Annotated in this window: 59 protein-coding genes, 2 tRNA genes, 1 other RNA gene, 1 pseudogene and 1 riboswitch (1 of these 64 only partly in view); of the genes and pseudogenes, 31 read left to right on the top strand and 32 right to left on the bottom strand. The window is 65.1% G+C overall.

Annotation, left to right across the window (positions count from 1 at the left end; all coding sequences use genetic code 11):
• The 5 genes from L2A60_RS05440 to L2A60_RS05420 all read right to left on the bottom strand — a co-directional run.
• A protein-coding gene (locus L2A60_RS05440; RefSeq protein ID WP_235703356.1) for a GNAT family N-acetyltransferase crosses the window boundary here: on the bottom strand, window positions 1-387 show its 5' portion. Its footprint begins 108 nt before the window's first position; 387 of the gene's 495 nt are visible here — the first part of the coding sequence; the start codon lies at window positions 385-387; the stop codon falls past the left edge of the window.
• Window positions 387-1,688 (bottom strand): pyruvate dehydrogenase complex dihydrolipoamide acetyltransferase, encoded by a 1,302-nt coding sequence (locus L2A60_RS05435; RefSeq protein ID WP_235703355.1) that lies wholly within the window; start codon window positions 1,686-1,688, stop codon window positions 387-389. Before L2A60_RS05435 ends, L2A60_RS05440 begins: the two co-directional genes overlap by 1 nt.
• Before the next feature lie 12 nt (window positions 1,689-1,700).
• Window positions 1,701-3,068, bottom strand: a complete 1,368-nt coding sequence (locus tag L2A60_RS05430) for a pyruvate dehydrogenase complex E1 component subunit beta (RefSeq protein WP_235703354.1) — start codon at window positions 3,066-3,068, stop codon at window positions 1,701-1,703.
• A gap of 3 nt (window positions 3,069-3,071) precedes the next feature.
• Entirely contained in the window at window positions 3,072-4,031 is a 960-nt protein-coding gene (pdhA, locus tag L2A60_RS05425; protein ID WP_235703417.1) for a pyruvate dehydrogenase (acetyl-transferring) E1 component subunit alpha, read from the bottom strand.
• 288 nt (window positions 4,032-4,319) lie between these two features.
• Window positions 4,320-4,640 (bottom strand): FtsB family cell division protein, encoded by a 321-nt coding sequence (locus L2A60_RS05420; RefSeq protein WP_235703353.1) that lies wholly within the window; start codon window positions 4,638-4,640, stop codon window positions 4,320-4,322.
• A 217-nt stretch (window positions 4,641-4,857) separates the two neighbouring features.
• Between L2A60_RS05420 and L2A60_RS05415 the strand changes: the two genes are divergently transcribed.
• On the top strand, window positions 4,858-5,172 hold the full coding sequence (locus L2A60_RS05415; RefSeq protein WP_235703352.1) for a hypothetical protein: 315 nt from the start codon (window positions 4,858-4,860) through the stop codon (window positions 5,170-5,172).
• Between the two features lie 27 nt (window positions 5,173-5,199).
• On the opposite strand, the gene L2A60_RS05410 is transcribed toward L2A60_RS05415, so the two are convergent.
• Together L2A60_RS05410 and ribA are read right to left on the bottom strand one after the other, a co-directional pair.
• On the bottom strand, window positions 5,200-5,688 hold the full coding sequence (locus L2A60_RS05410) for a L,D-transpeptidase family protein (protein WP_235703351.1): 489 nt from the start codon (window positions 5,686-5,688) through the stop codon (window positions 5,200-5,202).
• Window positions 5,689-5,698: 10 nt separating this feature from the next.
• Window positions 5,699-6,820, bottom strand: coding sequence for a GTP cyclohydrolase II (gene ribA, locus L2A60_RS05405; protein ID WP_235703350.1), 1,122 nt, complete (start codon window positions 6,818-6,820; stop codon window positions 5,699-5,701).
• A 264-nt stretch (window positions 6,821-7,084) separates the two neighbouring features.
• Here ribA and L2A60_RS05400 point away from each other — a divergent pair, with 264 nt between their 5' ends.
• From L2A60_RS05400 to L2A60_RS05335, 15 genes and pseudogenes are all read left to right on the top strand, one after another.
• Window positions 7,085-7,801, top strand: coding sequence for a response regulator transcription factor (locus L2A60_RS05400; RefSeq protein ID WP_235703349.1), 717 nt, complete (start codon window positions 7,085-7,087; stop codon window positions 7,799-7,801).
• Window positions 7,802-7,834: 33 nt separating this feature from the next.
• Window positions 7,835-7,911, top strand: a tRNA-Arg gene (locus L2A60_RS05395).
• Window positions 7,912-8,019: 108 nt separating this feature from the next.
• Window positions 8,020-8,178: pseudogene (locus L2A60_RS20860) on the top strand (DUF6538 domain-containing protein); the annotation flags it as partial.
• A gap of 558 nt (window positions 8,179-8,736) precedes the next feature.
• A riboswitch (Fluoride riboswitch) is annotated at window positions 8,737-8,799 on the top strand.
• Between the two features lie 93 nt (window positions 8,800-8,892).
• Entirely contained in the window at window positions 8,893-9,840 is a 948-nt protein-coding gene (locus tag L2A60_RS05390; protein WP_235703348.1) for a respiratory chain complex I subunit 1 family protein, read from the top strand.
• 4 nt (window positions 9,841-9,844) lie between these two features.
• Window positions 9,845-10,525 (top strand): hydrogenase, encoded by a 681-nt coding sequence (locus L2A60_RS05385; RefSeq protein ID WP_235703347.1) that lies wholly within the window; start codon window positions 9,845-9,847, stop codon window positions 10,523-10,525.
• Window positions 10,526-12,043, top strand: a complete 1,518-nt coding sequence (locus L2A60_RS05380) for a proton-conducting transporter transmembrane domain-containing protein (RefSeq protein ID WP_235703346.1) — start codon at window positions 10,526-10,528, stop codon at window positions 12,041-12,043.
• Window positions 12,040-13,476, top strand: coding sequence for an NADH-quinone oxidoreductase subunit D-related protein (locus tag L2A60_RS05375; protein ID WP_235703345.1), 1,437 nt, complete (start codon window positions 12,040-12,042; stop codon window positions 13,474-13,476). The genes L2A60_RS05380 and L2A60_RS05375 overlap by 4 nt, the downstream gene beginning before the upstream one ends.
• Before the next feature lie 10 nt (window positions 13,477-13,486).
• Complete coding sequence (gene nuoB, locus L2A60_RS05370) at window positions 13,487-14,275, top strand: NADH-quinone oxidoreductase subunit NuoB (protein ID WP_235703344.1); 789 nt, start codon at window positions 13,487-13,489, stop codon at window positions 14,273-14,275.
• Window positions 14,265-16,244 carry a proton-conducting transporter transmembrane domain-containing protein gene (locus L2A60_RS05365; protein ID WP_235703343.1) on the top strand — a complete coding sequence of 660 codons (1,980 nt, stop codon included), beginning with the start codon at window positions 14,265-14,267 and terminating at the stop codon, window positions 16,242-16,244. The genes nuoB and L2A60_RS05365 overlap by 11 nt, the downstream gene beginning before the upstream one ends.
• A gap of 18 nt (window positions 16,245-16,262) precedes the next feature.
• Window positions 16,263-16,421 carry a hypothetical protein gene (locus L2A60_RS05360; protein WP_235703342.1) on the top strand — a complete coding sequence of 53 codons (159 nt, stop codon included), beginning with the start codon at window positions 16,263-16,265 and terminating at the stop codon, window positions 16,419-16,421.
• An 11-nt stretch (window positions 16,422-16,432) separates the two neighbouring features.
• Entirely contained in the window at window positions 16,433-17,980 is a 1,548-nt protein-coding gene (locus L2A60_RS05355; protein WP_235703341.1) for a MutS-related protein, read from the top strand.
• A complete protein-coding gene (locus tag L2A60_RS05350) occupies window positions 17,977-19,512 on the top strand; it encodes a MutS-related protein (RefSeq protein WP_235703340.1) in 1,536 nt (511 codons plus the stop codon). The genes L2A60_RS05355 and L2A60_RS05350 overlap by 4 nt, the downstream gene beginning before the upstream one ends.
• Window positions 19,509-20,066 carry a hypothetical protein gene (locus L2A60_RS05345; protein ID WP_235703339.1) on the top strand — a complete coding sequence of 186 codons (558 nt, stop codon included), beginning with the start codon at window positions 19,509-19,511 and terminating at the stop codon, window positions 20,064-20,066. Before L2A60_RS05350 ends, L2A60_RS05345 begins: the two co-directional genes overlap by 4 nt.
• Window positions 20,067-20,145: 79 nt before the next feature.
• Window positions 20,146-20,502 (top strand): DUF190 domain-containing protein, encoded by a 357-nt coding sequence (locus L2A60_RS05340; RefSeq protein WP_235703338.1) that lies wholly within the window; start codon window positions 20,146-20,148, stop codon window positions 20,500-20,502.
• A 24-nt stretch (window positions 20,503-20,526) separates the two neighbouring features.
• Window positions 20,527-20,943, top strand: coding sequence for a DUF190 domain-containing protein (locus tag L2A60_RS05335; protein ID WP_235703337.1), 417 nt, complete (start codon window positions 20,527-20,529; stop codon window positions 20,941-20,943).
• A gap of 118 nt (window positions 20,944-21,061) precedes the next feature.
• On the opposite strand, the gene L2A60_RS05330 is transcribed toward L2A60_RS05335, so the two are convergent.
• The 3 genes from L2A60_RS05330 to L2A60_RS05320 form a co-directional block, all read right to left on the bottom strand.
• Window positions 21,062-21,274, bottom strand: a complete 213-nt coding sequence (locus L2A60_RS05330; protein ID WP_235703336.1) for a hypothetical protein — start codon at window positions 21,272-21,274, stop codon at window positions 21,062-21,064.
• Entirely contained in the window at window positions 21,271-21,597 is a 327-nt protein-coding gene (locus L2A60_RS05325; protein ID WP_235703335.1) for an aldo/keto reductase, read from the bottom strand. Before L2A60_RS05325 ends, L2A60_RS05330 begins: the two co-directional genes overlap by 4 nt.
• Before the next feature lie 98 nt (window positions 21,598-21,695).
• A complete protein-coding gene (locus L2A60_RS05320) occupies window positions 21,696-22,073 on the bottom strand; it encodes a TIGR02300 family protein (protein WP_407932521.1) in 378 nt (125 codons plus the stop codon).
• A 53-nt stretch (window positions 22,074-22,126) separates the two neighbouring features.
• Between L2A60_RS05320 and aroA the strand changes: the two genes are divergently transcribed.
• From aroA to L2A60_RS05295, 5 genes are all read left to right on the top strand, one after another.
• Window positions 22,127-23,476, top strand: coding sequence for a 3-phosphoshikimate 1-carboxyvinyltransferase (gene aroA, locus L2A60_RS05315; RefSeq protein WP_235703334.1), 1,350 nt, complete (start codon window positions 22,127-22,129; stop codon window positions 23,474-23,476).
• Window positions 23,473-24,108, top strand: a complete 636-nt coding sequence (gene cmk / locus L2A60_RS05310; protein WP_235703333.1) for a (d)CMP kinase — start codon at window positions 23,473-23,475, stop codon at window positions 24,106-24,108. Before aroA ends, cmk begins: the two co-directional genes overlap by 4 nt.
• Before the next feature lie 58 nt (window positions 24,109-24,166).
• On the top strand, window positions 24,167-26,128 hold the full coding sequence (gene parE / locus L2A60_RS05305; RefSeq protein WP_235703332.1) for a DNA topoisomerase IV subunit B: 1,962 nt from the start codon (window positions 24,167-24,169) through the stop codon (window positions 26,126-26,128).
• A gap of 139 nt (window positions 26,129-26,267) precedes the next feature.
• The gene (locus L2A60_RS05300) at window positions 26,268-27,905 is read left to right on the top strand and encodes a pyrroloquinoline quinone-dependent dehydrogenase (protein WP_235703331.1); all 1,638 of its coding nucleotides are present in this window, start codon (window positions 26,268-26,270) and stop codon (window positions 27,903-27,905) included.
• 32 nt (window positions 27,906-27,937) lie between these two features.
• Window positions 27,938-28,414: a c-type cytochrome gene (locus L2A60_RS05295; protein ID WP_235703330.1), complete on the top strand. Its 477-nt coding sequence runs from the start codon at window positions 27,938-27,940 to the stop codon at window positions 28,412-28,414.
• A 45-nt stretch (window positions 28,415-28,459) separates the two neighbouring features.
• On the opposite strand, the gene L2A60_RS05290 is transcribed toward L2A60_RS05295, so the two are convergent.
• From L2A60_RS05290 to L2A60_RS05265, 6 genes are all read right to left on the bottom strand, one after another.
• Window positions 28,460-28,987: a cysteine hydrolase family protein gene (locus L2A60_RS05290; RefSeq protein ID WP_235703329.1), complete on the bottom strand. Its 528-nt coding sequence runs from the start codon at window positions 28,985-28,987 to the stop codon at window positions 28,460-28,462.
• Window positions 28,988-29,060: 73 nt separating this feature from the next.
• Window positions 29,061-30,653 carry a bifunctional phosphoribosylaminoimidazolecarboxamide formyltransferase/IMP cyclohydrolase gene (gene purH / locus L2A60_RS05285; RefSeq protein WP_235703328.1) on the bottom strand — a complete coding sequence of 531 codons (1,593 nt, stop codon included), beginning with the start codon at window positions 30,651-30,653 and terminating at the stop codon, window positions 29,061-29,063.
• 13 nt (window positions 30,654-30,666) lie between these two features.
• Window positions 30,667-31,152: a CreA family protein gene (locus tag L2A60_RS05280; RefSeq protein ID WP_235703327.1), complete on the bottom strand. Its 486-nt coding sequence runs from the start codon at window positions 31,150-31,152 to the stop codon at window positions 30,667-30,669.
• Window positions 31,152-32,279 carry a glycosyltransferase family 4 protein gene (locus L2A60_RS05275; RefSeq protein WP_235703326.1) on the bottom strand — a complete coding sequence of 376 codons (1,128 nt, stop codon included), beginning with the start codon at window positions 32,277-32,279 and terminating at the stop codon, window positions 31,152-31,154. The genes L2A60_RS05280 and L2A60_RS05275 overlap by 1 nt, the downstream gene beginning before the upstream one ends.
• Complete coding sequence (galE, locus tag L2A60_RS05270; protein ID WP_235703325.1) at window positions 32,272-33,288, bottom strand: UDP-glucose 4-epimerase GalE; 1,017 nt, start codon at window positions 33,286-33,288, stop codon at window positions 32,272-32,274. The genes L2A60_RS05275 and galE overlap by 8 nt, the downstream gene beginning before the upstream one ends.
• A gap of 6 nt (window positions 33,289-33,294) precedes the next feature.
• Window positions 33,295-33,963 (bottom strand): glutathione S-transferase family protein, encoded by a 669-nt coding sequence (locus L2A60_RS05265; RefSeq protein ID WP_235703324.1) that lies wholly within the window; start codon window positions 33,961-33,963, stop codon window positions 33,295-33,297.
• Between the two features lie 101 nt (window positions 33,964-34,064).
• On the opposite strand from L2A60_RS05265, the gene L2A60_RS05260 reads away from it, so the two are divergent.
• Window positions 34,065-34,274: a hypothetical protein gene (locus tag L2A60_RS05260; protein WP_235703323.1), complete on the top strand. Its 210-nt coding sequence runs from the start codon at window positions 34,065-34,067 to the stop codon at window positions 34,272-34,274.
• Between the two features lie 5 nt (window positions 34,275-34,279).
• Here the strand turns inward: L2A60_RS05260 and L2A60_RS05255 are convergent, their stop codons facing one another.
• The 6 genes from L2A60_RS05255 to ffs all read right to left on the bottom strand — a co-directional run bounded on the left by L2A60_RS05255 (window position 34,280) and on the right by ffs (window position 39,000).
• Window positions 34,280-34,975 carry an SGNH/GDSL hydrolase family protein gene (locus tag L2A60_RS05255; protein ID WP_235703322.1) on the bottom strand — a complete coding sequence of 232 codons (696 nt, stop codon included), beginning with the start codon at window positions 34,973-34,975 and terminating at the stop codon, window positions 34,280-34,282.
• Between the two features lie 19 nt (window positions 34,976-34,994).
• Window positions 34,995-36,095 (bottom strand): OpgC family protein, encoded by a 1,101-nt coding sequence (locus L2A60_RS05250; protein ID WP_235703321.1) that lies wholly within the window; start codon window positions 36,093-36,095, stop codon window positions 34,995-34,997.
• Complete coding sequence (gene recR / locus L2A60_RS05245) at window positions 36,092-36,685, bottom strand: recombination mediator RecR (RefSeq protein ID WP_235703320.1); 594 nt, start codon at window positions 36,683-36,685, stop codon at window positions 36,092-36,094. Before recR ends, L2A60_RS05250 begins: the two co-directional genes overlap by 4 nt.
• Before the next feature lie 16 nt (window positions 36,686-36,701).
• Window positions 36,702-37,025 carry a YbaB/EbfC family nucleoid-associated protein gene (locus L2A60_RS05240; protein ID WP_235703319.1) on the bottom strand — a complete coding sequence of 108 codons (324 nt, stop codon included), beginning with the start codon at window positions 37,023-37,025 and terminating at the stop codon, window positions 36,702-36,704.
• Window positions 37,022-38,875 (bottom strand): DNA polymerase III subunit gamma/tau, encoded by a 1,854-nt coding sequence (locus L2A60_RS05235; RefSeq protein ID WP_235703318.1) that lies wholly within the window; start codon window positions 38,873-38,875, stop codon window positions 37,022-37,024. Before L2A60_RS05235 ends, L2A60_RS05240 begins: the two co-directional genes overlap by 4 nt.
• 27 nt (window positions 38,876-38,902) lie before the next feature.
• Window positions 38,903-39,000: signal recognition particle sRNA small type (gene ffs / locus L2A60_RS05230), an RNA gene on the bottom strand.
• A 73-nt stretch (window positions 39,001-39,073) separates the two neighbouring features.
• Here ffs and nudC point away from each other — a divergent pair.
• The 3 genes from nudC to wrbA all read left to right on the top strand — a co-directional run bounded on the left by nudC (window position 39,074) and on the right by wrbA (window position 41,512).
• Window positions 39,074-39,982 (top strand): NAD(+) diphosphatase, encoded by a 909-nt coding sequence (nudC, locus tag L2A60_RS05225; RefSeq protein ID WP_235703317.1) that lies wholly within the window; start codon window positions 39,074-39,076, stop codon window positions 39,980-39,982.
• An 81-nt stretch (window positions 39,983-40,063) separates the two neighbouring features.
• Window positions 40,064-40,840: a hypothetical protein gene (locus L2A60_RS05220; protein ID WP_235703316.1), complete on the top strand. Its 777-nt coding sequence runs from the start codon at window positions 40,064-40,066 to the stop codon at window positions 40,838-40,840.
• Window positions 40,841-40,909: 69 nt separating this feature from the next.
• Entirely contained in the window at window positions 40,910-41,512 is a 603-nt protein-coding gene (gene wrbA, locus L2A60_RS05215; protein WP_235703315.1) for an NAD(P)H:quinone oxidoreductase, read from the top strand.
• Between the two features lie 208 nt (window positions 41,513-41,720).
• Here wrbA and L2A60_RS05210 read toward each other — a convergent pair.
• A tRNA-Glu gene (locus tag L2A60_RS05210) sits at window positions 41,721-41,796 on the bottom strand.
• Window positions 41,797-41,864: 68 nt separating this feature from the next.
• The gene (locus L2A60_RS05205; RefSeq protein WP_235703314.1) at window positions 41,865-42,170 is read right to left on the bottom strand and encodes a hypothetical protein; all 306 of its coding nucleotides are present in this window, start codon (window positions 42,168-42,170) and stop codon (window positions 41,865-41,867) included.
• Between the two features lie 77 nt (window positions 42,171-42,247).
• Here L2A60_RS05205 and L2A60_RS05200 point away from each other — a divergent pair, with 77 nt between their 5' ends.
• A complete protein-coding gene (locus tag L2A60_RS05200) occupies window positions 42,248-43,231 on the top strand; it encodes an RluA family pseudouridine synthase (protein WP_235703313.1) in 984 nt (327 codons plus the stop codon).
• Window positions 43,232-43,480: 249 nt separating this feature from the next.
• Window positions 43,481-44,392, top strand: coding sequence for an RNA polymerase sigma factor RpoH (rpoH, locus tag L2A60_RS05195; protein ID WP_235703312.1), 912 nt, complete (start codon window positions 43,481-43,483; stop codon window positions 44,390-44,392).
• A gap of 56 nt (window positions 44,393-44,448) precedes the next feature.
• Here rpoH and L2A60_RS05190 read toward each other — a convergent pair whose 3' ends face one another.
• The 7 genes from L2A60_RS05190 to secB all read right to left on the bottom strand — a co-directional run bounded on the left by L2A60_RS05190 (window position 44,449) and on the right by secB (window position 50,843).
• Window positions 44,449-45,255, bottom strand: a complete 807-nt coding sequence (locus L2A60_RS05190) for an NAD-dependent epimerase/dehydratase family protein (protein WP_235703311.1) — start codon at window positions 45,253-45,255, stop codon at window positions 44,449-44,451.
• Window positions 45,256-45,258: 3 nt separating this feature from the next.
• Window positions 45,259-45,645, bottom strand: coding sequence for a type II toxin-antitoxin system VapC family toxin (locus L2A60_RS05185; RefSeq protein WP_235703310.1), 387 nt, complete (start codon window positions 45,643-45,645; stop codon window positions 45,259-45,261).
• On the bottom strand, window positions 45,642-45,887 hold the full coding sequence (locus L2A60_RS05180) for a type II toxin-antitoxin system Phd/YefM family antitoxin (protein WP_235703309.1): 246 nt from the start codon (window positions 45,885-45,887) through the stop codon (window positions 45,642-45,644). Before L2A60_RS05180 ends, L2A60_RS05185 begins: the two co-directional genes overlap by 4 nt.
• Before the next feature lie 64 nt (window positions 45,888-45,951).
• A complete protein-coding gene (locus L2A60_RS05175) occupies window positions 45,952-47,280 on the bottom strand; it encodes a TldD/PmbA family protein (RefSeq protein ID WP_235703308.1) in 1,329 nt (442 codons plus the stop codon).
• Window positions 47,277-48,542, bottom strand: coding sequence for a M16 family metallopeptidase (locus L2A60_RS05170; protein WP_235703307.1), 1,266 nt, complete (start codon window positions 48,540-48,542; stop codon window positions 47,277-47,279). The genes L2A60_RS05175 and L2A60_RS05170 overlap by 4 nt, the downstream gene beginning before the upstream one ends.
• Window positions 48,539-49,942, bottom strand: coding sequence for a threonine synthase (gene thrC / locus L2A60_RS05165; protein WP_235703306.1), 1,404 nt, complete (start codon window positions 49,940-49,942; stop codon window positions 48,539-48,541). The genes L2A60_RS05170 and thrC overlap by 4 nt, the downstream gene beginning before the upstream one ends.
• Window positions 49,943-50,333: 391 nt before the next feature.
• Window positions 50,334-50,843, bottom strand: a complete 510-nt coding sequence (secB, locus tag L2A60_RS05160) for a protein-export chaperone SecB (protein WP_235703305.1) — start codon at window positions 50,841-50,843, stop codon at window positions 50,334-50,336.
• A gap of 80 nt (window positions 50,844-50,923) precedes the next feature.
• Between secB and argC the strand changes: the two genes are divergently transcribed.
• The 4 genes from argC (at window position 50,924) to L2A60_RS05140 (ending at window position 54,478) form a co-directional block, all read left to right on the top strand.
• Entirely contained in the window at window positions 50,924-51,874 is a 951-nt protein-coding gene (gene argC, locus L2A60_RS05155; RefSeq protein WP_235703304.1) for an N-acetyl-gamma-glutamyl-phosphate reductase, read from the top strand.
• On the top strand, window positions 51,871-53,448 hold the full coding sequence (locus L2A60_RS05150) for an APC family permease (RefSeq protein WP_235703303.1): 1,578 nt from the start codon (window positions 51,871-51,873) through the stop codon (window positions 53,446-53,448). The genes argC and L2A60_RS05150 overlap by 4 nt, the downstream gene beginning before the upstream one ends.
• An 86-nt stretch (window positions 53,449-53,534) precedes the next feature.
• Window positions 53,535-53,768, top strand: coding sequence for a hypothetical protein (locus tag L2A60_RS05145; protein ID WP_235703302.1), 234 nt, complete (start codon window positions 53,535-53,537; stop codon window positions 53,766-53,768).
• 158 nt (window positions 53,769-53,926) lie between these two features.
• Window positions 53,927-54,478 carry a hypothetical protein gene (locus L2A60_RS05140; protein WP_235703301.1) on the top strand — a complete coding sequence of 184 codons (552 nt, stop codon included), beginning with the start codon at window positions 53,927-53,929 and terminating at the stop codon, window positions 54,476-54,478.
• A 27-nt stretch (window positions 54,479-54,505) separates the two neighbouring features.
• On the opposite strand, the gene L2A60_RS05135 is transcribed toward L2A60_RS05140, so the two are convergent.
• Window positions 54,506-55,389: IS66 family transposase (locus L2A60_RS05135; RefSeq protein WP_235703300.1), on the bottom strand; the 884-nt coding region annotated here is incomplete at its 5' end.

The following is a 55,389-nucleotide window of genomic DNA, read 5'->3' as shown; positions in this document are numbered from 1 at the left end:
ATTCCAGTCGAGCACCGACCATTCGAGCCGGGCACAGCCGAGACGGATCGCCTCGCGCGCGAGATGGCGCAGCAAAGCCCGGCCGACTCCCCTGCCCCGCGCATGTGGGGCGACGAACAGGTCTTCCAGATACAGCCCGGCCCGCCCGGTCCAGGTGGAGAAACTGGTGAACCAGATCGCAAAACCCAGCGACTTGCCTTGAGCTTCGGCCAGAACGGCGCGGGCGAGCGGGGTTTCGCCGAACAAAGCCGCAGACAACAGGGCTTCGGTCATCTCGACCGCGTTCGGCGCCTTTTCATAGACCGCGAGATCGCGCACCAACCCGAGCAGCGCCGGCACATCGTCCGGTGTTGCTTCCCGCAGCGCGACATCGGGTTTTTGCTCCATTACAGCATCAAACTCAGCGGCGCTTCGACGATCGCCTTGAACCTGGCGAGGAATTCCGCGCCGGTCGCGCCGTCCATCACCCGGTGGTCACAGGACATCGTCACCGTCATCATGGTGGCGACGGCGAGTTCGCCGCCACGCACCACGGCACGCTTTTCGCCTGCGCCGACCGCGAGGATCGCCGATTGCGGCGGGTTGATGATCGCGGTGAAGTGGCTCATCCCATACATGCCGAGATTGGAGATCGAGAACGAGCCCCCCTGGAACTCCTCGGGTTTCAGTCTGCCCGATTTGGCGCGCGCGGCGAGGTCTTTCATCTCGTTGCTGATCGCGGCGAGGCCTTTCTGATCGGCTTTGCGGATGATCGGCGTGATCAGGCCGTCCGGGATCGCGACCGCGACCGAAATGTCGACATCATGATAACGGATCATCGCGTCTTCGGTGAAGCTCGCATTGACCGCGGGGAACCGGCGCAATGTTATGGCGGCGGCCTTGACGATCAGATCGTTGACCGAAAGCTTGAAGGCGCCATCGCCATCTTTCGGCGATTGCGCGTTGAGGTCGGCGCGCAGCTTGAGCAGCGAGTCGATCTCGATCTCGATCGAGAGATAGAAGACCGGAATCGCCTGCGTCGATTCGACCATGCGCTTGGCGATGACCTTGCGCATGGTGGAATGCGGAATCGCCTCGTGCGGCGCGGTGATATCGGCGCGTTTCGGCGCTGCCGGAGCCGGCGCCTGTACGGCGGCTTCTTCCGGCTTGGCTTCGGGTTTCCGGCCGCGCGCGGCCTCGATATCGGCTTTGACGATTCGGCCGTTCGGGCCGCTGCCCTTCAGGGATGCGAGATCGAGTCCGGCCTGTTCGGCCATGCGCCGCGCCAGCGGCGAGGCAACGACTCGGTCGCCATGGTCGGTTTTTTGCGCCTCTGGCGCGGATTTCGGCGCTTCCGGCTTCGGCTCGGATCGGGGTGTCGGCACCGGCGTCGCCTTGGCGGTTTCCGCCTCCGGCTTTTCCGAAGACTGACGACTGGCGACCGGCGCCTGGTCCGGCACTTTCTCGCCCTTTTCGACCAGGATCGCGATCGGCGCGTTGACCGCCACCCCTTCGGTGCCTTCGGTCACCAGAATTTTGCCGAGGATGCCTTCGTCGACCGCCTCGACCTCCATGGTCGCCTTGTCGGTCTCAATCTCGGCGATCACGTCGCCGGATTTGATCGCATCGCCTTCCTTCTTGAGCCATTTCGCGAGGGTGCCCTCGGTCATGGTCGGGCTCAGCGCCGGCATCAGGATGTTGGTCGCCATGCTTTTGCTCCCTCAGAACAGTTTTTTTACCGCGTCCACCACCCAGTTCGGCTGAGGGAGGGCGAGTTTTTCCAGATTGGCCGCATAGGGCATCGGCACGTCGAGCCCAGCCACGCGGGTCGGCGGCGCGTCCAGCCAGTCGAAGGCGTGCTCGGTGATCTGCATGGCGATTTCCGCGCCGATGCCGGCGAACGGCCAGCCTTCCTCGACGCTGACGATCCGGTTGGTCTTTTTCACGCTGGCGACGATGGTGTCGATATCGAGGGGACGAATCGTGCGCAGATTGATCACCTCGGCGGAAATGCCTTGCCGGTCCAGCGCCTCGGCGGCGTTCAGCGCGACATCGACCATGATCGAGAAGGCGACGATGGTGACATCCTCGCCTGGGCGCTCGATCCTGGCCTTGCCGATCGGCAGGATGAAATCCTCATCGACCGGGCACGGATGCTTGTGGCCGTATAGAATTTCGTTTTCGAGGAAGATCACCGGGTTGGGATCGCGGATCGCGGCGCGCAGCAAGCCCTTCGCATCGGCGGCGGACCAGGGGGCGATGACCTTCAGGCCGGGGCAATGCGCATACCACGAGGCATAGCATTGGCTGTGCTGCGCGGCGACCCGCGCCGCCGCCCCGTTCGGGCCACGAAACACGATCGGGCAGCCCATCTGGCCCCCGGACATATAGAGGGTTTTCGCCGCGGAATTAACGATCTGGTCGATTGCCTGCATCGCGAAATTGAAGGTCATGAACTCGACGATCGGCTTCAGGCCGGACATCGCCGCCCCCACCGCCATGCCGGTGAAGCCGTGCTCGGTGATCGGCATGTCGATCACCCGCCGGTCGCCGAATTCTTCAAGCAGACCCTGGCTGATCTTGTAGGCGCCCTGGTATTGCGCGACCTCCTCGCCCATCAGGAACACCTTGTCGTCGTGGCGCATCTCGGCGAGCATCGCGTCGCGCAACGCCTCGCGGACGGTGATCTCCTCGGTCTTGCCCCAATCCTGCTCCGGCTCCGGCGCGGGTGCGGATCTGGGCTCCGGCTCGGGCTTCGGCGGGGCTTTGGCGGCTGCCGGTTCCTCCGCGGCCTGACCGCCGGCGGCTTTGTCCGACGCCTGGCGATTGGCGCCCGGCGACTCTTCGCCATGCTCGCCGAGCACCGCGATCGGCGTATTCACCGCGACCCCTTCGGTGCCTTCCTCGACCAGGATTTTCAGAATCTCGCCCTCATCGACCGCCTCGACCTCCATGGTCGCCTTGTCGGTCTCGATTTCGGCGAGAACGTCGCCCGATTTCACCGAATCGCCGACTTTTTTCAGCCATTTGGCGAGCGTGCCCTCGGTCATGGTGGGGGACAGGGCCGGCATCAGAACTTCGGTTGCCATGAATCAGCCCTCCACCAGAATATCGGTCCAAAGTTCGGCCTCGTCCGGCTCGGGGCTTTCCTGTGCGAAATCCGCCGCCTCCTGAATGCGCCGTTTGACGTCGTCGTCGATCGCCTTCAGCCGGTCCTCCGGCACGCCCTGGGCTTCGAGTTCCTTGCGGGCGAGGTCGATGCAGTCGTGCTCGGCGCGCATTTTCTGCACCTCCTCGCGGGTACGGTATTTCGCCGGATCGGACATCGAGTGGCCGCGATAGCGATAGGTCTTCATTTCCAGCAGGAACGGCCCCTTGCCGGCGCGGCAATGCGCCACCGCCTCCACCCCCGCCGCTTTCACCGCCATCACGTCCATTCCGTCCACCTGCATCCCCGGAATCCCCCAAGGCGCGCCGTTTCTGCTGAGATCGTGCGAGGCGGAGGCGCGCTCGACGCTGGTGCCCATGCCGTAGCGGTTGTTCTCGATGATGTAGATCACCGGCAGTTTCATCAGCGCGGCAAGGTTGAAGCTCTCGAACACCTGGCCCTGGTTCGACGCGCCCTCGCCGAAATAAGTCAGGCAGGCCCGGTCGTTGCCGCGATAGCGATTGGCGAAGGCGAGCCCGGTGCCGAGGCTCACCTGCGCGCCGACGATGCCGTGGCCGCCATAGAAGCCTTTTTCCTTGCTGAACATATGCATCGAGCCGCCCTTGCCGTGCGAATAACCGCCAGAACGCCCGGTCAGTTCCGCCATCACGCCCTTCGGGTCCATCTCGCAGGCGATCATGTGGCCATGGTCGCGATAGGAGGTGATGACCTGATCGCCCGGCTCAAGGGCGTGCTGCATCCCGGTCACCACCGCTTCCTGGCCGATATAGAGATGGCAGAACCCGCCGATCAGCCCCATGCCGTAAAGCTGGCCGGCCTTTTCCTCGAAACGGCGGATCAGCAGCATTTTCTCGTAGGCGGCGAGCAATTCGTCGCGGTCCATCGAAGGGGCCTGCTTGCTCGCCCGCTTGCGCGGCGCGGCAGAAGCCTTCGCCTTGGTCGTCGATTTCGTCTGGCGTGCCGCCATATCCCCCTCCATCGCTGTCGGCTTCAGGGCTAGATCGCCGGAACCGGCTTGAATGGCAAGCGTGTCATGGAAAAAACATTGATTGTGCAACGCAATATCGATGTTAACCGATTTATGGTTAACACCCTGTTCATGAATTCGGGATTGCCGAAACCGCCTGCTGCGAATGCCGAAAACGCAATCAAGCCGTGCGCGGGATGACGCTTATTGCGCGGCCTTGCCGGCGGGCGGCGACTTGAGCGGCACGGCGAGATCGCCGGGATCGGCGAGATCGAGCACCGAGCGCGCCTGCTGATCCAGCATATCCCCCGCGATGGCGTGATGACGCAGCGCATCGACCCGCGCCTCCCAGCGGTCGCGCCTGGCCGCGACCGATATCAGCGTGGCCTGGTCCTGGACGAGTACGTCCCGGTTACGGCGCTGCGCTTCGATGCCGCGCGAGCCGTTGATCGCGTTGAACACGAAATACAAGGTCACGGCGAGCAGCAGGAGCGGCAGGACGGCCGCCCGGATGCGCCGCTTCATGGGACAGGCCGCTTCATGGCACCGGAACCGATCACGATCATTGATGACGGCAGAATGCCCACCAGCGCTGGGGTTCCGCAAGCCCCGATCACAAACCCATCCAATCGGTCAGCGCATGAATGAAAACTTGGTAAGCCATATTTTGCCCGAATTGCCGCCCCTCCCGCGCCACGATGCCGTGTCCATATCACGAAAGCTTTAGTAGGAGTTATCGACCATGAATCGCAAACGCAATCGGGCACCGAAATTCGTTCTGGCGGCGGCGCTCGCGGCGATCGGTCTTGCGGCGACCAGCAGCGCCGCCTTCGCGGACCCGCCTTGGGCTCATGACGGCTGGCACGGCCGCGGCGGCTGGCACCATCGCTGGCACCGGGACGATGACAACGGCTGGGGCTGGCGCGGCGGCTATTACGCACCGCCCCCGGTCTATTACGCGCCGCCCCCGCCGCCAGTGTACTACGCACCGCCGCCGGCCTATTACGGGCCGCCCAGCCTGGCGTTCGGGATCAACATCCCGCTCGATGGCCGGTAACGTCGGCCCTCGATCTCGTCCTCGGCCTCACCCGGTCTCGATCGCGGTAAGGCCGGCGGCAAGCGCTTCCAGCAGATCCGGCAGAGCGAGCGCGACGCAGCCCGCGGTCGGCGCGTAATCCGCGCGCGCGACATGCAGGAAAATCGCTGAGCCGGCGCCCCGAATCGGCGGCGCATCGTTCCAGCCGAGCACGCCGATCACGTCATACAGCCCGTCCGCGCGCCATAATTCCTCGTGGTGCGCCGGATGCGGCAGGCGGATCATCCGATTATAGTCGGGGTGGGCGGGATCGTCGCACCAGCCATCGTCACGCGCGATCGGCTCGATCGGAACCGCGCAGCGCGGCGCGGCAAGCCGGTCGGCGCGGAACAAAACCCGGCGCAGCGGCAAAACCCCGCACGGCGTGCCGCAATCGCCTTCCTCCTTGCGAGCCACGATGCCCCGCTCGCCGATCGAAACGCGCCATTGCCGGCCGCCCAGGCGCAGAAACCCGTCGCCCGCGACGCGAGCGGTCATGGCGCGCCGGTCAGTCAAGCAGATGCCCGAAGCGGCGCGCCTTGGTGTCCAGATAAGCGTCGTTCACGCCGTTCGGCGCGAAGACATGCGGCACCCGCTCGGCGACATCGACCCCGCAGGCGGCGAGCCCCGCCATTTTCTCGGGGTTGTTGGTCAGCAGGCGAATGCGCTTGAGGCCGATCGCATCGAGCATCGCCGCCGCAATGTGGAAATTGCGTTCGTCGGCCTGCCAGCCGAGCGCGCGATTGGCGTCCACCGTGTCGAGCCCGCGATCCTGCAACGTATAGGCGCGCAGCTTGTTGATCAGGCCGATGCCACGCCCCTCCTGCGCCAGATAGAGCACGACGCCGGCTCCTTCCTCGGCCATGCGGCGGATCGCGCCCTTCAATTGCGGTCCGCAATCGCAGCGCAGCGAGCCAAGCAGATCGCCAGTGAAGCATTCCGAATGGATGCGCACCAGCGGCGCCGCCTTGGCGGCGGGAGCGCCCACCAATATGGCCATGTGCTCGATTCCCTGGTCGAGCGCGCGGAAGGCGATCAGCCGCGCATCCGGCGCATCCTCCAGCGGAATTTCCACCTCGGCCACCCGGTTGAGCGTTGCCGCTAGATTGGTGGGGTAGGCGAGCAGATCGGCCGCCGGCACGGCGAGCAACCCGGCACCCAGCGGCAGCGACGCCCAGCCCGGCCGCACCGGGGCCACGACCATTGCCGGCAGCAGCCGCGCCAGCTTGCCCAGCGCGAGCGCCGCCTCGGCCTGGTCGGGAACCGATGTCAGGGCAAAACTGGGCATGATCTGCTCGAGTGTCGGGTCGGCGACGCGCCGCAGGGTCGCGGCGTCGATCAGCGGGCGGGCGAGCGCGAGGGCGACCGCCGGAGCGGTTTCCGCCAAGGGTCGGCGCAGCACGGCGGCGGCGCGCGCGGGCGCCAGCAGCAGCGACGCGGGCCCGGCCGCGAGACGGTCGATCAGATGCAGCCCTTCGGCCCCCACAGTTTCGGCGGGTGCGACGATCAGCGGGTGCTGTCCGGCCAGCACCACGGGAACCCCGCGCCGCGCGTCGGCCACCGCGCGATGCACCGCGCGCGTCCGCGGCGCGCCGATCGGCGCCGATGCGTCGGGACCGCGGCCGGACACGGCGGGCGTTGCGGAAATCATGGCAATCCAGTCATCTCAATCTTATATCCAGAACGCTAATATGGATCGGGCCGACTGGTTCGGCCAGAGCGGAGTCCGGTTCGCCCGCAGCGCAACGACGCATAACGCTCATGTGAGCGATCCGGGAGCGAAAATATCGGCCGTGGCGAGAGAATCGCCATAATTGGCCTATAATGGCCCATGCAGGCGTCGCGGCCTTGATGCCGCGCTGCCGGAGATCGAGCGTTCGAGGGGAATAGCACCATGACGGCCCACCATCCGATCCTGATTGTCGACGACGACCCCGCTCTGCGCGGCACCCTGACCGAGCAGTTGCTGGCCGACGCGGAATTCACCCCCGCCGAAGCCGGCTCGATCGCCGAGGCCGAAGCGATGCTCGCGAAACCCGACCAGCGTTTCGATGCGATCATTCTCGATGTCGGCCTGCCGGACGGCGACGGACGGAATTTCTGCGCCCGGCTGCGCCAGCAGGGAGTAAAGATCCCGGTCATCATGCTCACCGGCTCGGCCGAGGAGCAGGATGTGGTGCGCGGGCTCGATTCCGGGGCCACCGACTATATCGCCAAGCCGTTCCGGCTCGCCGAATTGATGGCGCGGCTGCGCGCGCATCTGCGCAATTTCGAGAATAGCGAGGATGCGGTGTTCCAGATCGGCCCGTACACCTTCCGCCCGGCGGTGAAGCTGCTGCACGAACCGGTCAAGAACAAGCGCATCCGCCTGACCGACAAGGAGGCGGCGATTCTGAAATACCTCTATCGCGCCGGCGGCAAATCGGTCGGCCGGCAGGTGCTGCTGAACGAGGTATGGGGCTACAACGCGGCGGTGACGACGCATACGCTGGAAACCCATGTCTATCGGCTGCGCCAGAAAATCGAACCCGAACCGGCCCAGGCGCGGCTGCTGATCACCGAGGGCGGCGGATACCGGCTGAACCAGGAGGCCGGCCCGCAGGCGGCGTGACGGGCGAACCGCGACCGGCTATACAACGGGCACGTCTCCGTAGCTCAGCAGGATAGAGCACAGGATTCCTAATCCTGGGGCCGTGGGTTCGAATCCCGCCGGGGACGCCATCGCCTTTAACCTGTTGAAAAACAACGATTTATTTTGTGCCGTCCCGCTGATGCGACACACGCTTGTGCCACACATGGGAATCCAGGATGGCGTTGTGTTCGTTCGTCGAGAAGCGGCGAAACCGGTATTATTTTCGGGCGCGGCTGCCGGTTGATATCGCGCGGGCGATAGGCCGGAGCCACGTGGTTGCGTCCCTCGGATACGCCGCAGTTCACACCCCGCCAATGCCATATGCCTTGCTCAAACTCGCGGAGAAAAATGCGTAATCAGGTAGAGCTTTATCCGTGAGCCAAAGCGAACGGAAAATGCTCTAATCATCCGATCTTATCTTGAAGCGTGCCATTGCTACCCTCACTCCGCCGCCTCCGCGTAGTCCGAGAGTGGCGCGCAGGTGCAGATGAGGTTGCGGTGCGCAGCGCTACCCTGGCACCGGCCACTCCGACAGAAACGCTTACCGACCGAAACAACGCCGCGCGCGCCGTCAGCTTTGCGCGCGAGACCAAACCGGGATCTCACCCGTCACACGGCATCGGGCCGCCGACGCGGACACCTCCGTCTCTCCCGCCGGCCGGTACAGGCCCAGGGAATAGCCGAGCCACGCAAGCCCCGATTTGCGGGTCGCGACGCAAGCATCACCATGCTCACCAGCGCCAAGAGGCGCAGGATCGCGGGGGCGGCGAACTGGTCCGCCGATATCAGGGCAGTGCGGTCAAAGGCAGTGTAACCCCAGTGTCCGCGCCCCGATGTTGGCGGGGCCCGGTACGCGGAGGCAAAGGTGTGCTCTGACTGAAAGTGATTGACACGCGCCGATCTCGATACCACGATACCGCTTAGGCGATGGGGTTCGCCGTAAAACCGCCCTTGGGGCTGATGACTCCTGTTCAGGTCCGTATTTGCGGAGGCGAACAGGTGTCTGAACGACGATTGTTCACGAGGGTGGCTGTGTGTGCGACCCGCGCCCGATGTGGAACACACTGCCGATGACCGTGCGCGATGTCGTTCTCCAGATCGCTCAGGTCGGGTTCACCATCGGCGCGGCTCCCCTCATCCAGGGCTGCATCGTCCAGTTCGAGGAGCGCGTGCAGCGCGGCCGGGGGCCGGGCATTTTTCAGCCCTATCGCGATCTGTGGAAACTGTTCCATAAGCAGATCGTCGTGCCCGAAACGGCATCCTGGCTGTTCTGGATCGCGCCCGTCGTCGCGTTCGTCTGCATGATGACGGTGCCGATGCTGATTCCGGTGCTGACCAATTTCCCGCTGCCGCTGTCGAACATGGGCGATATTCTCGGCGGCGGCCTGATCCTGACGCTCGGTTCGTTCATGATAACGCTCGCCGGCCTCGATTCCGGCAGCGCCTATGGCGGCATCGGGTCGAGCCGTTCCGCGATCATTTCGATCCTCGCCGAGCCGACCCTGATCCTCGTGTTTGTCGGGATAACGCTGTTCGCCCGCTCGATGCTGCCCTTCGTGGTCAATCATCTGCTGGTCGCGAAGCCCGCGGTCTATCTCGGTCCCGCCCATCTGTTCCTGGTCGCCGCTTTCTTCATTCTGCTTACGGTGGAAACCGACAAGCTGCCGATCCATTCGAGCACCCATATCGAAGTCTACATGATCGAGGAAGCGCGGATTCTGGAATATTCCGGCCCGCTTTACGGACTTCTGAAATGGGCGTCGATGATGAAGCAGTTCGTCCTCTATACCATTTTCTGCAACGTTCTGGCCCTGCCGTGGTTCATGTCCTCCAGGGGGCTCGCGGTCGGGGTGATCGGCGCCGGCATTGCGGTAATCGTAAAATTCGTTCTGGTCGCCGGCGCGATCGTGGTGGTGGATACGATCCAGTCGCGCCTGCGATTCTACCGCTATCAGGAACCGCTGGCGGCGTCGTTCCTGCTCGCGGTGCTGGCGATCATCAGCACGCAGATCGGCTGATCCGATGACCGCATTTCACGCGAGCCCGGTCGTCGCCTCGATCTTCAGCCTGATCGCGATCGCCAGCCTGCTGCTTGCCTTCGTCATGCTCGGTTCGCGCTGGATGCGACATTACCTGATGGCGTTCGCCGCGCAATCCTGGCTGATCGCGATTCTGTCCGCCTCCGTCGGCTATATCGATCGCTATCCCGAACTTTACGTCATCGCGATCCTGACCGCCTTGTTCCGCGGCCTGCTGCTGCCCTACCTGCTGCTGCGCATCGTGCGGCGGATGAATGTGGAGCGCGAAATCGTCCCGGTCCTGCAACCGAGTTCGAGTCTCGTCATCGGAGCGATTTCGGTCGTCTTCGCGCTTGCAGTCGCCGAACACATCGGTACATCGCTCGACCTGTCCAGCAAGGTCGTCATTCTCGCACTGACCGTGATGCTGTCGATGAAGCTGATCGGCTACCTGATGTTAGCGGCGCGCCACGAGGCGGTCAGCCAGGTGCTTGGGCTGCTGGTGCTCGAGAACGGGATTTTTCTCGGCACCCAGATCCTGGTTCCCGGAATGCCCATGCTGCTCGAACTCGTCATCCTGTTCGACCTGCTGATCGTAGTGGTCTGTTTCGGCGTTCTGGTGCGCTATCTGATGGGGCAGGTCGGCAGCACGAGCACGCTGCACCTCCGCCGGCTGGTGGGCTGAATGACCGGCCTGTTCGCCATCGTTCTCGTTGCGGCGCCGACCCTCGCGGTGCTGGCGATGCTGGTCGCGCCGCGGCGGGAATTCGCCGAAATCGTCAATCTTCTGGCAAGCATTGTTTCGTTCGCGGCGTCGATCGCGTTGGCGCTGACGGCGCCGCCCCACGGTGTGACGTTCCTGTCGCACTATGTCATCGTCGATCCGCTCGGCGCCTGGATCATCCTGTGCGCGGCCATCGTCTATCTGCTCGCCTCGATCTACGCGCTGGGCTACATGCGCACGCTGGACGAGGATGAGCGCCTGCCGCGCTTCTACCAGTTGTTCGCGACCTTCGCCCTGACGATCTTCATAGCACCCCTGATGAACAATCCAGGCGTCTACTGGATCGCGATCGAAATGACCACGGTGGTCAGCACCTTTCTGGTCGCCTTCGAGCAGGCGCCGGAAGCGATCGAGGCCGGCTGGAAATACATCATCGTCGTCTCGGCGGGCATCACCCTCGCTCTGCTCGGCACCGTGCTGTTCTACTGGAACGGAACCTTCGTGCTCGGCCCGACCTACGACATGACCTGGGCGATTTTGCGCCATGCCGCGCCACGGATGAATCACCCACTGCTTCTGCTGAGTTTTCTGCTCGTGCTGGTCGGCTACGGCACCAAGGTCGGTCTCGCCCCGATGCACACCTGGCTGCCGGATGCGCACAGCGAAGGTCCGACGCCGGTTTCGGCGATGCTCTCGGGCGCCTTGCTGAACACGGCGATGGTTGGAATCGTGCGGTATCTCGCGGTTCTGCACGGCGCCGCGATGGTCGCCCTGCCGGGGCAGATCCTGGTCGCCTTCGGGGTGGTCTCGCTCGTGGTGGCGGCCTTGTTCATCGTCCGCCAGCGCGGCGTGAAGCGGCTGATGGCCTATTCCAGCGTCGAACACATGGGAATCGTCGCCCTCGGCTTCGGCTTCGGCGGCCCGCTCGGCGTCGCCGGGGCGATGTATCACATGCTCAACCATTCGCTGAACAAATCGCTGATGTTCTTCGGCGCCGGCAACGCGATGCGCAGCTACGGCGCCAAGGCGATGGCGCGGATCACATCGTTCGCGCGGCATTTTCCGGTCTCCGGCGCGCTGTGGCTGGCCGGCGCGGTCGCGATCACCGGCGCGCCGCCATTCGGTCTGTTCGCCAGCGAACTCACCATACTGCGCGCCGGTTTCGCCGGCATCGGGCTCTGGGCAGCGATCGTCATGGCGGTCCTGCTGATCGTGATCTTCATCGGATTCCTCAATCATTTCCGCCTGATGTATCATGACGGAGCCGAGCCGGATTCGGCCCCCGCGCCGGTCAGCCGCTGGTGCGTGGCGCCGATGTGGTTGGCGCTCGTGCCGCTGCTGATCTTCGGGCTGTGGTGGCCTTCCGGCTTCTGGCGCGACTTTCAGACCGTCGCGCACGACATCGCGGGCGTTCCGGCTGTCGCGGCCCGCCAGCAGGCGCAAACCACGTCGCCTGTCGTCCCGAGGCGTCCGGCATGAACGCGCCGAGCGTTCGCTCGATCGAGGCCGCCATGCTGCGGGATGCCGCAAAAACCCTGCGCACCGAAGGCGGCCGGATGATCATGGCCTACGCGCTGACCGGCGACGACGATGCGCCCGAATTGCGCTACGTATCGGCGCCTTCCGGCGCGCAGGTGTTCGATCAATGGCAAATCCAGGGTGGCAATGAGGTTCCGAGCCTCGCCGAAATCTGGCCGTTGCTCGGTTGGTACGAGCGCGAAATCGCCGATCGGCACGCAATCCGTTTTACCGGCCATCCCGAACCGTTTCCGCTGATCCAGCCGCTCGGCCGCGCGGAATCGGACGATTGGCGGCAATTACCGGATGTCGAGGGCGAAGCGGTGCAGTTCCTGCCGTTCGGACCAGTGCGCGCGGGGGTCGTCGAGTCCGCCGAATTCACCTTCTTCTACATCGGCGAGGCGATCCTGCATTACGTCCCGCATCTGTTTCTCAAGCATCGCGGCATGGAGGAGCGGTTCGTCGGTTGCGACATCGAAACCGGCGCGGTGCTCGCCGAGCGCGTTTCGGCGGTCGGCAGCGCGGCCCACGCGCTCGCCTATTCGCAGGCGATCGAGGCGGCCTGCCGCGTCACCGTGCCGGATCGCGCGCTCTACCAGCGCGTTATCATCGTCGAACTCGAACGGCTCTACAATCATCTGCACTATCTCGGCCATCTCGCCGACACCACGACTTTGAAAGTTGGCCACGCGGAAGGCGTTCTGCTCGCCGAACGGGTCAAACAGATCAACGCGCGCGTCACCGGCAGCCGGTTTCTGCGCGGCGCGATCGCGCCCGGCGGACTCCGCCGCATCCTCGACACCGACCGGCTCTCCGAGACGCTGGATGCGCTGCGCGAGCCGATCCGCCGCTATATCGCCCGGCTCGATCGTTCGGAGAGTTATTTCGACCGACTCGCCACCACCGGTCCGCTGCCCCGCGCGGTGGCGTTCGATCAGGGCGCCACCGGCCCGATCGCCCGCGCCTCCGGCCTCGATCGCGATCTGCGGCGCGACCACCCTTACGCCGCCTATGCCGACGACAATCTGAACCTTACTGTTGCCGGGCATCAGGACGGCGACGCCAATGCGCGCGCGCGGGTGCGCATCGCCGAAATCGACGCCAGCATCACGATGATCCGGCGCGCCCTCGCGGTGCTGCCGGATGGGCCGATCCGTGTTCCCTGCCCGCCGGTAGCTCAGTCCGAGGCGCTCGGCTGGGCGGAATCGCCGCGCGGCACGCTGATCTACGCCGTGCATTTCGACGCCGCCGGCCGCCTGGCGCGGGTCAAGATCAAGTCGCCCTCGTTCTCGAACTGGCGGGTGTTTCCCTACACGGTTCACGAAACCAACATGATGGACTACGCGATCAACGAGGCGAGTTTCGGCCTCACGATTTCCGGCTGCGCACGATGAGGAGAGTGGCATGGCGCTCTGGACCCTGATCGGACTCGCCGAAGGCCAGGCGACCACGCGCTGGCCACTGGGCGAGGGACCTGATGGTCAGGCCGGCGGACTCGGAATGCCGCGCCTTGATGCGGCACAATGCGCCGATGGCTGCGCCGATTGCGCCGCCGCCTGCCCGACCGGCGCGATTGCCCTGGCATCGGCGCAAAACCCCGTGCTGGATTACGGCAAATGCGTGGTCTGTCAGCGCTGCGTCGAGGTCTGCCCGACCGGCGCGCTTTCCGAAAGCCATGACTGGGCCTTCGGAGTGCGCAACCGCGCCGATCTGATCACAGCGCCGGCCGAACCCGCCGCCCATCCCGCCGCGCCATCGCGCCGAGGCTTCCGGCGCAGCCTGCATGTTCGCCATGTCGATGCCGGGTCCTGCAACGGTTGCGAATCCGAACTTCAGGCGCTGAACAACCCGTTCTACAATCTGCACCGGCTCGGCATCTTCTTCACGCCCTCGCCGCGCTTTGCTGACTTGTTGTTAGTAACCGGCCCGGTGACCAAAGCCATGCTGGAGCCGCTGCTCCGCACCTATAAGGCGATGCCCGAGCCGCGCTGGGTGATGGCCTCGGGAAGCTGTGCTGTCTCCGGCGGCATCGCGCCGGATGGGCCGTGCCTGAACGGCCTTGATGCGGTGCTGCCGGTCGATCTCTATTTGCCGGGCTGCCCACCTAATCCCGCCGCGCTGATCGAGGCGCTGCTGCTGTTCCTCGACCGGATGCCCCAACGCGTCCACCAGGGGCGGATCGATGGCGAATGACCTGATCGCCGCCGCCGCCACGCTCTGGTGCCTCGCGGCGCTGCTCGCGCTCACCGGCGTGGCGCCAACCGCCGGCCGCCTGATTGCAGCCCTCGGCTGCCTCGCCGGCATCGCTGCGGCGATCCTCGCTTTGCCGGACGGAACCTCCGCCGTAGCATTGCCGTTCCTGCGCATCGCCGACAGCGGATCAAAATTCCGCCTGACCCCCGATGCGCTCTGGCTGATGGGATTCGGGCTGGCGCCCGCCACGCTGGTCGCTTTGCTCGGCTCACCCGCCCGACACGGTGGGCGAAGCTGGCTGTTCGGCCTCGCGATGAGCCTGCTCGGCGCGCTCGGAGTGTTCGGTCTGCGCAACGGCGCGCAGTTCCTGATCGCCTGGGAAATGATGAGCCTGGGCGGTGCGATGATGATCCTTGCCGAAAGTCTGGCGACCAAATCCGGTCAGCGCGCGCTGTTCATGCTCGGGCTGCTGGAGGTCGGCGCGATCGCCTTGCTGGCCGCGATCCTGGCACTCGGCACGGCAGGCGGCGGCCTTGGTTTCGCGGGATTCCACGCGGTGTCGGCACATCTGCCCGGCGCGGTCGCCGCGATCGTCGGCGTGCTTCTGATCCTCGGTTTCGGCGCCAAGCTCGGGTTGCTGCCGTTCTACGAATGGTTTCCCGGCGCCTATGGCGCCGGATCGGGCGCCACCGGGGCGATCATGTCCGGCGTCATCCTGAACGCCGCGTTCTTCGGTCTCGCACGCGGCATGTTGAGCTGGGCGCCGCAATCGTTCGACCAGGGTTTCGGCATTCTGCTCTGCGCGCTCGGCGTGGTCAGCGCCATTCTGACCACGCTCTACGCATTCCAGCAGGAGGATTGGCGCGCCTTGCTGGCCTTTTCCTCGGCCGAAAACGCCTCGATCGCGGTGATCGCGCTCGGCACCTGCCTGCTGTTCCGCGCCGGCCACGAACCGATGCTCGCCGGCCTCGCCTTCACCGTGGCGCTGCTGCACCTCGCGGGCCACGCCCTCGCCAAGGGCTGCCTGTTCCTGAGCGCCGACGGGATTTTCCTGGCCACCGGCGACTACGCCATCGTCCAGCGCGGCGCGTTGCGGGCGAACCGGCTGATCTTCGGCGCCGGCGCATTGTTCGCGGCGATGAGCCTTGCCGCGATGCCGCCGCAGGCCGGGTTCGTCTCCGAATGGTTCATGTTCGAGACCGTGTTCCAGGGTTTCCATCTGCCCGATCTCGCCGGCCGGCTGACCCTCGTGCTGTCCGGCGCGGGATTGGCGCTCACCGCCGCGATCGCCTTCGCCACCTTCGTCAAGCTGTTCGGCATCGGCCTGCTGGGCCGGTCGGACGGTACGCCGGTCCGGGTGAGGATCGGCCATGCCGCCGCTGTCGGCGCTCTCGGCCTTGGCGTTCTCGCGCTCGCGGTCGGGATGCCGATCTGGCTCGGCGCGCTCAACCAGACCGATCTCGCGCGGTTCGGCGCCGATGCCGCCGCGCACATGACCGCCGGCTGGATATTGGTGCCGCTGACCGACAAATTCGCCTTCATCTCGCCCTCCAAGCTGATCATCGCGATGCCTCTGCTCGCCCTGTTGCCGATCGGGCTGCTCCTGGCCTCGAAACGTCTGAGGGTGCGGCGCAGTCCGGTCTGGTATGGCGGCAGCCCGCAGGACCCGGTCCGCGCCGCGACCACCGCACTGACATTCTCGAATTCGCTCCGCACCTTCTACAGTTTCGTCTATCGCCCGAGCGCCGAAGCAGGGCGGGAGACCAGCGTCTCAGATTATTTCGTCAGGCGGCTCAGCTTCGAGCACGACGTTGCGCCGATCTTCGGTCCTCTGCTGTTCGCACCCCTGGTGCGGTTCATCACCAACCTCGCCCGGCGCATCCGCGTTCTACAATCGGGCCATCTGAATCTCTATCTCGCAATCCTCGGCCTGTTGCTCGTCGTCATTCTTGTGATCTCCCTGTTCTGAAACATCATGGGGTTTCTCATGATCCGAAGGCTGTTCGTCATTTTCGCCCTCGAACCCGAAACCCTCACCATCGTCGAGAACGGTGAGCTGCTGAAAGCATTACTCTATGTAGGGCTTTCGGTCGTGTTTGGCTTTATCGGCGTGTTCTTCGGCACCTATATCGCATGCAACTTGTAGGGCCGAACTTGATGGCGGAACGAGACGGTATGCATCCGGTCAGCATCCTGTTCCCCGCGATTATGGACGCCATGCCGCCGCCGCAGGATGTTTCGACCCTTTTTGCCGATCTTGCGATCGACCGGATCCTGGCGGCCGTCACGGCAGGATTCGAGGCTTATGATCTCAAGCCGCTGTTCTCCTGCGTACCTCACGACCGGGCAGTGATCGACTACCGGCAGGCCGTGCTGCGCGACACATCCGACCAGACGACCGGTGCCGTGCTCCGCCGTTTCGCCACCGAGATGCGCCGGGTGCGCGAACAAGCTGATTTTGCAGAGAAATCCCACTACCCGCACCAGCAGGCGGCGCGGTTCGTGACCGCCATCGGCCATTACTGTGACGGTCTCGTTGCGCTGGCGGACGGACTTGATGCCTGCTCCCTGTACTCCAAAGGACTCACGACGTTCCGCACGGCGCTGCGCGAGCATGTCGCATCGCCCGGATTCGGCACGCTGCGCGATGGAGTAGCGGAGAACCGCTCAGCACTCGGCGCCATCCGCTATACGGTGCTGATCCGCGACAGCATGGTTACGGTGCGGGATTTCGAAGTGGAGCCCGACTACAACGCGGTGATCGCCGGCCTCTTCGCAAAATTTCAGCAAGGCAGGGTCAAATCCCACGAATTCGAGAGCAACCGGTCGACGGTGACGATGAATCATGTCGAGGCCGAAATCCTCAATGGAGTCGCGCTTCTGAATCCGCCGATCTTCGCGAAGCTTCATGCATTCGTCGCCAGCCACCGAGATTTCATCGATCCGGTGATCCGGCGCTTCGACCGCGAGAGCCATTTCTACATCGTCTGGCTCGACTTCACTGGCCGGCTCGCCGCGAATGGTCTGGATTTCTGCTATCCCGAGCTTGTGGCCGACCATGTGATCCGCGTCACGTCCGGTTTCGACCTCGCGCTGGCGGAGAAGCTGCGCGTGGAAAAGCGGCATGTCGTCACCAACGATTTCCATCTCGAAGACAAGGAGCGCATCTTCGTCGTCACCGGTCCGAATCAGGGTGGCAAGACGACCTTCGCCCGCATGGTCGGCCAGATGCACTATTTCGCCAATCTCGGCTGCACGGTGCCAGGACGATCCGCGCGGCTGCATCTGCTCGACCGGATCTTCGCCCATTTCGAGCGCGAGGAGGTGCTGACCACGCTGCGCGGCAAGCTGCATGACGATCTGGTGCGCATTCGCGCCATCCTCGACGCCGCGACTTCGGACAGCCTCATCGTCCTCAACGAGATCTTCAATTCGACCGCACTGAAGGATGCGAGTTTCCTCGCCGAGGCGGTGCTGCGCCGGATCATTGCACGTGGCGCGCTTGCCGTCTGCGTCACCTTCATGGACGAGCTTTCCGTCCTTGGGCCCGAAACCGTCAGCGTCACCAGCATGGTCCAACCCGACGATCCGGCAGAGCGCAGTTTCAAGGTCGTTCGCCGTCCGGCCGACGGCCTCGCCTACGCGCTCTCCATCGCGGAGAAATACGGCGTCACCTATCGGCGTCTGAAAGAGCGGCGTTCATGAAGGCGCGGCTGATGTTCCCCGCCCGCGACTTCGACCCCGAGGCCCAGCCTCCGGCCGGCATCGCCGATCTCGTGCAGGATCTCGAGATGGAGTCCCTGTTCGCCGCGATGGCGGACGGCGACAAGTTTCTCGGCGAGATCGCGCACAAGGTCGTGCTCACCGGCTTCCGCAACGATCGCGACACGATTCGCCATCGGCAGGACGTTCTGGACGATTGCATTGCGCATGAGAACCTGATTCGCACGCTCTATGAACTGGCAATGGCGCCATTGGAAGTGCTGCGCAAGAACCTGTTTTTCGGCCTGACCAGCCGGCACCCCGAAATCACCCTGAGCGGCGCGGTTCGGCTTCTGCAAGGGCTGCGCGGGGTGATCGGCCAACTCGCCGACTTCGCGACACACCATGCCGAGACGTTTCGTGCTAGTGGGTTGCGCCGGCTTTGCGCCGTGCTGATGCGCGAGCTTGATTCCGATTATCTCGCCATGGTTGATCAACACTTGGCTCAGTTGCATTTTCGCTCCGGCGTGCTGTTCAGCGCTTCGCTGGGCCCCGGCAATAAAGGCCAGGACTATGTGCTGCGCCATTTCGTGCCGCGGCGCTGGGGCTGGCTCAAGGATTTGTTACAGAGCGGACCGCCAAGCTATCATTTCGCCATTGATCCGCGTGACGAAGCTGGGGGGCGCGCGCTCTCCGAACTGCGCGATGAAGCGCTGGCGGAGACCGCGCAGACGATGGCGCAGGTATGCGATCATATCCTCGACTTTTTTGCAATGCTTCGAGCTGAGCTCGGATTTTATATCGGCTGCCTCAATCTCCGCGCCCATCTGGCCACGAAGCGGGCACCGATGTGCCAGCCCGAGATTGCTCCACCCGGCGAGCAGTGGCTCGAATTCACCGATCTGCGCGATCCCTGCCTGTCGCTGGCGATCGAAGGGGAAGTCGTTGGCAATGATTGCGCGGCGGATCATGCGGCATTCGTGATGATTACCGGCGCCAATCAGGGTGGCAAATCGACCTTCCTGCGCAGTATCGGGCTTGCGCAAATGATGATGCAGGCGGGAATGTTCGTCACCGCTCGGCGCTTTTCCGCCGATTTGCGCGATGGCGTGTTCACCCATTACCATCGACGCGAGGATCCGGGTCTGAATAGCGGCAAGTTCGACGAGGAGCTGCGCCGGATGAACCGCATCGTCGATCGGGCGGGCCGGGCGCCACTGTTCCTGTTCAACGAATCCTTCGCCGCGACCAACGAGCGCGAGGGCTCGGAGATCGCTCGCCAGATCGTCACCGCGCTGATCGAGACCGGGGCGCGCGTCATTTTCGTGACCCACATGTACGCCTTCGCCGAAGCGTACATGAAGACAAACAAGGTCACGGTTCGCTTCCTCCGCGCCGAGCGCGAGGCGGACGGGCGACGCAGTTTCCGTATTCTGCCAGGAGAGCCGCTTTCGACCAGCTTCGGTCGTGATCTCTATCGGCAGATCTTCGGCGAAGACGGCAACGACCCACAGAGCATGGGAATAGCCCCATGACCGAACCAGCCATGGCGCCTGCGGCCTATGAGCAGCTGAAGCTCGAACTCGCCGCGCTGCTGCGCGTTCATCGCGCAGCCCCAGGGCCGCCTGCCACGCTCAGGGGCGAACTGCTTGCACGGCTTGCTGCGCTACGGGTTTCGCTTCATCGACACGCCGGGCCTCGGCTCCTCCATCGAGGTCAATGCGCGCACGACTCGGGATTTCTTGGCGCGGCGGATGCGTTCCTGATCGAGGGTCGCACGCAATCCTTCCTGGTCGCGATGGTGCGGCGCGTGCGTGACCTGCTCGCTTCCGCCGGCGATCAGGCTGGGCTCGGTCAGTTCGATGTCATCGCCGCGCGGGTCGAAGCGGCGGCGATCGACGATCAAACGACGTGCGAACCCGGCTCGGCTGCGCTGGTCTGCCTGCCGCATCTGCCGCACCTACTCGCCATGTTGCCGCCGGAGCGGCGGGAAGCCGCGCATGACGCGATCCGCGTGCTTGCTGGCGATCCACACGCCTGGCCGACGCTGGGAAAACGCGAAAATACTTTTCTTGACGATTTTAGCTGACAGAGCCGGCGTGACGGCATTAGCTGATTACAATGTCGTCGCTCGGGCCAGTTCGACCCGAACTGAAGGGAGAGCCACGATGCGCATCATGGAGGACGCCGTCCTGCTCAGGATCTTCCTGGGCGACGACGACATGAAAGATGGCCAGCCGCTCTATCGCGTGCTGCTCGAAACCGCGATGAGGGAGGGGCTGGCCGGCGGCACGGTGCTACCCGCGCCGATGGGCTTCGGCCTTTCGCGCAACTTGCGTTCGGGACTGAACCCCGATGCCGGGGCGCGCATGCCCATCGTGGTCGAGATCATCGACCTGCCTGAGAAGATCGACGCCTTCCTGCCTGTGATCGAGCGGATGATCGAGTCCGGCATGGTCACTATGGAGGCGCTAAAGGCGCGGAAGCTGGTCCCCGTCGCGCCACGCGGCACAACGTCCGTCTGAACCAGAAAAACCACGAGGAAACCCATGGATGTTCCACATGAAGCCCTGCTGCTCCGCATCTACACGAGTTCGGCCGACCGCTACGGGCTGAGTTCGCTGTTCGTCGCCATCGTCAACACCGCTCGCGAGCACGGGCTTGCCGGTGCGACGGTGCTGCGCGGCCCGATGGGCTTCGGCCACACGAAGCGCCTGCACGAAGGCCATCTCCTGCCGTTTTCCGACGACTACCCTGTGATCATCGAGATTGTTGATTCCACGCACAAGATCGAGGCATTCCTGCCGGTGCTCGACCAGATGATGCAGAGCGGCCTCGTCACCATCGAGCGGGCCCGCGTGCTGCACTACGGACGGATGAAGGCTGGCTGGCTCGAACGGGTCCGTCAGCAATTTTCGCATGGCACGCATCCTGTTTCTCCTAAAAACCGCTCGGCATCGAACTGACGTCCACGCTGAAGCCCAACGGCCATTCTGTTGCTTGGCCGGCAGAGTGCAAGTCAGGAAACCCACGAATACGGGATGAGGGGCCCGATAACAGCCAATTCGGCTCAACGATGACTATCTATTCTTTCCCGACAAGTTTGAAGGGACCGAAATCAGCAGCTCCCAGTTCCCGGATTGTTCGCAGTCGGGACGCCAGCCTGGAAAAATCGCGTGGGGCCGCGCTCGCCCGGTTCAGGGTTTCGATCGCGGTGTCGGACAATGCAAGACTCGCCGCCTTCACCAGATCGTCCAGTTGCGCGAGGCTGGTGGCACTGGCGATCGGCGCGGTCACGCTCGGCCGCGCGGGCTGGCCTTGGACAGTTTCCTGCCATCCGGCCCCTTCGCCATGCCGACCTTGGTGGCAATGACGACGGAGTTTCGCCCGCCGTTGCACTTCAGCCAGTTGCCGATCGCGGTTTCCGATTCGCCGCCTTGATGCCCCGGCACCCAGGCACAATAGACATCCGCCGTGTCGATGGCGTTGAGCCCGGCCTCGCGCAGCTCGTCGAACAGCTTGAACGAGGCCGGCTCGTCGGCGGTCCAGCCGAACACGTTGCCGCCGAACATGACGGGCGGGACGGCGATGCCGGACCGGCCGAGCGCGCGCTGTTTCATCTTGTCGTCTCCATGATTGCCGGACACGGCATGGTTCGGCAACGCAGGGGCTACAAGCGCCTTATCACGGATACACGCGAAATGCCGGAATCAGGCGGTTAGTGCTCGGTCTCGTCGGGGTCGCGCTCGACCTCGATATCGCCCTCGATCGCGTCGGCATCGTCGTCGAGATCCTCGGTATCCTCCAGGATGTCCTCGTCCGCCGCGTCGTCCGCCGCGTCGACCTCGACATCGTCGCCCGGTACGACCGCGGCCTTTACCGGCTTCTTGACGTCTTCCGGCATCGAAGCGGCCCGCTTCAGCTTGGGCTGTTCGATCGGCTGCTCGGTCCCGCATTTCGGGCAGATCGCGGGCTGCCTGCCGAGGTCGAAGAACCGCGCGCCGCAGGACACACAGGTATGTTTGTCGCCAAGTTCCGGCTTCGCCATCACAGCCTCTTGCAGGTTCGGAAACGATCCATTCAGGGCGGGCGCCATGCCATCCATCTTCACCTATGTCAAACCGCGCGCCCCGTGCTAAGCGCCCAGCGATGAACGCAGAAACCCCGATCCCCCATCGCGCCCGCCGGCCGGCCGCACCGCTGGCCGGAACCATCGCCGTGCCGGGCGACAAGTCGATCTCCCACCGCGCGCTGATGTTCGCCGGCCTTGCCATCGGCGAGACCCGCATTACCGGCCTGCTCGAAGGCGAGGACGTGCTGCGCACGGCGGCGGCGATGCGCGCTTTGGGCGCCGAGGTCGCGCGGCTGGACGACGGCGCATGGCTTGTCGCCGGTCCGGGGTTAGGCGCGCTGCGCAGCCCGGACGACGTGCTCGACATGGGCAATTCCGGCACGGCGGCGCGGCTGCTCTGCGGCATCCTGGCGAGTCACGATATTTTCGCGGTGATGACCGGCGACGCCTCGCTGCGCCGCCGGCCGATGCGCCGGGTGATCGAGCCGCTCGCCGCGACCGGCGCCGGCTTCGCCGCCCGCCCCGGCGGCCGCCTGCCGCTCGCGGTCACCGGCGCCGCCGAGCCGTTGCCGCTATCCTATCGCCTGCCGGTCGCCTCGGCACAGGTAAAATCGGCCCTGCTGCTCGCCGGACTCAACGCGCGCGGCGTCACCGAAATCGAGGAACCGGAACCCACGCGCGACCATTCGGAAAACATGCTCCGGCATTTTGGTGCCTCGATCGACATCCACACCCAGGGCACCGGGCGGCTGATCCGCCTGCGCGGTCAGCCCGAGTTGCGCGCGGCGGATATCGTGGTGCCCGGCGATCCCTCCTCAGCTGCGTTCCCGATCGTCGCCGCCCTGCTGATCCCCGGCTCGCGCATCACCATCGAGGGGGTCGGGCTCAATAAGCTGCGCACCGGCCTGTTCGCCACGCTGCGCGAAATGGGCGCCGACATCACCGTCATCAATGCGCGCGAGGCGGCCGGCGAGAAGGTCGGCGACCTGATCGTCGCCGCCTCGGCGCTGCGCGGCGTCGACGTGCCGGCGGACCGAGCACCGTCGATGATCGACGAATACCCGATCCTCGCGATCGCCTGCGCCTTCGCGCGCGGTCCGTCCCGCTTGCGCGGCCTCGCCGAGTTGCGGGTCAAGGAGAGCGACCGCCTCGCCGCCACGACGGACATGCTGCGCGCGAACGGCGCTTCGGTCGCGATCGAGGGCGACGATCTCGTCATCGTCGGCGGTGCCAATCGCCTCGGCGGCGGCCTGGTGACCACGCAGATGGACCACCGGCTGGCAATGAGCGCGCTGGTGCTCGGCCTCGCCGCCGACGCGCCTGTGACGATCGACGATGCGCGCTTCATCGACACCAGTTTCCCCGGCTTCATCCCGCTGATGCGTAGCCTCGGCGCCGATATCGCGGCGGAGGGCGCGCCAGCATGAAATCGATCGTCATCGCGATCGACGGCCCCGCCGCGTCCGGCAAGGGCACGCTGGCCCGCCGGCTCGCGGGCGCGTTCAATCTGCCCTATCTCGACACCGGCCTGCTCTACCGCGCGGTCGCGCGCCGGGTGCTCGACCACGGCGCCGACCCTGCCGACGCCGAGGCCGCGACCGAGCAGGCGCGCACTCTCAACCGGGTCGATCTCGAACGCGACGATCTGCGCACCAAGGAGGTCGATCTCGCGGCCAGCGCGGTCGCCTCGATCGCCCCGGTGCGCGCCGCCCTGCTCGATTTCCAGCGCGATTTCGCCCAGGTTTCCGGCGCCGTGCTCGACGGGCGGGATATCGGCACCATCGTGTTCCCGAAAGCGGACGTGAAGCTGTTCATCACCGCCTCGCTCGACGTCCGCGCCGAACGGCGCTTCGCCGAACGCAAGGCCCAGGGTGTGGCGACCACCCTAGAGGCCGTGCGTGCCGATCTCGCCGCACGCGACGAAGCCGACCGCACCCGCGCAGCCGCACCGCTGCGCCCCGCGAGGGACGCGCACCGGCTCGACACCAGCACCCTCGATGCCGATCACGCCTTCGCCGCCGCCGCTGCTTTGGTGAACCAGGCTCTGTCCAAGGGGTAACATCGACATCGCTGCCCGCCTAGCTTAATCGAGCAAGGCATCAACAACAGGAGCGACGGTGAACGATCTGTTCGAGCAATCGGCGCAGACCAGCGCCTATTCCGCCAAAGACATCGAGGTTCTGGAGGGGCTGGAGCCGGTGCGGCGCCGGCCCGGCATGTATATCGGCGGCACCGACGAAGCCGCGCTGCACCACCTCGCGGCCGAGTTGCTCGACAACGCGATGGACGAGGCCGTCGCCGGCCATGCCACCATGATCGAAATGAGCCTCGCCCAGGGCAATCTACTGGCGGTGCGCGACAACGGGCGTGGCATTCCGGTCGATCCGCACCCCAAGTTCAAGGACAAATCGGCGCTCGAAGTGATCCTGACCACCCTGCATTCGGGCGGCAAATTCTCCGGCAAGATCTACAATACCTCGGGCGGCCTGCACGGCGTCGGCAGTTCGGTGGTCAACGCGCTGTCCGAACGGCTGGAGGTCGAGGTCGCGCGCGACCGCGTGCTGTGGAAGCAGGATTATGCGCGCGGCAAGCCGCTCACCAAGCTGATCAATGCCGGCCCGGCGCCGAACCGGCGCGGCACGCTGTTCCGCTGCGTTCCCGACCGCGAGATTTTCGGCGACCATGCCTTCAGCGCGAAGCTGCTGTACCGGATGTGCCGTTCGAAAGCCTATCTGTTTCGCGGCGTGCGCATCCGCTGGTCGTGCGACCCGGCGCTGATTCCGGCGGGGTCCGATATTCCAGCCCAGGCGGAACTGCATTTCCCCGGCGGACTCGCCGATTCGCTGGCCGAGGAACTGGGCGCGGCGCCCAGTCTGGTGGCGCCGGTCTGGGCCGGCGAGGCCGATCTGCCCGAGGCCGCGGGGCGCATCGAATGGGCCTGCGCCTGGCTCGATAACGGCGACGCCTCGCTCGCGACCTATTGCAACACCATCCCCACCCCGCTGGGCGGCACTCACGAAGCCGGGTTTCGCGCGGCTCTGCTGAAAGGCTTGCGCGGCTTCGCCGAGGCGCGCGGCAACAAGCGGGCTAGCGTGGTGACCGGCGATGACATCACCGGCACCCTGGCCGCGAAGCTCTCGCTGTTCATCCGCGACCCGCATTTCCAGGGCCAGACCAAGGAAAAACTCACCTCGCCCCTGGCGCAAAAAGTGACCGAGGCGGCGCTGCGCGACCGGTTCGAGCACTGGCTGGCCGGCGACCCGGCGAGTGCGGACAATCTGCTCGCCTATGTCGTCGAGCGCGCCGAGGAGCGTATCCGCCGCCGCGAAGCGAAGGACACGCCGCGCAAATCGGCCACGCGGCGGCTACGCCTGCCCGGAAAACTCACCGATTGTTCGCGCGAATCGCGCGAGGACACCGAGATTTTCCTGGTCGAGGGCGATTCCGCCGGCGGCTCGGCCAAGCAGGCGCGCAACCGCGAAACCCAGGCGGTGCTGCCGCTCCGTGGCAAGATCCTGAACGTCGCCTCGGCCTCCACTGAGAAATTGCGCCAGAACCAGGAATTGAAGGACCTGATCGAGGCGCTCGGCTGCGGCGTGGGCGAGCGATTCCGGCTCGATCAGCTTCGCTACGGCCGCATCATCATCATGACCGACGCCGATGTCGATGGCGCGCATATCGCCTCGCTGCTGATGACGTTCTTCTACCGCGAGCTGCCCGAGCTGATCCGGGCCGGTCATGTATTTCTGGCCCAGCCGCCGCTGTTCCGGCTGACCCAGGGCGGCAAATCGGTCTATGCGATGGACGATGCCGAGCGCGACCGGCTGGTCAAATCGGCGTTCAAGACCGGCGCGAAAGTGGAGATCAGCCGGTTCAAGGGGCTGGGCGAAATGCCGCCCGCGATCCTCAAGGACACCACGATGGACCCGGCGAAGCGCACCCTGCTGCGGGTGATGGCGCTGCCGGAAAACCGCGCCGAAACCGCCGAGATGGTGGAAAGCCTGATGGGCCGCAAGCCGGAATTGCGGTTCCGCTTCATTCAGGACCGCGCGGCGAGCGCTGGCGAGCTGGATGTTTAGCAAGGTCGGGGTGCGCCCGGCCGGGACGGATATATCCCGCTTGGCGAGACGAAATTCCTCGCCTAGCGAAAAAGTTCTTCCATGATTCCCCCATTTGAGTCAGAGTGAATCCACTGCTCAGCTAAACGGGGGAATTCCGATGCACCTCAAATCGCCTGAGTACGTCCGAAAAATCGCGACGCTGGTTTCCCTTCTGCTCGCCGCCCCGGCAGCCTTCGCGGCAAGCCCTAGCGGATGGACCACCTACGGATACGATTATGCCAATACCAGGCATGTATCCTTCTCCCAGATCAATCCGCAAAACGTCAAATCGCTCGCGCCCGCCTGGACATTTCAGACCGGAATCCCGGGGTCGTTCGAGGCATCGCCGATCGTCGTCGGCAAGACCATGTACCTGACCAGCGCGAATGACGGCGTTTTCGCGCTCGACGCGGCGACCGGGACCCTCAAGTGGAAATACCTGCCGAAACTCGGCTTCACCTCGTTCTGCTGCGGTCCGGTCAACCGGGGCGTTGCCGTGGCATCGGGCAAGGTGTTTGTCGCGACCCTCGACGGACGGCTGATCGCCCTCGATGCCCGCTCCGGCAAGCCGGTATGGAGCGCCGTTGTGGGCGACCCCAAGCACGGGTTCAGCGAGACGCTGGCTCCCCTTGCCTGGAGTGGGATGGTCTATGTCGGCAGTGCGGGCGGCGAATACGGCATCAGGGGATCGGTGACGGCCTATGCGGCGGCGACCGGGAAGGAATTGTGGCGCTGGTGGACGACCTCGAAAAACTGGGAAGGCAAATACCGCACCGCGGTTCATGGCATTTCGTTGCATCGCGACATCGCCAAGGAAAAAGCCGATGCCGCGAAATATGCCGATGCCTGGAAGCACGGCGGCGGCCCGGTCTGGACGACGCCGTCGCTCAGCGCCAGGCAGGGAATCCTGTATTTCGGGACCGGCAATCCCGCGCCCCAGCTCATCGGGTCGCACCGGCCTGGTGACAATCTCTATACCGATTCGATCGTGGCGCTGAACGCCCATACCGGGAAAATGCAATGGTATTACCAGGAAACGCCGCATGACGTCTGGGATTATGACGCGACCAGCCCGACCGTGCTGTTCAAGGCCCGCGACGCCAAGGGACAGATGGTTCCGGCGATCGGCCAGGCCGGAAAGACGGGGTGGTTCTATGTCGTCAACCGCAAGACCGGCAAGCTGATCCGGGTCTCCCAGCCTTTCGCGCCCAATAGCACGATTTACCAGAAACCCGGACCGAACGGCAGCCTGATCGAACCCGGAGCGCTGGGCGGCGCGAACTGGTCGCCGGTGTCCTACGACCCCGCCACGCATCTCGTGTTCGTCGCCAGCATCGTGCAGCCCCGATTCGACAAGCCGCTGCCTTACGCCGAATGGAAAAGCGGCGGCGCGCGATGGGCGGGCAGCCGCGAGCAGGTTCTGCCGACCGAGCCCGGGTCGGGCACGTTCACCGCGATCGATGTCGATACCGGGCGGATCGCCTGGCAGTATAAAAGCCCGCAGCCGATGATCGGCGGTTCGCTGTCCGCCGGCGGACTCGTGTTCGTCGGCGAAAACAACGGCATGCTCGATGCCTTCGCGGCCAAGACAGGCAAGCTGCTGTGGCAGCATCAATGCGGGGCCGGGGTCAATGCGCCGCCCATCGCCTATCAAATCGCCGGGAAGGAATATATTACCGTCGCGGCGGGGGGAAACCTGCTTCTGAATACCAAGCCCGGTGATTCCGTCATCACCTTTGCGCTGCCGAAACATTGACACGAATCTCGTCTCGAAGATTGGAGGCCGCGATGAATGATCGCCATCCCTCAACGCCTTACTACGCAGTCTCCCGGCGCGGGAACTTCCGGCCCGCAACATTCGCCGGTGCGCTGATCCTGTCGCTCGGCTTGACCGGGCTCGCCGCTGCCGCCTGCGCGCCGAGCAGCGGCGATTACACGGCGCAGCAAGCGGCGGCGGGCAAGAGTGTCTATGACGCCCATTGCGCCGCCTGCCACGCCAGCAACCTGAGCGGCGCGTCCGGCCCCGCGCTCGCCGGCGGAAGCTTCGCGTCCTATCTGCAATTCACCAAGATGACCGCCGGGCAGTTGTTCGACTACATGTCCGCACATATGCCGGCGAACGCTCCCGGCAGCCTGAGCAAACCGGACTATCTGAACGTGCTTGCCTATATTCTTCAGGTCAACCACTACCCCGCGGGCAAGACGCCACTTTCGGCCAAATCCGCCGCCTGCACGCCGATGGTGCCCTATCCCGGCTCGCACTGACCGAAGGCACGATTCGTAAACGTCGTTGCGATTCCCGACCCTGAGTCAATCGCCGAACCGGACCGCCTCGGCTTGGCGCACCGCGACGAAACCGCCATTCAGCGTCGCGTTGTGATGTCGGATGATCGCGGCGGCCGGCATGGCGTCGCTGTCGAAGGTGGTGTGCGCATCGCCGATCAGCGTGACCTCAAGCCCCCGTTCGAAGGCGGAGCGGCAGGTCGTGTCGATGCAATATTCGGTCTGCATGCCGCAGACCGCGACCCGCCCGATCCCCCAGGCCGCCAGCAGATCGGCGAGATCCGTCTCCTGGAACGCGCTGCAGAAGCGCTTGACTACGACCGGCTCGCCGTCTCGCGGCGCGAGTTCCGGGCGGAACGCGAAGCCCGGCTCGCCGCGCGCCAGCACGTCGCCCGCCCCGCCGTCATGCTGCACGAAGATCACCGGCACCTTGGCGGTCCTGGCGGCGTCGATCAGCCGCGCGATCCGCCCGACTACGGCCTCGCCCTCATGCGGCTGCACCGCCGGATCGGCGAACATGCCGCATTGCACGTCGATGACTAGTAGCGCGTCCATCTTTCCTCCAAATCGCCTGTTCAATCCAGGGTTTTTCAATCCGGCGCAGTTTTAGACATCCGTGGCATCGACCTCAATGCCGGAAATGCCGCATTCCGGTGAACACCATGGCAATCCCCGCCCGGTCCGCCGCCGCGATCACCTCGGCGTCGCGGATCGACCCGCCAGGCTGGATCACCGAAGTCGCCCCGGCCGCGATCGCCGCTTCCAGCCCGTCGGCGAACGGGAAGAACGCGTCGGACGCGACGACCGAGCCCGCGATCGCATCGCCGCCCTTCAGCGCCGCGATCCGCGAACTGTCCACCCGGCTCATCTGCCCGGCGCCGATCCCCGTCGTCGTCCCCGCGCGGGCGTAGACGATCGCGTTGGATTTCACGTGCTTGGCGACCCGGAACGCGAAAATCATGTCCTCGAACTCGGCGTTGCTCGGCGCGCGCTGGGTCACCACCGTCAGCGCCTCGCGCGTCACCCGCCCGGCGTCGCGCGATTGCGCCAGATACCCGCCGGCGACGCTGCGGAACGCGAGCCCCGGCGCCGCCGGGTCGGGCAGCCCGCCCGCGATCAGCAACCGCAGGTTCTTCTTTTTCGCGAGCAGCGCGATCGCCTCGGGCTCGGCATCCGGCGCGATGATCACCTCGGAAAAAATCTCCGCCATTTTCGCAGCCGACACCGCATCCAGCCTGCGATTCACCGCGATGATCCCACCAAACGCGCTCACCGTGTCGCAGGCCAGCGCCCGGTCCCAGGCACTCGCGAGATCCGCCCCCAGCGACACGCCGCACGGATTGGCGTGCTTGACGATCACCACCGCCGGCCGGTCGAACTCGGCGACGCATTCATAGGCGGCATCGGTGTCGTTGATGTTGTTGTAGGACAGTTCCTTGCCCTGCACCTGCCGCGCGGTGGCGACGCCGTGCCGCTCGCCGGTCGCGTAGAAGGCGGCAACCTGATGCGGGTTCTCGCCATAGCGCAGCGCCTGGCGCTTCAGCCCGGCGATCGCGAGGCGCGCGGGAAACACCTCGCCGGTCTGCGGCGGCACCGTCTCGCTCATCCGCAGATCGGGGTCGGCATCGCCATTTCGGGCGGTGAACCAGGTGGCGATCGCCGCGTCGTAGCTCGCGGTGCGGGTATAGGCGGTCGCCGCGAAATGGCGCCGCTGCGCCAGCGTGGTTCCTCCCGCATCGAGGGCTGCGATCAGATCGGGATATTGCGCGGGATCGGTCAGCACCGCGACGAAATCGTGGTTCTTCGCGGCGGCGCGGATCAGCGCCGGCCCGCCGATATCGATATTCTCGACGCATTCGGCGAACTCGGCGCCTTTCGCGACGGTCTGCTCGAACGGATAGAGGTTGACCACCACCAGGCCGATCGGCGCGATACCGTGCTGTGCCATCTGCGCGACATGTTCCGGCAGATCGCGCCGGCCCAGAATCCCGCCATGGATTTTCGGCACCAGGGTCTTCACCCGCCCGTCCAGCATTTCGGGAACGCCGGTGTAGTCCGCCACCTCGACCACCGGAACCCCCGCATTCCGCAGGGTCCGTGCCGAGCCGCCGGTGGACAGGATCTCCACCCCCTTGCCCGCCAGCGCCCGGCCGAGCTCGACCAGCCCGGTCTTGTCGGATACCGAAATCAGCGCCCGTTCGATCGCCACCACGTCGCTCATCACACTGACCTTCCTAACCGCTCACCGGCACCGCCGAGACTGCATTGGCCGGCGAGCCATGGATGATTTTCGTGCTGATCAGGAGATAAACCAGCGCCTTGTGGTCGGGATCGACCAGCCGGTACAGGTTGAAATGCTTGACCAGAAACGAAGCCGAAATCGCCGCGATCTGCTTCTTGCGCGGCAACCCGGCCGGAATCGTCACCTTCCCGGTCGCGACGCAGGAGAGGCCGAAGCGCGAGGGATCGGTCGCGACCCCGAGGCTGCCCTTCACCCCGCCGGTTTTCGCGAAACTCGCATAGCAGGCGACGTTCGGGATTTTCGGATCGTCCAGCCGTTCGACGACGACCTTGTCGTTGGCGCCGAACAGCCGAAAATTGGTCGAAACCGCGCCCACCCGCGTCTCAGCCCGCGCGACGCCTATCGTCGCGCCAAACATCATAGATGCCGCGCCGATCAACGCCGCCGCCATCACGCATCCAGCCAGAAACCGCCGCATCATGAAACTCCCTGTCCGATCGCGCGTTCATAGACCGCAAGCGTCCGGTCGCAAACAACCGAATCGGCAAACTTCCGCTGCGCCCGCGCCCGGCCGGCCGCACCCAGGCGCGCGCGCAGCGAGGCATCGCCGATCAACCGGGCCAGAGCCTCCGCCAAAGCCCGCGCATCGCGCGGCGGCACCAGCAATCCGGTCTCGCCGTCGATCACCGCATCCCGGCAGCCGGTTACATCGGTCGCCACACAGGGCAGGCCCGACGCCATCGCTTCGAGCAGAAATTTCGGCAGACCTTCCCGGTAGGACGGCAGACAGGCGATATGCGACGAGGCCAGCAAACCGGCCATGTCGTCGCATTTGCCGATCCAGCGAACGCCCCGCGCCGCCCGTATTTCTTCTCCGGTCAGCGACGCCGGGTTCCCCGGATCGGGCGCGCCCGCGAGGATGAAGTCGGCGTCCAGACCCCGATTGTTCAGGATTTGGGCGGCTTCGATGAACTCGATGACCCCCTTGTCGCGCAGCATCCGCGCACCGAGCACCACCCGCACCGGCTCCGATGGCGGTTCATGGGGGCGGAATCGGGCGAGATCGACCCCGGCACCGGGAATCAGCACCGCGTTTTCGCGCCGCACCGCGCCAGAGGCGACCATCGCCGCCCGGTCCTCGTCATTCTCGAACACCGCATAGGCGCCGCGCGCGCCGATCGTGGCGCGCAGCGCCATCCGCACCAACGGCCGCAACAGGCGCGCCTTCGGCGTGTCCGAGGCGAACACGAACCCTTGCCCCACCGGCGCGTTGACGATCGCCGGCACTTTTGCGATCCGCGCAGCGATGCTGCCCAGCAGAATCGGCTTGAGCGCAACGTGATGCACCAGATCGGGCCGCAGATTTCGGTACTGGGTCACGATGTTCGCGAGGAGCAAAAATTCCGCCGCCGGGTTCAGCCGGGCGCGGACGAAATCCACTCCGATCACCGAAAACCCATCTTCCCGTAGCGCAGCCGCCGTCTCGCCCGCTCGCGTCAGCACCGAAATGCGCCATCCCGCATCACGCGCAGCCCGTGCCCGCGCCAGAAAATGCGAGGCAAAAAACCAGTCCTCGCCGATCAGATAAACGAGATGCTTATTCACCGTTGGTCAGCGCGGCGCGGCTCTGCCAGCGCCACGCGTCCCGGCACATGTCCTCGACGCCGCGCCCGGCACGCCAGCCCAGCAAATCGGCGGCCAGAGACGGATCGGCGTAGCATTCCGCGATATCGCCGGCCCGTCGCGGCGCGATCTTGTAAGGAACTTTTACGCCGGTCGTCGCCTCGAACGCCGCGACCATTTCCAGCACCGAATATCCCACCCCGGTGCCGAGATTGACGGCGAAATCGCCGTCCCGCGCCAGCACCCGCCGCAACGCCGCCTCGTGCGCCTCGGCCAGGTCCATGACATGGATGAAATCGCGCACCCCGGACCCATCGCGCGTTTTGTAATCGGCGCCGAACACGTTGAGATGCGGCCGTTTCCGCTCCGCCACCTGACACAGATACGGCATCAGATTCGCCGGCTCGCTGCGCGGCTCCTCGCCGATCAGCCCCGACGGATGCGCCCCCACCGGATTGAAATAGCGCAGCACCGCCGCCGCATCCATCACCCCGGTGCGCACCAGATCGGTGATCATTCCCTCCATCACCAGCTTGGTGCGACCATACACATTGGCCGCCCGCAGCGCGGCATCCTCGGCGATCGGGCAGCGATCCGGCTCGCCATATACCGTCGCCGAGGACGAAAACACGATCCGTCCGACGCTCGCGCGCCGCATCGCCGATAACAGCCGCACCGTGCCGACGATGTTCGCATCATAGTACAATAGCGGGTCCGCCTCGCTCTCGCCCACCGCCTTCTTTGCCGCGAAATGGATCACGGCATCGACCGGAAACGCCGCCAGGGCCGCCGCCATCGCCGTCTCGTCGCGAATATCCGCCTCGATCAACGGCACCGTCATGCCGGTGATCCGCCGTAGCCGCTCCGGCACGTCGCGCGCCGCGTTCGAGAAATTATCCAGCAGAACAACATCGTAGCCGCGCTCCAGCAGCACCACCGCCGTATGCGACCCGATGAACCCCGCCCCACCGGTCAATAATATGCGCGCCATGTCCGATCAGAAATCGAGATCGGCGTAGTGCGGCGGCGGCGCAATGCCGGAGACCCGGTCGGCCAGCAGAGCGCGGAAGGACGGGCGAGATTTCATCCGCGCGTACCACTCCTTCGCCGCCGGAGCGATCGACCAGTCGATATCGCCGATGAAATCGAGCGCCGAGAGATGCGCGGCGGCGGCGAAATCGGCGAGCGACAGATTGGCGCCGGCCAGCCATTTCCGGGTTTCGGCAAGCCAGCCGATATAGGCAAGATGGGTGCGCAAGGCCGCGTAGCCTTCCCGCAGCCGCGCCGCGTCGGGCGCGCCGCGCCTGGACGCCTGCTTCATCACCTTCTCGTAGAGCAAATTGCGCGAGACCTCCTGGGCGAACCGCTCGTCGAACCAGGCGGCGACGCTGCGGATCTCCACCCGCTCGCCCAGCGTGCGGCCGACCAGGCAGATATCGGGATAGGCTTCGTCGAGATATTCGCAGATCGTATTGGAATGCGGGATGACGAGGCCGTTATCCTCGGTCAGGGTCGGCACGGTGCCGGCCGGGTTCATCGCCAGATAGTCCGGCCGGCGCTCCCAGGTCTTTTCGACGCGCAATTCGAAGGGCAGGCGCTTTTCCGCCAGAACCAGCCGGACCTTGCGCGCATAGGGCGATAACGGGAGATGATAGAGGATTCGCATGTCCCGCCTTATGGCACCTAGCGTTCATGACGCAAGCATTTGCCGGAAAATGCACCTTAAGATCGATGGCGTTACGGGTTCCGTTAACCCATTTTTAAGAAATGACGATTATCCTCATCATCATGATTTCAGCCGTTACCCTCTCCGCGTTCGCCTCGCCGATCGGACCGACCGCTCTCGGCACACCGCCCTTGCGCATGGCGCCCACCATCGGCCCGCGGCCCACCTCCTCCGGGCTGCCGCCGGCACCCCCGTCACCCGTCGGCTCCGGGCCTTCGCCACGCGGGTCGCTGCTCAATCTTTCCGTATGACGTCCCTACCGCACCGCATCGGTGATCGACCGTGCCAGGGCGGCGGCGGTACAGGCGTAGCCGCGATCGTTCATGTGCAAACCATCGGATGCCAGGAAATCGTCGAGCCGGGCGCCGGAAGCTTGCCACGCCCGCATCAGCGCGTCGCGCGAGAACAGGCTGGCATGATGGCGCCGCGCGAGCCGGGCCAATGCCGCATTGATCCGGGCATTCTCGGGCGAGGCGAGCAGGTGGTGCGAGCGCTGATTGTCCATCAGCACGATATCCGCGCGGGCATGGCGGAGCCGGCGCAGCCCGCGCCGCACCAGCAGGCTGAATTGCCCGACCGGTTCGCGCCGTGCGGCGGCATTGGCGCCAACCTGCCAGATCACCACGGTCGGGCGCAGGGCTAGCACGTCGCGCGCCATCCGCGCATCCTCGCGCCGCGCATCCTCGCCGCTGATGCCGCGATTGATCACGCTGATCTCGGCCCCCGGTAGCGCGGTCGCAAGATCGTCCTGCAATTCGGCGGGATAGGAATCGGCGATGTCATGCGCCATCGCGCCCCAGGTCGAGGACGAGCCGAGAGCGGCGATCACCACCGGCTCGCCCGCCATCAGCGCGGCTTTCAGATGCGGGAGTGCAAGTTGCTGCACCGGCGCCGGCGGACAGGCGGGCGGCGCCGCCCATACCGCCGCTGGCAGGAGCAGAAACGGGAGCAAAAGACTAAGGGTGTGTACCCTAACCAGCCGGTTTCGCATCTTTCACCTTGTACCACGCGCCGATCGCGGCGACCGCGAACAGGGCGGCAAGCCCCGCGAGATTGACGATGATCTGCGAGACCCAGCCGGGGTCGCGCTCCAGTGCGACCCGTCCGGCGAAGGAGAGCAGAATGCTGGCGCAATAGGTGTTCAGCCCGTGCTGGCCGATCAGCACGAAGACCGATCCGACGCGCCCGGAAAGAAACGCCGCCCCCGGCGGCACGTAGCGCGCGGCAAGCCAGGCGAGCGCCAGAATCGAGGCCAGCCGATACGGATGCAGGCCGGTCTTGTCGATATCGCGGATCAGCGGGCGGATCGCCGGCGGCACATGCCGGGCGAGCGACGGCTCGATCCAGGTGGTGAGCAGGATCGCGAAGCCCACCGCCAGCAGCAGCACCGCGACGATATCGGTGGACACTCCAGGCAGGTTCGGTCGCCCGAAACGCGCGAACAGCATTCCCAGCACGAACAGGAACTGCCAGGTAAACGGATTGAAAAACCAGCCATGGCCGCTCCAGGTCGGCAGGTTCCAGCCAAATATCCGCGCGCCGGCATAGAGCGCAAAACTCGCCGCCAGCAGAATCCGGGGCCGGCGGAGCAGAATCAGGAACGGCGCGACGCCGCCCATGATCACCACATAAAGCGGCAGCACGTTGAGAAAGGCGGGCTGGTAGAGCATCGGCACCGCCTCCGCCATCGCTGCCAGCGGCGCCTTCGCCAGATGAACGAGGCCGATCTGGGCGATATACTCGGGATGGCCGAAGAGCGCGGCACACACCGCCACTTCCGCGACGAAGATCGCGAACAGGAAGATATGCGCGATATAGAGCGTCCAGGTGCGCTTCCACATATCAGCCCCGGCCGAGATCGGCCCGACCCGGTCTAGCTTGCGCCCATAGACCAGAGCGGCGGCATAGCCGGCGAGCAGGATGAAAATCTCGGTCGCGTCGTTCAGGGCGAGGTTGCGCACGGTGAAGCGCGCCAGCGCATCGTGCGGAATGTGGTCGAGAAAAATGCAGAACAGGGCGATGCCGCGAAAGAAATCGACCCGAAGATCGCGGCCACTCCGAACCAGCGTCACCCCGGCACCGCGCGCCTTGCCGACATCGCCAGGGCCAGCGTGCCCTCGTCGAGAATTTCGATGCTGCCGCCCACCGGCACGCCCTGCGCCAGCCGCGTCACCGGAATCGCGAAGGATTTGATCCGCTCGGTCAGATAATGCGCGGTCGATTGGCCATCCACCGTCGCCGGCAACGCCAGGATCACCTCGCGCACCGATCCGTCGAGCCGGGCCATCAGTTTCGGCACCCCCAGTTGCTCGGGCCCGCGCCCGCCGATCGCCGACAGTAGGCCGCCCAGCACATGATAGCGCCCGCGATAGATCGACGCCCGCTCCAGCGCCCATTGATCGGCGACGCTCTCGACCACGCAAATCATCGGTTCGCGGCCCGGATCGCCGCAGATCGCGCAAGGGTCGCGGCTGTCCAGGCCGCCGCACACCGAACACACCCGCACCCGCTCCGCCGCCACGCTCAGCGCGCCGATCAGCGGCAACAGCCGCTGCTCGCGTTCGCTCAACAGCCGCAACGCGATTCGCCTCGCGGAACGCGGCCCCAGACCGGGCAATCGCGCCATCAGCCCGATCAAGGTCTCGATCTCAGGGCCGGTCATGGACGGAGCAAGGATGTCAGAACGGCAGCTTGAGCCCCGGCGGCAGGCTCATGCCGCCGGTGGCTTTCTGCATTTCGGCGGCGGTGACGGATTCGAGTTTGGATTTGGCGTCGCGGTGGGCCGCAACGATAAGGTCCTGGAGCATTTCGGCGTCGTTGGGGTCGAGCAGTTTCGGATCGATCGCGGCAGATTTGAGTTCGCCCTTGCCAGACAGGGTCAGGCGGACCAGTCCGGCGCCGGATTCGCCCTGGATTTCGATCGCTTCCAGCCGCGCCTGCATCTCCTGCATGGTCTGCTGCATCTGCTGGGCCTGCTTCATCAATCCGGCGAGGTTTTTCATCGATCAATCTCCATGTCGGCGGGGTAGTCGCTGTCGAAATCCTCATCGGATATTGGCGGCGGCTCGGCAAGCGGGACGGATGCGGAGTCGGGTTCGGCTTCAGGTTTCTCGCGATGCACGCTCTCGACCTTCGCGCCCGGAAACGCGGCGAAAATCGCCTGCACCAGCGGGTGGGCGAGCGCATCGGCGCGGGCGGCGTCGAGTGCCGAGGCTTCGGCTTCGGCGAGGCTGGGCGCACCCGCCTCGCGCGAGAGGGCGATGGTCCAGCGCCGGCCGGTTTCGGCCTCGAGAAGTGCGGCCAGCCGCGAAGCAAGGTCGCGCGGCGCGGCGGGCGACAGGTTGAGTTCGATCACCGGCGGCGCGAACCGCACCAGCCGCGCATCGTGGCGCAGATGGGCGGAGAGCCAGGCATCGCGTTTCGCGCCGGCGAGGGCGACGACGTCCTCGAATCGCGCGAGACTCGGGGACGCACCGGGCGCGGCATCGGCGATCGGCGGACCGTTGACCACGGCGCGCGCGCCGGGGCCTGGGTTTGATCGCGATATCGAGGGCGGCGTTTTGGTTGCGGCGGTTTCGCCGGAAAGCCGGCGCACCAACTCGCCCGGCGGCGGCAGATCGGCGACGAAGCACAGGCGGACCAGGATCATCTCGGCAGCGGCGCGCCGGTCGGTCGCCTGTTCGACCTCGCCAATGCCCTTGAGAAGCATCTGCCAGAGCCGGCCGAGCCAGGGGATCGAAAGCTGCTCGGCCAATGCCGCGCCGCGCGTGCGTTCCAGCTCCGGCAGGCTGCCGCCATGGGCGAGCGAGGGGATCGATTTCAGCCGCGACAGCGTATGCGCGAGACCGAGCAGATCCTGCATCAGCATGACCGGATCGGCGCCGCGCTGATGCGCGCGGTCCATCACACCGAGCGCTTCGGCAACAAGGCCGCCGGCGACCGCTTCGATCAGGTCGAACACGAAGCCGCGATCGGCCAGGCCGAGCATCTCGGCAACCAGCGCGCCGGTAATGACCGCGCCGTCGTCAGCGCCGCGCGCGATTGCCTGATCGAGCAGCGACAATCCGTCGCGCACCGAGCCGTCGGCGGCGCGGGCGATGGCATCCAGCGCTTCGGGCTCGATCGCGATCGATTCCCGCGCGGCGACCCGGCCGAAATGGGCGGTCAGCACGTCGACCGGCACGCGCTTGAGGTCGAAGCGCTGGCAGCGCGACAGAACGGTGACCGGCACCTTGCGGATCTCGGTGGTGGCGAACACGAATTTCACGTGCGGCGGCGGTTCTTCCAGCGTTTTCAGCAACGCGTTGAATGCGTTGCGCGACAGCATGTGAACCTCGTCGATGATGAACACCTTGGTCCGCGCGATCATCGGGCGGAATCGCGTCGCTTCGATGATTTCGCGCACGTCGTCGACGCCGGTATTCGATGCCGCGTCCATCTCGATCACGTCCGGGTGGCGATCGGCGAGGATGGCGACGCAATTGTCGCACACGCCGCACGGGTCGGGTGTCGGCCCGCCCTGCCCGTCCGGCCCGGTGCAGTTCAGCGCGCGAGCGAGGATGCGCGCCGTGGTGGTCTTGCCGACCCCGCGCACGCCGGTGAGCATGAAGGCATGGGCGATGCGGCCCATGGCGAAAGCATTGCGCAGGGTGCGGACCAGCCCGTCCTGGCCGATCAGATCGTCGAAATTGGTGGGGCGATATTTACGGGCGAGAACCCGGTAGGCTTGCGCATGGACCGGCTCAGGCTCCGGCATCGGGAGTTCGTCGTTGAACAGCGAGGGGCCGCTCGGCGGCGGCACGTCCGCCGGCTGACGGCCATTCGCATCGTCATCGTCGAACAGACCGGCCATGCGACTCCGATGCGGCTAAGGGAGTGGGTGGGAGACCGGGTCCGCGACCCGTGCGGAAACTCGTTGCGGCTGCTGCCTTCCGGCCCTGACCGGGTTGGCGAGGTGCGCGTCCGCGGCCGGCCTCCCGCCTCTCATATCCGATCTTTGACCGGGTTTGGCAAGGTTGCCGAGCGCTTTCCCCGGTGCCAGTTTCGCGCCATGCCCGATACCATCCTTCCCAATACGCTGCTCTACAGTTCCTCGGCGCTCGACCGCGCGGCCCATCATCGGACCGATGCGACGTGGATCGGCGGCGCCCGCGCCACGTCGGGGGCACGATTCGTCGTCCATTGGCACGGCAAGCTGCTGATCGAGACGGAACCGTCGCCCCACGCGGTGTTGGATGTCCGACCGCGCGATGCCTCGCTCCCCGCGAGTTTCCTCGGCCTGCTGCACGGCTCGCCGGTATTCGCCGTCGATCTTTCGGACGAAGATTCGCCGCTGAATGCACTGATCGGCGCCCATGGCGATTTTCTGGAACTGCGCGGCCTTACCGCGACCTTGCCGGAGGACGAAGCCGGGCTGCTCGCGACCGCGCGCGGCCTGCTCTACTGGCAAACCCGCGCGCGGTTCTGCGGGATTTGCGGCGGCGCCTGCATCGCCGAGCGCGCCGGCCACGCCATGCGCTGCACGCAATGCGGCGCCGAACATTTCCCGCGCACCGACCCAGCAGTGATCATGCTGATCGAGCGCGGGGAGCGGGTTCTGCTCGGCCAGTCCCATAAATTTCCGGTGGAACGCAATTTCTTCTCGACCCTCGCCGGCTTCGTCGAACCGGGCGAGAGCCTGGAGGACGCGGTGCGCCGCGAGGTGGCCGAGGAGGTCGGCGTGCGGATCGGCGCGGTACGCTATCTCGGCAGCCAGCCCTGGCCGTTTCCGGCGTCGCTGATGCTCGGCTTCCGCGCCGAGGCGACGACCGAGGATATCGTGCTGGATGTGGAGGAAATGCGCGCGGCGCGCTGGTTCAGCCGCGCCGATATCGAGAACCGCAAATCCGCCGGCTTCAACCTGCCGCCCAGGGACTCCATCGCCCGCAGGCTGATCGAGGATTGGATGGCGGAAGGCTGAGCCAAGAAACTTGCGACATTCGCACCAAGGCGCTTCTTCATCTAAATCCCCGTTCATGAACAACACATATGGAAACCGTTCATGAATCGTTACCTGGCCCTCATTCCGCTTGGTCTGCTCTCGGCATGCGCTGCTCAGCATCTTGGCGTCACGCCGGCGTCGACCGTCCAACTGGAGTTGCCGGTTGCCAAGCCGAGGCTGTACACCGTCACGATCGGGTCACCGACACCGATCGGACAGCAGACGCCGCTCATGGATATGGTGGTCGGCGCACTGACCGCGGCCAACGCCATCGACAAGGAAAACCAAGCGGGTTCGCGCCCGGATCGATTGACCGCCATGATCGGCAGCGAGGGTGACGATTTTTACGTAAGCTATGTCCTTGATGTTCAGTCCTTGCTGCGGGCTAACCGGCAGATCGTCTCGATCGTCGATCCTTCAGGCCAGAAGCTCATTCTTTCTCCTGCCCCGCATCCGGCTGGAACCGGCGAAATCGCTGAAACTCAACCCGCCGATCCGCCGCGTGCCCTTATCGTGGCGCCTCGATCTCGGCCGGTGCAAGCGGCCGAATGGATCGTCAGGCTGAGCCATGTCGAGATCGGCTATAACGCGCCGGGGATCGCGGATTATTTCAAACCCACGGCGAGCGCTGATGTGGCGCTGGTCAGCGGGCCGCCCGGAAGCAAGCTCCGTTCGATCCCGATTTCCGTCTCCGTTCCAACCGGCAAATATCATTTCTTTACATTTCAGGGCATCCTCAAACATCCCAAGGCTGCGAGGCAGGGTCTTGGCGTAGCCACCGAACGTCTTGCCAGGGAAACGGCGGTTGCGATCGAGGCGCGAAATCCCGCGCATTGAAATATCGTTTGATATCGAATAAATCCCATCCTATATGACGCGCATCGATCAATCGCAAGGAGCGGAAAAATGGCGAAAATCCTGGTTCTTTACTATAGCACGTGGGGACACATAGAAACGATGGCTGGCGCCATCGCGGAGGGTGCGAAAGGCGTGGCCGGCAGTGAGGTCACGATCAAGCGGGTGCCGGAGACCATGCCGGAAGAGACCATCAAGGCGATCCACGCCAAGACCGACCAGGCGGCGCCAATCGCCAAGCCGGAGGAGCTGGCGGAGTACGACGCGATCATTTTCGGCACGCCGACCCGGTTCGGCAATATGTGCGGCCAGATGCGCAACTTCCTCGACCAGACCGGCGCGCTCTGGACCAAGGGCTCGCTGATCGGCAAGGTGGGGTCGGTATTCGCCAGCACCGCGACCCAGCATGGCGGGCAGGAAACCACCATCACCTCGTTCCACACCACGCTGCTCCATCAGGGCATGGTCATCGTCGGCCTGCCTTATTCCAATCCCGGCCTGACCAACATGGACGAAATTACCGGCGGCACGCCCTATGGCGCGACCACGCTCTCGAAGGGTGACGGCTCGCGGATGCCGAGCGCCAATGAACTCACCCTCGCCCGCGCGCAGGGCAAGCACGTCGCGGAAATCGCGGCGAAACTGGCGCGTTAATGAAAGACGGCGGCAGGGATCGATTCCCTGCCGCCGTCATGACGATCCGACGATAAAATATGAACTGATGAATCGGTCCTGGGAAACGGGGCGACGGGCTAATACCAACCCGCGTGGATCAGGACCCATGCGCCCAATTACGGCGATCGAGGGACATGACACGCCAGGGTTGCTCGATGGGCCGATTGGACCAAAAACTCAAGAAAATTGGTATCCCGTACCGGATTCGAACCGGTGTTGCCGCCGTGAAAGGGCAGTGTCCTAGGCCTCTAGACGAACGGGACGTCGCCGGCGCGTATAATCGTGAACCGGGATGGTTTCAAGCACCCGAGCGAACCGAATTGATGCCGGTTTATCGGGCAAGGCTCACGGTGCCAGCGACGACGCCGTTCTCCGGATCGACGAAAACTACCTTTCCGCCATGAGCGGTCCTGATCCAGATCGCCACCCGTCCGCCGGATGCGGCGATGCCGCCGATCGAAGCGCCCAGCCCGGCGGGCAGCGCGGTCGCGAACGGCGCCGTGCCCGGAATCCCCGGCACATGCACGGCCGGCACGGGGCTGGCGGTTGACTCGAAGACGCGTTTGACCACAACCCCGATCACCAGCGCGGTACCGAGCACGATCAACACGCCCAGCCCGATCACCAGAGCCTTCAAGCCCTTCAAATCCTGTGAACCCTGAACCCGATCCATCCGCCTCACCACCCGATACCGAACCGGTACTTTACGGAATCTTGCCGCTTTCCGCCACGCCGGACGACCGGGGCGAGCGGCTGGACCGTTTCCTGGCCAGAAGATTGGCGGGTTTCTCGCGCTCGCGGATCAAAAACCTGATCGAGGACGGCGCGGTGACCTGCGACGGGGTTACGGTAAAAACCGCTTCGATGCCGGTGCGGGCAGGTGCGATCTACCGGATCGAGATTCCGCCCACGATGCCGGCCACGCCCCAGGGCCAGGCCATCCGGTTCGACATTCTCTACGAGGATGCCGACCTGATCGTGCTCGACAAGCCGGCCGGCCTCGTGGTGCATCCCGCCCCCGGCAACCCGGACGGCACGCTGGTCAACGCCCTGATCGCCCATTGCGGCGACAGTCTCGTCGGCATCGGCGGTGAGCGCCGCCCCGGCATCGTCCACCGGCTCGACAAGGATACCTCAGGCGTGATGGTCGCCGCCAAGACCGAATTCGCCCATCATGCGCTCTCCGCCGCCTTCGCCGCGCGCGACCTCGATCGCGCATATACAGCCCTGTGCTGGGGAACCCCGCAGCCGGCCGAGGGCACGGTCGAGGGCGCCATCGGCCGCGATCCGCGCGACCGCAAGCGCATGGCGGTGGTCGCCAGAGGCGGCAAGCCGGCGCTCACCCATTATCGCACCGAACGGCGCTTCGGCATGGGTGCCGCGCTGCTCGACTGTCGGCTGGCCACCGGACGGACACATCAGATCCGGGTACATCTCGCCCAGCTCGGCCACCCGCTGGTCGGCGACCCGGTGTATCTCCGCCGCCGCCCTGCCGCCGCCGCGCATATCCCGGAACCGACGCGCGGCAGGCTGCTCGATTTCCCGCGCCAGGCGCTGCACGCGGCACGCCTGGGCTTCGTCCACCCGCGCACCGGCGTCGCATTGCGGTTCGCCACCCCCCTGCCCGCCGACTTCGCCGCCCTCGTCTCTGCACTCGAATCCATCTCGTCCACGCATAGCTATAATACAGGACTGTAATAGTCCTGTTAATTGACATCGACGACGCCGGCATGGTAAACGCACCACAGTCAAGTCTGAATAGCTGCCATATTGCATCTTAACCCGGTGATTACTGCCTTTTCAGGGGTTCTCTCGGGAGCGTGACACGGCAAGATCGCTACTTGGTGTAAGCAGGTTCGAACGAGAGACGAACTATCACAAGGGTCGGGATGTTTCGCATCCGTTTGGTCGCCCGATCCATCAAATTGAGACGAAAGGAGCTACCCAATGGCCTCTGGAGTCGGTTCGATCGCCCCGAGCGAGGGCAATCTTTCCCGGTATTTGCAGGAAATTCGCAAATACCCCATGCTGTCGCCCGAAGAGGAAGACAGGCTCGCCCGCGCATGGCGGGACAATCACGACAATAAGGCCGCCCATAAGCTGGTGACCTCGCATCTCCGCCTGGTCGCCAAAATCGCCATGGGCTATCGCGGCTACGGCCTGCCGCTCGGCGAGATGATCTCCGAGGGCAATGTCGGCATGATGCAGGCGGTCAAACGCTTCGACCCCGAGCGCGGCTTTCGCCTCGCCACCTATGCCATGTGGTGGATTCGCGCGGCCATCCAAGAATATATTTTGCATTCCTGGTCGCTGGTAAAAATGGGCACCACCGCCTCGCAGAAGAAGCTGTTCTTCAATCTGCGCCGGCTGAAGGGCCAGATGCAGGCGATCGACGACGGCGATCTCAAGCCCGAGCAGGTCGCGCATGTCGCCCATATGCTGAACGTGCCCGAGCAGGACGTGATCAGCATGAACCGGCGCCTCGCCGCACCCGATCACAGCTTGAACGCGCCGATCCGCATGGATGGCGAAGGCGAATGGCAGGACTGGCTGATCGACGACAGCGAGAGCCAGGAAGACAGCATCGCCGATCGCGAGGAAATGACCGGACGGCGCGCCCTGCTCGCCACCGCACTGAAAACCCTCAACGACCGCGAGCGCCATATCCTGATCGAGCGGCGCCTGAAGGACAACCCGACCACGCTGGAAGACCTCTCGCAGCAATACAACATCTCGCGCGAGCGGGTGCGCCAGATCGAGGTGCGCGCCTTCGAGAAGCTGCAGAAATCGATGAAGGCGCAGGTCGCCGAACAGCGCGCCGAACAGCGCCAGGCGGTGCAGGCGCGGCTGACCGCCTGATCCGATCCAGGAAAATCGAAAACGCGGCCGGACCTGAAGGTTCGGCCGTTTTCGTTTCAGCGCGAAGCAGCGAAAGTTCCGCCCTGGAACCGCACGGCTTCCGGGTCACCGCCATCCGGCTCCGCCTCGATTTCGGCGGCGTAATCCTCGGCGTTCTGGGCGGGTGCATAGCCGAGCTCCGCCGCCTCCGCATTGTCCCACCAGCGTCGCGTATTGGCCGAAACGCCCCAGACCGGCCGATAATCGGTGAGCGGTGCCGCGAGGCTGCGCAGCACCAGCCGTTCCAGGTCATCGTCTCCGAGCCAGGTCGAAAGATGCCGCCGCTCGGTGGGGCGCGGCAATGCGCTGCCGATCCGCAGCGCGACCCCTTCGATACCGTATTTGTCCCAATAAAGCCGGCCCATCCCCTCACCCCAGAGTTTCGACAGCCCATACAGCCCGTCCGGGCGATAGGCGTCGGACAGCGACAGACGCTGCCCCGCCGGATACATGCCGATCGCATGGTTGGAGCTGGCGAACACAACGCGCCTGACTCGGTGCCTGCGCGCGCCCTCATACACGGCGTGCAGGGCGACCAGATTGTTCCCGATAATCTCGGGCAGGGGCCGCTCCACGCTGGTTCCCGCGAAATGCAGCACCGACCCGGCCCCTTCGAGCGCCCGGTCGATCACCGTGGAATCGCGCAGATCGCCGGTGACCACCGTTTCACGGTCGCCGAGCGGCTCAAGCGCCCCGATATCGGCCGAACAGAGCGAAAACCCGCGCGCGAGCAGGCGCGGCCGGAGCACAAGCCCGAGCCGCCCGCCCGCGCCGGTCAGAACGATCGTCATTCCGTGAAGGCCGAGTTCGGGCTGATTGGTCACGTGTCACACCATGCGGATTGGCGCCGAATAGCGCGCGAGTATCGGATCGGCGGTGAGAAGCAGAATCCCTTCGACCATTGCCTGGGCAATCAGGATGCGGTCGAACGGGTCCTTGTGGATCGGCGGCAGGTCGCCGGTGGCGACCGCGTGGGCGGACGTGACCGGCAGTTCGACATAATCCCGCTCGCGCAGGCCGCGCCGCAACAGCCGTGGGTCGACCTGGAAATCCACCCGGCCAAGCCCGTGCTTGATCGCGATTTCCCAGAGGCTCGCCGCACTGAACATGAGCGTTTGCGTCTTGTCTTCGAGCAGCGCACGGATGGGCGCGGAAAGCCGATCCGGCCGGCCCGACGCCCAGAGCAGCACATGGGTATCGAGCAGAAGGGTCAATCGGACTCGACACCGAACAAGGACGCGATCGCCTCGGCACCCATGCTGTCGAAATCATCCGGCACCGAAATGGCGCCGGTCATGAAGCCGAGTCGTGACGAAACGACCGGCGCATCGAGCGCGACCAGCTTGACCAGCGGCTTACCGGCCTTTGCGATCACCACCGTCTCGCCCCGCGCCGCCTGTTCGATGAGGCGGGATAAATGGGTTTTTGCCTCGTGAATGTTGACAGCGGTGTTCATCGTGGAGTTTTTCGAGTTTAGTCCGACAGACTTAGTTTGATTAGTCGGAAAGTGCAAGCGAAATTCATGCCCCCGCCATGGTCATACCCTCGACGCGGACGGTCGGTGCATCGGTGCCGCGGCGGAATTCCAGGTCATTCGCCGGGGTAAGGTGCAGAAACATCTCGCGCAGATTGCCGGCGACGGTGATTTCCGCAACCGGCTCAGCGATCCGCCCGTCGCGAATCATGAATCCGGCGGCGCCGCGCGAATAATCGCCGGTAATGCCGTTCACCCCCTGGCCGATCAGCTCGATCACATAAAGCCCGAGCTTGATGTCGGCGATCAGCGCCTTGGCGGACAGCGCGCCCGACGCGAGATACAGATTGCTCGGCGCCGGGCTCGGCGGATTGCTGGTGCCGCGCGATGCATGGCCGGTGGTGGTGAGACCGAGCTGCGCCGCGCTGCGGGAATCCAGCAGCCAGGTGGTCAGCACGCCGTCCTCGATCAGCGCCCGGCGCGATACCGCCTGGCCTTCGCCATCGAAGGCGCGCGAGCGCAGGCCGCGCACCCGTCGAGGATCGTCGATCACCAAAATCCCAGGCGCGAACACAGGCTTGCCCATGGAATCCTTAAGGAAACTGGTACCGCGCGCGATCGCAGCGCCATTGATCGCGCCGGTGAAATGGCCGAGCAGGCTGGCCGCCACGCGCGGATGATACACCACCGGCAGCTTCGCCGTGGCCGGCCGTCCGGGGTTCAGCCGGCTCACCGCGCGCTCCGCCGCCGCCCGTCCGAGTTCCGCCGGGTCGCCAAGATCGGCACCGTGAACGGCGGAGGAAAACTCATAGTCGCGCTGCATCGCGACCCCTTCGCCCGCGATCGGCGACACCGAAACGCCGTGACCCGAGCGCGTATAGGCACCGGCGAACCCGCGCGATGTGGCAAGGGCGATATGGCTGCGCGACCAGGACGCACCCGCGCCCTCGGAATTGGTGATCCCCGCGAACCCAAGCGCCGCCTCTTCCGCCGCCGCCGCCCGCGCCATCAGGGTTTCCGCCGACGGTTCGGCGGGATCGTCGATATCGAGCGGTGCGGAATCCTCGGGCGGCGGTGCGTCCGGGATATCGGCGAACTTATCCTCCGGCACCACACGCGCCATCGCCACCGCCTGTTCGGCAAGCCGATCGAATCCCGCCGGATCGACCGCACCCGCCGAAACGATCGCGCTTTGCCGGCCCACGAACACGCGCAACCCGATCGTGCTGGTCTCGGCCCGCTCGATTTCCTCGACCTTGCCCATCCGCCGTCCCACCGAAAGCGACGTGCCCGAAGCCAGCAGCGCATCCGCCTGATCCGCCCCGGCGCGCTTCGCCGCCGCAAGCAGCTCGCCCAGCCGGTCGAGCCCGCTCATGCCGCAAGCCTTTCCAGGATTTTCGGCATTTGCGGCACCCGGCCGATCGGCCCCAGCGCAGCCAGAGTCGGCTTGGCCCGGAAGATCCGCGCGGCGACGCGGGTAATGTCGGCCTCGGTCACCGCGTCGATCTTCGTGACCGTCTCGGCGACCGGCACCACCCGCCCGAACACCTGCCATTGCCGCGCCAGTTGCTCGCAGCGGCTGCCGGTGGATTCGAGCGACATCAGCAGCCCGGCCTTCACCTGCGCACGGGCGCGCTTCAATTCCGCCGTAGTGACGCTTTCCCGCACCTTCGCGAGTTCGCCGAGCGTCACCGGGACAAGCTCCGCCGCCTCGGCCTCGCCGGTGCCGGCATAGATGCCGAACAGCCCGGCATCGTTGGTGGGCAGGGAAAAACTGTAGATCGAGTAGACCAGCCCGCGTTTCTCGCGAATTTCCTGGAACAACCGCGACGACATCCCGCCGCCGAGCAGGGTGGAGAGCAGCATCGCCGCGTGGAAATCGGGATCGGCATAGCCCACCGCGGGGAAGCCGAGGACCAGATGCGCCTGATCGAGATCGCGCATTTCGCGATATTCGCCGCCGGCATAGGCAGCCGGCAACGGCGCGGCCGGTGCCGCCTTCGGCAGATCGGCGAAATGCTCGGCGACCAGATCGACCACCCGATTATGATCGAGATTGCCCGAGGCCGATACCACGATATTCTCCGGCGTGTAATGCGCGCGCATGTAGCGGCGCAGCGCCTCGGGGTTCAGCGCGCGGATGATCGCCTCGGTGCCGAGAACCGGCCAGCCCATCGGCTGGTCGGGATAGGCGGCGAGCTGGAAATGGTCGAAAACGATATCGTCCGGCGTGTCGTTCGCCTGGCCGATTTCCTGCAGGATCACCCCGCGCTCGCGCTCGAATTCCGCCGGATCGAACGCCGAATGGCAAAGAATATCGCCGATGATATCGACCCCGAGCGGCAGATCTTCCTTCAGCATCTTGATGTAGTAGGCGGTCTGCTCGCGCGAGGTATAGGCGTTGATGTGGCCGCCGACATCCTCCACCGCCTCGGCGATCTCGGCCGCACTGCGCCGCTCGGTGCCCTTGAACGCCATATGTTCGAGAAAATGCGACACGCCGTTCTCCGGCGCGGTTTCGTGGCGGGTGCCGACCCCGGCATAGGCGCCGAACGAAACGGTCTCGACCCGCTCCATCCGCTCGGTGAGAATGGTCAGGCCGGAATCGAGGTGGGTGATCTGCACACCGTCGGTCATGCGTTGTTCCTATGCGCGAAATTACGGACCACTGCCTGCACCTCGGCGAGGTGAGACCCGGACCGCTGAAAGACTTCAGGACGATGATATAGGTCGCCGAGCCGTTCGGGCAGCCCCGGCCGCATCCCGATCGCGCGATGCATCGCCTCCGGGAACTTGGCGGGGTGCGCCGTCGCCGCCGCGATCGCCGGAACCCCGACCGGCGCACATTCCCGTGCCGCGGCGATGCCGATCGCGGTGTGCGGATCGGCGATATAGCCGGTGTCCCGCTGAATCCGCGCGATTTCGGCAAGCGTCGCCTCGTCGTCCAGCGAAAACCCGGCGAAATCGCGCTTCAGCGCGCGCCAGACCTGATCCGGCACCGCCATCCGCCCGGTCGCCCGGAAATCCGCCATGGTCCGCTCGGTCGCCTGCGCGTCACGCCCCAGAACCTCGAACAGCAGCCGCTCGAAATTCGAACTCACCTGAATGTCCATCGAGGGTGAGACCGTCTCGACCACGCCCGTTGTGCTCATGTCGTTGGCGGCCAGAAACCGCGCGAGAATGTCGTTCGCATTGCTCGCCACGACGAACTTCGCCACCGGGAGCCCCATCCGCCGCGCCGCCCAGGCCGCCAGCACATTGCCGAAATTGCCGGTCGGCACCGCGACCGCGACCTCGCGGTCCGGCGTACCCAAGGCCAGCGCCGCCGCGACGAAATACGGAATCTGCCCGGCAATCCGCGCCCAGTTGATCGAATTCACCGCCGACAGCCGCAACTCCTCGCGGAACGGCGCATCCGCGAACATCGCCTTCACCAGCGCCTGGCAATCGTCGAAATTGCCATCCACCGCGATGTTCAGCACGTTCGGCGCGCGCACCGTGGTCATCTGCCGGCGCTGCACCTCCGAGGTTTTCCCCTCGGGATGCAATATCGCGATATCCACCCGTGAGCGATCCCGGCACGCCTCGATCGCCGCAGACCCGGTATCGCCCGAGGTCGCCCCCACGATCGTCACCCGCTCGTCGCGCGCCTCCAGCACATGATCGAACAGCCGCCCGGCCACCTGCAGCGCCAGATCCTTGAACGCCAGCGTCGGACCATGAAACAATTCCAGCGCGAACAATCCGGCATCGAGCTGCACCAGCGGCACCACCGCCGCATGGTCGAACCCGCGATACGCATCCCGACAGATCCGCTGCAAATCCGCGAAGGTTACAGCACCACCGCACATGAACGGCGCCATCACCCGCGCCGCCAGCTCCGCATACGGCAATCCGCGCAGCGCACGCCACTCCGCCGCTGAAAATTCCGGCCAGACCTCCGGCACGAACAGCCCGCCATCCTCGGCAAGCCCGGCCAGCAAAACTCCATCGAAATCCCGCGCAGGCGCACCCCCACGCGTCGAAACATACCGCATCACCCCTCCAACGGCCGGAACCGCATAACAAGCAAGATCAGGGGCCTCGCCCCCCCCACTAAGGGCTTAGCCCTTAGAACCCGCTAGTGTCCCGATTCGGAAGTTCGCCGGTGCTGATTAAGGCGTCTTAACGAACTTCCGAATCGGAAGGGCACTAGCAAACATATGATTCTAGTGTTGTTTTTGGTTCTGAAGTTCCTAAACGCACCGCCGCACATACGTAGGAACTTCAGAACCACCACACTAGTTCGAGCCATGGCAGGCGGGGCCAGGATGCGCTCTCGCAAACACAAGCCCCGCCTGTCATGACCCGGATCAATGGATTCCAAAGGCTACGCCTTTGGCGGGGTTCCAAGGGGCAGCGCCTCTTGGCCTTCTTGCAGTCCCCGGATCAGGCGTTGGCGACGGGTGGTGCGTCCATCTGTTCGCGGCGGGATTGCCAGAGGCCGACGAAATCGACCGGGCCGAGCATGACGGGCGGGAATCCGCCGTCGCGGGTGATGTCGGCGAGGATGTTGCGGGCGAAGGGGAACAGCAGGCGCGGACATTCCACCAGCAGGACGGGTTCGATCTGGTTTTCCGGAATGCCGGTGAGGGTGAAGATGCCGGAATAGGCGAGATCGGCGATGAACACGGTCATATCCTTGCCGGCCTGGCCGTCGCCCGCGCCGTTGCCCGATTCGGGAGGGGTCGGGATGGTGGCTTCGGCGCGGGTGGCGAGGGTGACCTCGTAGACGTTCTGGTCTTCCTGCAGGCGGCGCACCTGGACATCGAGATTGATGTTCACCGACGGCGGCTGGCGCAGGATGGTATAGATCGCCGGCGCGTTCGGCACCTCGAAGGAGAGATCCTTGGTATATTGGATATTCAAAGTAAGCGGTGCGGTCTGCGTTTCGGACATTGGGCTGGCTCCATCTGACTGACGCGCCGCCTAGCACAAGGCCGCGTTTGGTGCCAGCATAGTTGCAGAGGGGGTGTGCCATGGCAAAGAGCGTATTCATCGACGGCGAGGCCGGGACCACGGGATTGCAGATCGGCGAGCGGCTGCGCCGGATGCCGGGTGTGGTGGTGCGCAGCCTGGACCCGCAGGCGCGGCGCGACCGCGCGGCGCGGCAGGCGATGATGGCGGAGGTCGATCTGGTGGTGCTGTGCCTGCCGGACGATGCGGCGCGCGAGGCGGCAGATATGGTGGAAGGCTTGGGCGGTGCGGCGCCAAAACTGCTCGACGCCAGCACGGCGCACCGGGTGGCGAATGGCTGGGCCTATGGATTTGCCGAACTCGCCGAGGGTCAGGCGGAGGAGATCGCCGAGGCCCCGCGCGTGGCCAATCCCGGCTGCTACGCGACGGGCGCGATCGCACTGCTGCGCCCGCTGGTCGATGCCGGGATCGTGCCCGCCGACCACCCGATCGCGATCAATGCGGTGTCGGGCTATTCCGGCGGCGGCAAGACGATGATCGCCGATCACGAGCGCGCGGGCGGACCGGCGTTCGAACTCTATGCGCTGTCGCTCAACCATAAGCACCTGCCGGAGATCGAGCGCCATGCCGGGCTCGCGCGGCGGCCGATTTTCGTCCCCTCGGTCGGGCATTTCCGGCAGGGAATGCTGGTGTCGATCCCGCTGCATCTGGATACGCTGCCCGGCCGGCCGACCGCGCGGGAAATCGGCTGCACCCTGGTCGGCCATTATGACGGGACGAAGCAGGTCCAGGTCCGCAAGACGCCGGTGGAGCAGCGGCTCGAAGCCGAGCCTGCCGCGGGCTCGGACGTCATGGAACTGTTCGTGTTCGAAAACGAGGCGGAGAGTCAGGCGGTGCTGGTGGCGCGGCTGGACAATCTCGGCAAGGGTGCCGCCGGAGCGGCGGTGCAGAATATCGGGCTGATGCTGGGGCTGGAGGTAACGGCGCGCACGCTGGCCTACGCCACGGCATGAGGGAAGGCGGGCTGAAGCGTGAGGCGGGGGCTGCCGGCCTCATCCTCGCCAGCCTGGGCGGCATTGTCGGATCGGGGTGGCTGTTCGGGCCGCTGAACGCCGCGAAGGCGGCAGGCCCGGCCGCGCTGATCGCGTGGGCGATCGGCGGGGTCGCGATCCTGATGCTCGCCTTCGTCTACGCCGAGCTGACCACCGCGTTTCCCCGCGCCGGCGCGGTGATCGCGCTGCCCAAGCTGAGTCATGGGAAATTGCTGGCGACCGTGATGAGCTGGGTGGTTCTGCTCGGCTATCTCACCTCCGCTCCGGCCGAGGCGACGGCGGTGATCACCTACGCGAACAATTACGTCCATGGCCTGGTGCTGGCGGACGGCACGCTGAGCGGCGCCGGGTTCGTCGCGGCGGTGGCGCTGCTCGCGGTGTTCGCGCTGATCAACACGCTGGCGATCCGGCTGGTGCTGCGGGTCAACGGCGTGATCACCATCTGGAAACTGGCGATTCCGATGCTCACCGCGATCGCCTTTCTGCTCGCGCGGTTTCATCCGGTGAATTTCACCGCGCATGGCTTCGCGCCGCACGGGGTTGCCGGGATTTTCTCGGCGGTCGCGACCTCCGGGGTGATCTACGCCTATACCGGGTTTCGCGCGGCGGTGGAACTGGCCGGCGAGTCGCGCCACCCGAAGCGCGACCTGCCAATCGCGATCGTCGGATCGGTGGCGATCGGGTTCCTGCTCTATGCGGCGCTGCAGATCGCCTTCATCGGCGCGGTCTCGCCCGGCGATCTCGCGAAAGGCTGGTCCGCGCTGCGGTTCACCGGCCTGTCCGGCCCGTTCGCCGGGCTCGCCGGGCTGCTCGGCATGAGCTGGCTCGCGGTGCTGCTCTATATCGATTCGGCGATATCGCCGGCCGGCGTCGCGATCATCGCCTATACCTCGACGCCGCGCCTGTTCTACGCCGCCGGACATGAAGGGCTGGTGCGCGGGCCGTTCGCGCGGGTCTCGCGCGCCGGCGTGCCGATCGTCGGCGTCGCGATCGCCTTTGCCGTGGGCGTCGTTTTTCTCCTGCCGCTGCCCTCCTGGCGCGCGCTGATCAAGGTGGTCGCGGCGGCAGCACTGCTGTCCTATGGCATGGCGTCGGTCTCCCTGATTACGCTGCGGCGAACCATGCCGGTCGAGCGCCATCCGCGCCCGTTCAAGCTCGCCTTCGGCGTGCCGGTTGCAGGGCTGGCCTTCATCGTCGCGAATTTCATCATCGTCTGGACCGGCGCGCACACCGCCAACGTGATGATGGGTTATGTGCTGATCGCGGCGGTGCTCTATGCAGTCGTGCAGCGCGCCACCCATGGCGGATTCGATCATCTGGAAATCGCCGAGGCGTGGTGGATCGCGCCCTATTTCGCCGGACTGTGGGCGCTGGCCAATCTCGGTCCGAAAAACCTGACCCATGGGATCGGCGCGCTGTCCGACCTCGCGCTGTCGGTGATCCTGGCCCTGTTCAGTGTAGCGATCCTGGTCGTCGCCGCGCGCTCCGGCCTCGCCGATCCGGTCGAGGCGAAGCAAACCATCGCGGCACGGTGAACAATACCAGATTCTATCCGCGAATACCCGTCATCGCGCGGAGCGAAGCGACAAAGCGATCCATTGATGATATCCTATGGAAGATCATGCACAAGAAACTGACCATCACGGTGGACGAAGAGGTTTATGACGGGCTTCACGCCGTTGTCGGACGCAGACGGATCAGCCGGTTTCTCAACGATCTCGCCCGCCCGCATGTCACCCAGGCCGCGCTGGCGGAAGGCTATGCCGCGATGGCCGCCGATACCGCACGCGAGGCCGAAGCCTTTGATTGGGCGGCCGGGTTGGTTGCGGGTGTTGCGCACGACAACTTTGGCTGATCTGCAAAGCGGGATCTAGCATTATGAGGCAAATGCGCGGCAGCTCCAGAATGCACTCCGCGCGGCCGAAGTCGCCATTTGTAGTTACGGCAACTTATTATAATGAACTTTCGCGGACCGCATTTCGGCGCTTACCTAAAGCGCAGAAGCTAGAAGTCATGGTCGAATGGTTTCACTCGAACTACGAGGATCCCGCGGACCAAACACCATACGAAACCGCGGAAGGTGGATATCAGTGGATATGGGGAGGTCCATACGATGCTAGCGAAGAAATTGAGGGTATGTTTGGGAACTTAATCTCGGAGGCGTTGATAAAACAAGCAGTCGCAGAGGTGCAGTCGGATGGTATTGTCGATTGGGCCCCCACGTTTAAGCCCGATGATTATAATGATGACAGTCAATCGACTGAACTCGATGCGCTTGACGAAACTCCAGATGAGCCCGGAACTGTATTCGGGTCACCCGATGAATTAGCAGCCAGACAAAAAGCTGTCGATGCACTAATTAATCTCGAAAAGTCATTGCGTGCTCGACCCGTCGGCATAGGACACAACCAACCGCCTGACACTCTCCAAGAAATTGAAGCAGGAGTTGTCGGCAATCCAGCATCAACTGCCAAACAACTACGCGAGGAAATAGAGAAGCAAAGTATTTACTCACCCTGGTCAGGCTGTCTGCATGACGGGCTCTCCGGCCAACGCTGCGCGTAGTGCGGCGAGGGCTGAGATTCCATGCAATCACCCGGTGGCGATGACGCTGGCTGCGGCTGCGTAGACTTTGGCGCCCCATTCGGCGCGGAAGCCGCCGGTTACTTTGCGAAAAATCACCGACGGTCGGAGGGCGCGCTCACAGGCATTGTTCGTGTAGGGAACATCGCGCCTTGTGACGAAGCGGAACAGATCGTCACGATCGCGTCGCATGGCACGGAACAGGCGACGCGCCGCTGGACGGTTCGGTACGGGCGCCGACAGCAACCGGTCCAGCCGTTTTTCCAGATCGGTGCGGTATTTTGCCAGGGTAGCGTCCTTCAGTTCGCCGCGTCGCTTGCCGATCGCCACGGCGCGCAGCACCATCCATCGAAAGCCTGGCGCAAACCCTTCATCGCCGTCCTCGATCGCATATTTCGCGTCGCGCAGGAGATGGGCGAGACAAATTTGCCGGACCTTGCCATGACCGATCTGCCCGCCGTAACGATCCGCCACCCAGACTTCCGGCCGCGCCCCATTCAGGAAGCCGACAACCACCGAGGCGGCGCGCGTATCGGCGATCACGTGGCAGATTGCTGTTGATCCCAGCAGCACCCACTGCCACCAGGTGTTGCCACCAACTCGTGCCGAGGTTTCGTCCGAGCCGATCACGGCGGATGCGCGTACGGCCTCCGCGATTGCCGCCGCGGCAGCCAGCAACGGCGCTTCAGCGCGAGCCAGAATATTGGCGATGGCGCCTTCGCTGATCGCCAGGCCAAAAGCCTCCGCCATCCTCATGTCTCCCCTCATTTTGAGGCCGCAGGCGCCATTTAGCCGAAGAATCGATTGAGGCCTGTCGGCATTCCGGAAGGAATCCTGGCGGCCCGGTTCCGATTCCGATTGTTGCGCGCCGCCGAAATCTCTTGCCAATCCTG

Source organism: Acidiphilium iwatense, from assembly GCF_021556475.1.
Lineage (GTDB): Bacteria > Pseudomonadota > Alphaproteobacteria > Acetobacterales > Acetobacteraceae > Acidiphilium > Acidiphilium iwatense.
This window is presented reverse-complemented; position numbering and strand designations above follow the sequence as displayed.

Coding starts and splice junctions, on each gene's coding strand:
- L2A60_RS05265 (WP_235703324.1), bottom strand. CDS start 33,963: ATGCGAATCCTCTATCATCTCCCGTTATCGCCCTATGCGCGCAAGGTC.
- L2A60_RS05365 (WP_235703343.1), top strand. CDS start 14,265: ATGGCGAATGACCTGATCGCCGCCGCCGCCACGCTCTGGTGCCTCGCG.
- L2A60_RS05340 (WP_235703338.1), top strand. CDS start 20,146: ATGCGCATCATGGAGGACGCCGTCCTGCTCAGGATCTTCCTGGGCGAC.
- nudC (WP_235703317.1), top strand. CDS start 39,074: ATGCCCGATACCATCCTTCCCAATACGCTGCTCTACAGTTCCTCGGCG.
- L2A60_RS05295 (WP_235703330.1), top strand. CDS start 27,938: ATGAATGATCGCCATCCCTCAACGCCTTACTACGCAGTCTCCCGGCGC.
- L2A60_RS05360 (WP_235703342.1), top strand. CDS start 16,263: ATGATCCGAAGGCTGTTCGTCATTTTCGCCCTCGAACCCGAAACCCTC.
- L2A60_RS05325 (WP_235703335.1), bottom strand. CDS start 21,597: ATGAAACAGCGCGCGCTCGGCCGGTCCGGCATCGCCGTCCCGCCCGTC.
- L2A60_RS05320 (WP_407932521.1), bottom strand. CDS start 22,073: ATGGCGCCCGCCCTGAATGGATCGTTTCCGAACCTGCAAGAGGCTGTG.
- thrC (WP_235703306.1), bottom strand. CDS start 49,942: ATGCGGTATGTTTCGACGCGTGGGGGTGCGCCTGCGCGGGATTTCGAT.
- L2A60_RS05235 (WP_235703318.1), bottom strand. CDS start 38,875: ATGGCCGGTCTGTTCGACGATGACGATGCGAATGGCCGTCAGCCGGCG.
- L2A60_RS05420 (WP_235703353.1), bottom strand. CDS start 4,640: ATGAAGCGGCGCATCCGGGCGGCCGTCCTGCCGCTCCTGCTGCTCGCC.
- secB (WP_235703305.1), bottom strand. CDS start 50,843: ATGTCCGAAACGCAGACCGCACCGCTTACTTTGAATATCCAATATACC.
- L2A60_RS05220 (WP_235703316.1), top strand. CDS start 40,064: ATGAATCGTTACCTGGCCCTCATTCCGCTTGGTCTGCTCTCGGCATGC.
- L2A60_RS05415 (WP_235703352.1), top strand. CDS start 4,858: ATGAATCGCAAACGCAATCGGGCACCGAAATTCGTTCTGGCGGCGGCG.
- L2A60_RS05260 (WP_235703323.1), top strand. CDS start 34,065: ATGACGATTATCCTCATCATCATGATTTCAGCCGTTACCCTCTCCGCG.
- L2A60_RS05280 (WP_235703327.1), bottom strand. CDS start 31,152: ATGCGGCGGTTTCTGGCTGGATGCGTGATGGCGGCGGCGTTGATCGGC.
- aroA (WP_235703334.1), top strand. CDS start 22,127: ATGAACGCAGAAACCCCGATCCCCCATCGCGCCCGCCGGCCGGCCGCA.
- L2A60_RS05150 (WP_235703303.1), top strand. CDS start 51,871: ATGAGGGAAGGCGGGCTGAAGCGTGAGGCGGGGGCTGCCGGCCTCATC.
- L2A60_RS05400 (WP_235703349.1), top strand. CDS start 7,085: ATGACGGCCCACCATCCGATCCTGATTGTCGACGACGACCCCGCTCTG.
- purH (WP_235703328.1), bottom strand. CDS start 30,653: ATGAGCGACGTGGTGGCGATCGAACGGGCGCTGATTTCGGTATCCGAC.
- L2A60_RS05390 (WP_235703348.1), top strand. CDS start 8,893: ATGACCGTGCGCGATGTCGTTCTCCAGATCGCTCAGGTCGGGTTCACC.
- L2A60_RS05435 (WP_235703355.1), bottom strand. CDS start 1,688: ATGGCGACCAACATCCTGATGCCGGCGCTGAGCCCGACCATGACCGAG.
- galE (WP_235703325.1), bottom strand. CDS start 33,288: ATGGCGCGCATATTATTGACCGGTGGGGCGGGGTTCATCGGGTCGCAT.
- L2A60_RS05240 (WP_235703319.1), bottom strand. CDS start 37,025: ATGAAAAACCTCGCCGGATTGATGAAGCAGGCCCAGCAGATGCAGCAG.
- cmk (WP_235703333.1), top strand. CDS start 23,473: ATGAAATCGATCGTCATCGCGATCGACGGCCCCGCCGCGTCCGGCAAG.
- pdhA (WP_235703417.1), bottom strand. CDS start 4,031: ATGGACCGCGACGAATTGCTCGCCGCCTACGAGAAAATGCTGCTGATC.
- L2A60_RS05380 (WP_235703346.1), top strand. CDS start 10,526: ATGACCGGCCTGTTCGCCATCGTTCTCGTTGCGGCGCCGACCCTCGCG.
- L2A60_RS05385 (WP_235703347.1), top strand. CDS start 9,845: ATGACCGCATTTCACGCGAGCCCGGTCGTCGCCTCGATCTTCAGCCTG.
- L2A60_RS05375 (WP_235703345.1), top strand. CDS start 12,040: ATGAACGCGCCGAGCGTTCGCTCGATCGAGGCCGCCATGCTGCGGGAT.
- L2A60_RS05345 (WP_235703339.1), top strand. CDS start 19,509: ATGACCGAACCAGCCATGGCGCCTGCGGCCTATGAGCAGCTGAAGCTC.
- rpoH (WP_235703312.1), top strand. CDS start 43,481: ATGGCCTCTGGAGTCGGTTCGATCGCCCCGAGCGAGGGCAATCTTTCC.
- L2A60_RS05170 (WP_235703307.1), bottom strand. CDS start 48,542: ATGACCGACGGTGTGCAGATCACCCACCTCGATTCCGGCCTGACCATT.
- L2A60_RS05430 (WP_235703354.1), bottom strand. CDS start 3,068: ATGGCAACCGAAGTTCTGATGCCGGCCCTGTCCCCCACCATGACCGAG.
- nuoB (WP_235703344.1), top strand. CDS start 13,487: ATGGCGCTCTGGACCCTGATCGGACTCGCCGAAGGCCAGGCGACCACG.
- L2A60_RS05410 (WP_235703351.1), bottom strand. CDS start 5,688: ATGACCGCTCGCGTCGCGGGCGACGGGTTTCTGCGCCTGGGCGGCCGG.
- L2A60_RS05180 (WP_235703309.1), bottom strand. CDS start 45,887: ATGAACACCGCTGTCAACATTCACGAGGCAAAAACCCATTTATCCCGC.
- L2A60_RS05290 (WP_235703329.1), bottom strand. CDS start 28,987: ATGGACGCGCTACTAGTCATCGACGTGCAATGCGGCATGTTCGCCGAT.
- L2A60_RS05145 (WP_235703302.1), top strand. CDS start 53,535: ATGCACAAGAAACTGACCATCACGGTGGACGAAGAGGTTTATGACGGG.
- argC (WP_235703304.1), top strand. CDS start 50,924: ATGGCAAAGAGCGTATTCATCGACGGCGAGGCCGGGACCACGGGATTG.
- L2A60_RS05335 (WP_235703337.1), top strand. CDS start 20,527: ATGGATGTTCCACATGAAGCCCTGCTGCTCCGCATCTACACGAGTTCG.
- L2A60_RS05175 (WP_235703308.1), bottom strand. CDS start 47,280: ATGAGCGGGCTCGACCGGCTGGGCGAGCTGCTTGCGGCGGCGAAGCGC.
- L2A60_RS05350 (WP_235703340.1), top strand. CDS start 17,977: ATGAAGGCGCGGCTGATGTTCCCCGCCCGCGACTTCGACCCCGAGGCC.
- L2A60_RS05355 (WP_235703341.1), top strand. CDS start 16,433: ATGGCGGAACGAGACGGTATGCATCCGGTCAGCATCCTGTTCCCCGCG.
- wrbA (WP_235703315.1), top strand. CDS start 40,910: ATGGCGAAAATCCTGGTTCTTTACTATAGCACGTGGGGACACATAGAA.
- L2A60_RS05300 (WP_235703331.1), top strand. CDS start 26,268: ATGCACCTCAAATCGCCTGAGTACGTCCGAAAAATCGCGACGCTGGTT.
- L2A60_RS05140 (WP_235703301.1), top strand. CDS start 53,927: ATGGTCGAATGGTTTCACTCGAACTACGAGGATCCCGCGGACCAAACA.
- recR (WP_235703320.1), bottom strand. CDS start 36,685: ATGACCGGCCCTGAGATCGAGACCTTGATCGGGCTGATGGCGCGATTG.